This window comes from Shewanella sp. 4_MG-2023, from assembly GCF_030548015.1.
In the GTDB taxonomy this organism is placed as follows: Bacteria; Pseudomonadota; Gammaproteobacteria; order Enterobacterales; family Shewanellaceae; genus Shewanella.
Genome location: NZ_JAUORL010000014.1, coordinates 57,672 through 113,291 on the forward strand (window position 1 = coordinate 57,672; position 55,620 = coordinate 113,291).

The 55,620-nt window shown below is 40.8% G+C and carries 38 protein-coding genes, 2 tRNA genes and 2 pseudogenes (1 of these 42 cut by a window edge); 14 read left to right on the forward strand and 28 right to left on the reverse strand.

The annotated features are described in order from the left end of the window. Positions 1 to 467: the 3' end of a class Ia ribonucleoside-diphosphate reductase subunit beta gene (nrdB, locus tag Q4546_RS09805; RefSeq protein WP_102439814.1), read on the forward strand. The gene continues 664 nt to the left of window position 1, outside the view; only the last 467 of its 1,131 coding nucleotides appear in the window; its start codon lies off the left edge, out of view; the stop codon is at positions 465 to 467. Continuing rightward, positions 457 to 795, forward strand: a complete 339-nt coding sequence (gene yfaE / locus Q4546_RS09810) for a class I ribonucleotide reductase maintenance protein YfaE (protein WP_102476838.1) — start codon at positions 457 to 459, stop codon at positions 793 to 795. Before nrdB ends, yfaE begins: the two co-directional genes overlap by 11 nt. 70 nt (positions 796 to 865) lie before the next feature. Here the strand turns inward: yfaE and Q4546_RS09815 are convergent, their stop codons facing one another. Continuing rightward, positions 866 to 1,756: a LysR family transcriptional regulator gene (locus Q4546_RS09815; protein ID WP_102439812.1), complete on the reverse strand. Its 891-nt coding sequence runs from the start codon at positions 1,754 to 1,756 to the stop codon at positions 866 to 868. Between the two features lie 114 nt (positions 1,757 to 1,870). Here Q4546_RS09815 and Q4546_RS09820 point away from each other — a divergent pair, with 114 nt between their 5' ends. Then, on the forward strand, positions 1,871 to 3,277 hold the full coding sequence (locus tag Q4546_RS09820) for an MATE family efflux transporter (RefSeq protein ID WP_303446186.1): 1,407 nt from the start codon (positions 1,871 to 1,873) through the stop codon (positions 3,275 to 3,277). Between the two features lie 86 nt (positions 3,278 to 3,363). Here Q4546_RS09820 and Q4546_RS09825 read toward each other — a convergent pair whose 3' ends face one another. Then, entirely contained in the window at positions 3,364 to 4,917 is a 1,554-nt protein-coding gene (locus Q4546_RS09825) for an AbgT family transporter (protein ID WP_303446187.1), read from the reverse strand. 393 nt (positions 4,918 to 5,310) lie between these two features. Here Q4546_RS09825 and Q4546_RS09830 point away from each other — a divergent pair, with 393 nt between their 5' ends. Next, positions 5,311 to 6,906 (forward strand): BCCT family transporter, encoded by a 1,596-nt coding sequence (locus tag Q4546_RS09830; protein ID WP_102439809.1) that lies wholly within the window; start codon positions 5,311 to 5,313, stop codon positions 6,904 to 6,906. 112 nt (positions 6,907 to 7,018) lie between these two features. Here Q4546_RS09830 and Q4546_RS09835 read toward each other — a convergent pair whose 3' ends face one another. Together Q4546_RS09835 and Q4546_RS09840 are read right to left on the reverse strand one after the other, a co-directional pair. After that, positions 7,019 to 7,525, reverse strand: a complete 507-nt coding sequence (locus Q4546_RS09835) for a cupin domain-containing protein (RefSeq protein WP_102439808.1) — start codon at positions 7,523 to 7,525, stop codon at positions 7,019 to 7,021. Between the two features lie 210 nt (positions 7,526 to 7,735). Continuing rightward, positions 7,736 to 8,740 (reverse strand): kelch-like protein, encoded by a 1,005-nt coding sequence (locus Q4546_RS09840; RefSeq protein WP_303446188.1) that lies wholly within the window; start codon positions 8,738 to 8,740, stop codon positions 7,736 to 7,738. 251 nt (positions 8,741 to 8,991) lie between these two features. On the opposite strand from Q4546_RS09840, the gene Q4546_RS09845 reads away from it, so the two are divergent. Together Q4546_RS09845 and Q4546_RS09850 are read left to right on the forward strand one after the other, a co-directional pair. Next, positions 8,992 to 9,174, forward strand: a complete 183-nt coding sequence (locus Q4546_RS09845; RefSeq protein ID WP_102439805.1) for a hypothetical protein — start codon at positions 8,992 to 8,994, stop codon at positions 9,172 to 9,174. Positions 9,175 to 9,235: 61 nt separating this feature from the next. Then, entirely contained in the window at positions 9,236 to 11,095 is a 1,860-nt protein-coding gene (locus Q4546_RS09850; RefSeq protein ID WP_303446189.1) for an SLC13 family permease, read from the forward strand. A 117-nt stretch (positions 11,096 to 11,212) separates the two neighbouring features. Here the strand turns inward: Q4546_RS09850 and Q4546_RS09855 are convergent, their stop codons facing one another. Continuing rightward, complete coding sequence (locus Q4546_RS09855) at positions 11,213 to 11,878, reverse strand: SDR family oxidoreductase (protein WP_303446190.1); 666 nt, start codon at positions 11,876 to 11,878, stop codon at positions 11,213 to 11,215. Positions 11,879 to 12,026: 148 nt separating this feature from the next. After that, positions 12,027 to 14,042 carry an FAD-dependent oxidoreductase gene (locus Q4546_RS09860; RefSeq protein ID WP_102476844.1) on the reverse strand — a complete coding sequence of 672 codons (2,016 nt, stop codon included), beginning with the start codon at positions 14,040 to 14,042 and terminating at the stop codon, positions 12,027 to 12,029. 163 nt (positions 14,043 to 14,205) lie between these two features. On the opposite strand from Q4546_RS09860, the gene sppA reads away from it, so the two are divergent. Continuing rightward, positions 14,206 to 16,047 carry a signal peptide peptidase SppA gene (gene sppA / locus Q4546_RS09865; protein ID WP_303446191.1) on the forward strand — a complete coding sequence of 614 codons (1,842 nt, stop codon included), beginning with the start codon at positions 14,206 to 14,208 and terminating at the stop codon, positions 16,045 to 16,047. A gap of 162 nt (positions 16,048 to 16,209) precedes the next feature. Then, positions 16,210 to 17,220, forward strand: a complete 1,011-nt coding sequence (gene ansA / locus Q4546_RS09870) for an asparaginase (protein WP_303446192.1) — start codon at positions 16,210 to 16,212, stop codon at positions 17,218 to 17,220. A gap of 105 nt (positions 17,221 to 17,325) precedes the next feature. Here the strand turns inward: ansA and Q4546_RS09875 are convergent, their stop codons facing one another. The 7 genes and pseudogenes from Q4546_RS09875 to Q4546_RS09905 all read right to left on the reverse strand — a co-directional run bounded on the left by Q4546_RS09875 (position 17,326) and on the right by Q4546_RS09905 (position 22,397). Continuing rightward, entirely contained in the window at positions 17,326 to 17,607 is a 282-nt protein-coding gene (locus tag Q4546_RS09875) for a YeaC family protein (protein WP_102436222.1), read from the reverse strand. Continuing rightward, positions 17,604 to 17,921, reverse strand: coding sequence for a zinc ribbon domain-containing protein (locus Q4546_RS09880; RefSeq protein WP_076536453.1), 318 nt, complete (start codon positions 17,919 to 17,921; stop codon positions 17,604 to 17,606). The genes Q4546_RS09875 and Q4546_RS09880 overlap by 4 nt, the downstream gene beginning before the upstream one ends. Positions 17,922 to 17,929: 8 nt before the next feature. Beyond that, positions 17,930 to 19,060 carry a M14-type cytosolic carboxypeptidase gene (locus Q4546_RS09885; protein WP_102436220.1) on the reverse strand — a complete coding sequence of 377 codons (1,131 nt, stop codon included), beginning with the start codon at positions 19,058 to 19,060 and terminating at the stop codon, positions 17,930 to 17,932. A gap of 209 nt (positions 19,061 to 19,269) precedes the next feature. Next, complete coding sequence (locus Q4546_RS09890; RefSeq protein WP_303446193.1) at positions 19,270 to 20,034, reverse strand: response regulator transcription factor; 765 nt, start codon at positions 20,032 to 20,034, stop codon at positions 19,270 to 19,272. A 205-nt stretch (positions 20,035 to 20,239) separates the two neighbouring features. Continuing rightward, a pseudogene (locus Q4546_RS09895) lies at positions 20,240 to 20,569 on the reverse strand (DUF885 family protein); the annotation flags it as partial. A gap of 53 nt (positions 20,570 to 20,622) precedes the next feature. After that, positions 20,623 to 20,970 carry a hypothetical protein gene (locus Q4546_RS09900; protein ID WP_102436214.1) on the reverse strand — a complete coding sequence of 116 codons (348 nt, stop codon included), beginning with the start codon at positions 20,968 to 20,970 and terminating at the stop codon, positions 20,623 to 20,625. A gap of 428 nt (positions 20,971 to 21,398) precedes the next feature. Beyond that, a pseudogene (locus Q4546_RS09905) lies at positions 21,399 to 22,397 on the reverse strand (transposase). A gap of 267 nt (positions 22,398 to 22,664) precedes the next feature. On the opposite strand from Q4546_RS09905, the gene Q4546_RS09910 reads away from it, so the two are divergent. After that, positions 22,665 to 24,548, forward strand: coding sequence for a DUF294 nucleotidyltransferase-like domain-containing protein (locus Q4546_RS09910; RefSeq protein ID WP_102436212.1), 1,884 nt, complete (start codon positions 22,665 to 22,667; stop codon positions 24,546 to 24,548). Positions 24,549 to 24,551: 3 nt separating this feature from the next. Further along, positions 24,552 to 25,268 carry a 3'-5' exonuclease gene (locus tag Q4546_RS09915; RefSeq protein ID WP_102436210.1) on the forward strand — a complete coding sequence of 239 codons (717 nt, stop codon included), beginning with the start codon at positions 24,552 to 24,554 and terminating at the stop codon, positions 25,266 to 25,268. Between the two features lie 70 nt (positions 25,269 to 25,338). Here Q4546_RS09915 and Q4546_RS09920 read toward each other — a convergent pair whose 3' ends face one another. The 8 genes from Q4546_RS09920 to Q4546_RS09955 form a co-directional block, all read right to left on the reverse strand. Then, positions 25,339 to 26,925, reverse strand: coding sequence for a BCCT family transporter (locus Q4546_RS09920; RefSeq protein ID WP_102436208.1), 1,587 nt, complete (start codon positions 26,923 to 26,925; stop codon positions 25,339 to 25,341). A gap of 377 nt (positions 26,926 to 27,302) precedes the next feature. Beyond that, positions 27,303 to 28,154, reverse strand: coding sequence for a CPBP family intramembrane glutamic endopeptidase (locus Q4546_RS09925; protein WP_303446194.1), 852 nt, complete (start codon positions 28,152 to 28,154; stop codon positions 27,303 to 27,305). Positions 28,155 to 28,468: 314 nt separating this feature from the next. Continuing rightward, on the reverse strand, positions 28,469 to 28,861 hold the full coding sequence (locus Q4546_RS09930; protein ID WP_368506619.1) for a DUF3465 domain-containing protein: 393 nt from the start codon (positions 28,859 to 28,861) through the stop codon (positions 28,469 to 28,471). A gap of 44 nt (positions 28,862 to 28,905) precedes the next feature. Further along, complete coding sequence (locus Q4546_RS09935; RefSeq protein ID WP_303446195.1) at positions 28,906 to 29,079, reverse strand: hypothetical protein; 174 nt, start codon at positions 29,077 to 29,079, stop codon at positions 28,906 to 28,908. Positions 29,080 to 29,498: 419 nt separating this feature from the next. Beyond that, positions 29,499 to 29,586, reverse strand: a tRNA-Ser gene (locus Q4546_RS09940). Between the two features lie 236 nt (positions 29,587 to 29,822). After that, positions 29,823 to 30,455: a YchE family NAAT transporter gene (locus Q4546_RS09945; RefSeq protein ID WP_102438165.1), complete on the reverse strand. Its 633-nt coding sequence runs from the start codon at positions 30,453 to 30,455 to the stop codon at positions 29,823 to 29,825. Between the two features lie 612 nt (positions 30,456 to 31,067). Next, the gene (locus tag Q4546_RS09950; RefSeq protein ID WP_102438144.1) at positions 31,068 to 33,128 is read right to left on the reverse strand and encodes a S9 family peptidase; all 2,061 of its coding nucleotides are present in this window, start codon (positions 33,126 to 33,128) and stop codon (positions 31,068 to 31,070) included. Positions 33,129 to 33,413: 285 nt separating this feature from the next. Beyond that, positions 33,414 to 34,955, reverse strand: a complete 1,542-nt coding sequence (locus Q4546_RS09955) for a fumarate hydratase (protein WP_102476851.1) — start codon at positions 34,953 to 34,955, stop codon at positions 33,414 to 33,416. 157 nt (positions 34,956 to 35,112) lie between these two features. Here Q4546_RS09955 and pabB point away from each other — a divergent pair, with 157 nt between their 5' ends. After that, positions 35,113 to 36,528 (forward strand): aminodeoxychorismate synthase component I, encoded by a 1,416-nt coding sequence (pabB, locus tag Q4546_RS09960; RefSeq protein ID WP_303446196.1) that lies wholly within the window; start codon positions 35,113 to 35,115, stop codon positions 36,526 to 36,528. Between the two features lie 164 nt (positions 36,529 to 36,692). On the opposite strand, the gene Q4546_RS09965 is transcribed toward pabB, so the two are convergent. The 6 genes from Q4546_RS09965 to malQ form a co-directional block, all read right to left on the reverse strand. After that, on the reverse strand, positions 36,693 to 38,387 hold the full coding sequence (locus Q4546_RS09965) for a glycogen synthase (RefSeq protein WP_303446197.1): 1,695 nt from the start codon (positions 38,385 to 38,387) through the stop codon (positions 36,693 to 36,695). A gap of 162 nt (positions 38,388 to 38,549) precedes the next feature. Further along, positions 38,550 to 39,812 carry a glucose-1-phosphate adenylyltransferase gene (glgC, locus tag Q4546_RS09970; RefSeq protein WP_303446198.1) on the reverse strand — a complete coding sequence of 421 codons (1,263 nt, stop codon included), beginning with the start codon at positions 39,810 to 39,812 and terminating at the stop codon, positions 38,550 to 38,552. A gap of 55 nt (positions 39,813 to 39,867) precedes the next feature. Further along, entirely contained in the window at positions 39,868 to 42,381 is a 2,514-nt protein-coding gene (locus Q4546_RS09975; RefSeq protein ID WP_303446199.1) for a glycogen/starch/alpha-glucan phosphorylase, read from the reverse strand. Further along, complete coding sequence (gene glgX, locus Q4546_RS09980) at positions 42,368 to 44,497, reverse strand: glycogen debranching protein GlgX (RefSeq protein ID WP_102438153.1); 2,130 nt, start codon at positions 44,495 to 44,497, stop codon at positions 42,368 to 42,370. The genes Q4546_RS09975 and glgX overlap by 14 nt, the downstream gene beginning before the upstream one ends. 2 nt (positions 44,498 to 44,499) lie before the next feature. Beyond that, entirely contained in the window at positions 44,500 to 46,737 is a 2,238-nt protein-coding gene (gene glgB, locus Q4546_RS09985) for a 1,4-alpha-glucan branching protein GlgB (protein WP_303446200.1), read from the reverse strand. Between the two features lie 54 nt (positions 46,738 to 46,791). Further along, complete coding sequence (gene malQ / locus Q4546_RS09990; RefSeq protein ID WP_303446201.1) at positions 46,792 to 48,978, reverse strand: 4-alpha-glucanotransferase; 2,187 nt, start codon at positions 48,976 to 48,978, stop codon at positions 46,792 to 46,794. 403 nt (positions 48,979 to 49,381) lie between these two features. Here malQ and Q4546_RS09995 point away from each other — a divergent pair, with 403 nt between their 5' ends. Then, positions 49,382 to 49,975 carry a CoA pyrophosphatase gene (locus Q4546_RS09995; protein ID WP_303446202.1) on the forward strand — a complete coding sequence of 198 codons (594 nt, stop codon included), beginning with the start codon at positions 49,382 to 49,384 and terminating at the stop codon, positions 49,973 to 49,975. Between the two features lie 538 nt (positions 49,976 to 50,513). Then, a complete protein-coding gene (gene asnS / locus Q4546_RS10000) occupies positions 50,514 to 51,914 on the forward strand; it encodes an asparagine--tRNA ligase (RefSeq protein WP_102438161.1) in 1,401 nt (466 codons plus the stop codon). Between the two features lie 167 nt (positions 51,915 to 52,081). On the opposite strand, the gene uvrB is transcribed toward asnS, so the two are convergent. After that, positions 52,082 to 54,121: an excinuclease ABC subunit UvrB gene (gene uvrB, locus Q4546_RS10005; protein WP_102438163.1), complete on the reverse strand. Its 2,040-nt coding sequence runs from the start codon at positions 54,119 to 54,121 to the stop codon at positions 52,082 to 52,084. Positions 54,122 to 55,545: 1,424 nt separating this feature from the next. On the opposite strand from uvrB, the gene Q4546_RS10010 reads away from it, so the two are divergent. After that, positions 55,546 to 55,618: transfer RNA gene (locus tag Q4546_RS10010), tRNA-Asn, on the forward strand. Positions 55,619 to 55,620 lie beyond the last annotated feature (2 nt).

Here is a 55,620-nt window from a genome sequence, read left to right on the forward strand (position 1 = left end):
GTAACTTAATGGAAGGCAATGCAAAAATTATTCGTTTGATTGCCCGTGATGAAGCATTACACCTTAATAGTACTCAGCATATTTTAAATATTATGCAAGGTGGAAAAGACGATCCTGAAATGGGTGAAATTGCGGCTGAATGTGAGCAAGAAGCCTATGACATCTTTTATAAAGCTGCAGAACAAGAAAAGCAGTGGGCACAGTACTTATTTAAAGACGGTTCAATGATTGGCTTAAATGAACAGATTTTATGTCAGTACGTTGAATATATTACTAACCAGCGCATGAAAGCGGTTAATTTAAAACAGCCTTATGCTGAGCAAACTAATCCACTTCCTTGGATGAAAAACTGGCTTGAAAGTGATGCGGTACAAGTTGCCCCACAAGAAGTAGAAGTCTCTTCTTACTTAGTAGGACAAATTGATTCAGCTGTTGATAGTGATGAGTTTTTAGATTTTGACCTATAATAGACATTTAAAAAAAGCCCCCATTGTTAGCTTAAATGGGGAACCTGTGTTGCTGTTTAATCAACAGCAACACACGCTTTTAGAAGTATTAGAAATAAAAAAAGTCAACGTCTTCTCTGAATGTCGACGTGGTTTTTGTGGTGCCTGTAAAACCAAAATCATTAGTGGTAAGGTGAGCTATATCACTGAGCCACTTGTTGAGTTAGAAGCTGATGAATGCCTGCCATGTTGCTGCGTACCCGATAGCAATATTGATTTAGATCTCACCACAGATGAACCCAGTAATATTTACGTTCAACAACGCAGACATTTATTAGTGACTGAGTAATATCACTAATTAACGCTAAGTCATGACCTGACTTTTAGTAATAGCATCTTTGATAGACATAAAAATTGAATTATATTCTTTCTTTTTTAGCTGCGATGAACATTTTTTCCACCTCACCAAACATCCAGTTCATTATGTGTCCCGCACCTTTATCCCGTCGCTTCACTAATCCCATTTCAATGGTGAGTGAATCCGATATGTGATAACAGCTTAACTCAATTATCTCGCCTGTATACCAATCTGAATGGGCAATATGCTCCGGTACTAAGGCCCAACCTAAACCACGGGCAACGAGAGAAGTAATATAATAATAGCTGTCCACGTGCCAACAATTAGCTGAAATAGGTTTACCTGTGGTTTCTAAGTCACAAATAACAAATTGTTTATACATGTTTAATTGTGAAATATTTGGCACTGGTATTGACGCTAACGGATGTTTCGGTGCAACAATTAGAGATTGATGAAAACTATCAATGGTAAAGAACTCTAAACTGTCACTCAGTTGTTCACCCAAGAACAAAATACCTAAATCAGCCTTTCCTATTTCAACCCACTGTGCAATATCGTCTCGGGTTCCATTTAAGATAGTCAGTTTTAATAATGGAAATTGGTGAGCGGTTTTATCAAAGAAATCTTCGAAAATAGAGATAGGTACAGCTTCGTCAATAGCGATTGTTAGCGACAATTCATCATCAGTCATTACCGACATAGCTCTAGCATTTAAACGCTCACATTGTGCTATAACGGCATTGGCTTCAATATACATTTGTTCGCCCTGCTCTGTCAGCACAGGTAAACGCCCAGATCTATCAAATAATTTAAAACCTAAATCAATTTCCAAGTTAGCTATAGCACTGCTTATCCTTGACTGCGCTTTTCCTAAAGAACGGGCAGCAGCAGAAAATGAACCTAAATTCACGGCAGTAACAAATGCTTGTAATTGCTCTATAGACCAATTCATATTCATACTCTTAATTGAATCATTAACAATCTATCCGTTTAGCGGATAGTAACCAACTTTAGTCTATCTTATATGGTGCGATAATGATGCTTCATTCTCAACAAGCCTTAAAAAATGTCGTTAATCATATCTCAAAAAGTTAACCCTAATAATGTGAAGCAACATTATTGGAAATATGCCATTCCATCGATTAGCGCAATGCTAGTCAGTGGCTTATATCAAATCATCGACGGTATCTTCGTTGGCCATTACATTGGTTTCGAGGGGCTTGCTGGGATCAACCTCGCTTGGCCAATTATCAGCGGTATTATTGGTGTTGGCATGATGATAGGCATGGGTGCAGGCAGCTTATTATCGATCAGCCGTGGCGAGAATAACCCTATAAAATCAAAACGCATTTTAAATAATGCCATCGCCCTGCTCATTGGCTTTAGCATAATGGCTGCGCTGTTCATTCAATTTTTTGCTAAAGACTTATTGTTATTACAAAAAGCTGAAGGTGAGAACTTATCTATGGCAATAGCCTATATAGACGTTTTTGTTTATGGCGCATTTTTTACAACCGCGGCTACTGCAATACCACTGTTAATTCGTAATGATGAAAACCCGGCTATCGCGACACAACTTATGGTGCTAGGTGCCTGTGTAAATATCATATTGGATTACCTGCTGATTGTCCTTTACCCAATGGGTTTGCATGGTGCTGCGTTGGCTACCATGATTTCTCAAACCTTAGTCGTGATATTAGGCGGCTGTTATTTTATGTCGAGTAAATCGAATACTAAATTACAATTTTCTTTGAATGTCATTAACGTTAAGACTATGGGTTCTATAATGGCATTAGGCTTATCCAGTTTGTTTATGTTCATGTATTTTAGCTTTATTATTGCCTTACATAACTACTCATTCATGGTTTACGGCTCGGCTGTGCATGTCGCCGCCTTCGCGATTATCGGCTATATCGCCACAATGTTTTATCTCATAGCAGAAGGGATTGCTGGGGGTATGCAGCCACCGGTAAGTTATTATTACGGCAAAAAACAAATAGCCAACATCAAAACAACGGTGATTCTTGCGACAAAAGTCGTTTGTATTTTCGCACTGTTATTGGTTGTAGTATTAAACTTGTTTCCTAGCAATGTGCTGCAGCTGTTCAGTCATGGCGATGGCGCATTAATGGCTGAAGCTTTAATCGGAATTCGATTACATCTGTTTGCGTTAATCTTGGACGGTATTATCTTTGTGGCCACAGTGTATTTTATGGCCGTTAATCAAGGCCGTAAATCCTTAACCATTTCGATAAGTAATATGCTGATCCAACTTCCATTTTTGATGCTTTTGCCGTTGATGATTGGGGTCAATGGTATTTGGCTGGCTGTGCCACTTTCCAATATAAGCTTATGTCTTTTACTGATGCCGATGGTATTTAATGAACTAAAACGCATTAAAAAGATCGACGAACAACACCAGCCTGTAGCGGTAGTACAGCAAAGTCCCCAAACAACGAGTGTGCACGCGTAAGCGCTGTGCAAATATACAAAAGGACTGCAAATGCAGTCCTTTTTAGTTTATTCGATTGTAGACTGTAGGCCTAAATCATTAAGGGGTTAACCGTAGGTGTAACTTGCACCAAGGCCTAATGGGAAACCAATTGACCAATAGATCAATAACCAAGCGCTCCAAATAGACAACAATGCCAAGCTAAATGGCAGCATCATAGAAATTAACGTACCAATGCCTATGCCTTTCACATAACGTTGACAGTAAACTACCACCAACGGGAAGTATGGCATCAATGGGGTAATGATATTAGAGCTTGAATCGCCCACTCGGTAAGCGGCTTGGGATAAATCTGGGCTAATATTGAGCTGCATCAACATAGGAACCAGTACCGGCCCAATCAGTGCCCATTTAGCCGACGATGAACCAACAAATAGGTTAACGAAACCAACTAAAATTACCATGCCAATAACGGTAACTTCAGCAGGCAAGTTCATGGCTTTTAAGCCGCCTGCGCCTTCTACCGCAATTAACGCACCAAGGTTTGACGCTGAAAATGCAGCGACAAACTGGGCACAGAAAAACGCCATTACAATATAGTGCGCCATGCCACTCATTGATTTTGACATCGCCTGCACCACATCGGCTGAACTTTTAAAGGTGCCAGTCATAAAGCCATAAACCAAACCTGGCAATACAAAGAAGATAAAGATTAACGGCACAATTGATTGCATCAATGGCGCACTAAAACTGGTTAACGAACCACTAGCATCGCGTAAGGTTGATGTTTCAGGAATAGTTAATGAGAAAAAGCCAACTATCGCCGCCAACATCACCGCCGATGCCACTCTAAATGCATTTATTTCTTTAGAAGTAACCTCTTCCATTGCTGGTAAATCAACTTCTTCACGCTTTACTTTATGGCTACGATTAAGTCTTGGCTCAAGAATTTTATCGGTTAAATACCAAATTGTTAAGGTAATTGGGATACATGATGAAGCTGCAAAGAACCAATTATTGAGTGGGTTGACTTGAATATCAGGATCGACAATTTGCGCTGCCGACTGAGTAAAGCTTTGTAATAGTGGGTCAATTCCTGAGGGAATAAAGTTGGCGCAAAAACCGCCTGATACCCCTGCAAACGCCGCGGCAATACCAGCTAATGGATGGCGACCAACAGTAAAAAATATCACCCCAGCAAGTGGGATAACGACCACATAACCCGCATCAGTTGCGGTATGAGAAATAATCCCCACTAACACAACCGCTGGTGTTAAAAACTTTGCCGGGGTTATTTTTAGCATTTGCTTCAGCGCGGTATTGATAAAACCCGATTGCTCTGCAACGCCGACACCTAACATGGCAACAAGGACCACCCCTAATGGGGCAAACGCGGTAAAGGTAGACACCATAGAGGTTAAAAAGTGCGTTAATGCTTCAGCGCTAAGCAAATTATTAACCACGATTGGACTATCGGTTCTTGGATCAATTGCCTCAAAACTTACCCCAGACAATAAAGCTGAGATAGCCCATACGGCAAACATCAAAATTAAGAATAGCATTGCAGGATCTGGTAATTTATTACCCACTCGCTCAATACCATCTAATGCTCTTCCTAAAAAGCCGGGTGCTTTTTCTGAAGACTCACTTGTAGTTGTCATTTTAGCCCTACCTTCATTGATACCTTAATCCATTAGCAAAGCATAAATGCCATCAACATTTATCGCTAGTGGATAGAGGTTATATCTATTTTTGAATTTTTGTATTTTTCAGTTTATTAAACCAACCTTTAAGCAAACTTAAAAAAAGAGCCACAATGCTTATAAAAAAAGCATCAAACACAATATTCAGAACTTTATTCCGCAGTTTAGATATATTGACAATTACAGCACTACTAAAAAAAAACAGACAAACCCAAGGTGGCAACATAACAAACAACCAATTAACATCAGTAACTTGCGGTATTTTTTATTATAAAAACACTCATCACTCAGGGTCTAAATCTGTTAACCTTTAATAAAAATAGTTACTATAAAATGAGTTATTGAGGGCACATGAGTCAATCAAAAGACAAATACAGTATTAATAATACTGACTACGAAGTGGGACAAGATAATATCCAGAAATGGGGTTTTGATATCCACAATCCTGTTTTTGGTATCAGTGCAGGCTTAATCGCTGTTTTTCTAATTGCATTACTTTCAGTCGATGCAAGCACTGCAAAAGCAGCACTCGATGGCGTTAAATGGAAAATAATCAATAATTTTGATGTGCTTTTCATGTGGTCTGCAAACTTTTTCTTACTATTTTGTATCGCCTTAATTATTTCTCCCTTTAGAAAAATCCGCCTTGGTGGCAATGACGCAGTACCCGAATATTCTATATTTTCATGGATGGCGATGCTATTTGCAGCAGGAATGGGCATTGGGCTGATGTTTTGGGGCTTAGCAGAACCTGCAGCTCATTATACTGGTTGGTTTGAAACGCCCGGTGGTGTCGAGCCATTTACTGATGAAGCCATTAAAGCTTCTCTAGGTGCTACCATGTTCCATTGGGGTCTACACCCATGGGCAATATATGCGGTAGTAGCATTATCAATGGCCTTCTTCACATTCAATAAAGGCTTACCCCTGTCTATGCGCTCTGCGTTCTACCCTATTTTAGGTGATAGAACTTGGGGTTGGTTTGGTCATATCATTGATATATTGGCAGTGCTTGCCACTCTGTTTGGTTTAGCAACATCACTAGGCTTGGGCGCTCAACAAGCTGCCAGTGGTATAAGTCATGTATTTGGGATCAGTAATGGCATTTCAACTCAACTTATTATTGTTGCATTTGTTACTTCATTAGCCATATTTTCAGTGATTCGCGGTATGCACGGCGGCGTTAAAGTTCTCAGCAATATTAATTTACTGGCAGCTTTTGCTTTATTGTTATTTATCATAATAATGACTTTTTCCGTCACTCTGACCTATTTACCGATTACTATCATGGGCTATATTGAAAATATTATTCCATTAAGCAATCCACATGGTCGAGAAGACGAAGCTTGGATGCATGGCTGGACAGTATTTTACTGGGCGTGGTGGATATCTTGGTCACCATGTGTGGGGATGTTTATTGCACGTATTTCTCGCGGTAGAACAGTAAAAGAATTCCTACTTGGCGTACTATTGATACCAACAGCGATTACTATTTTTTGGATGGCAACATTTGGCGGCAATGCTATTGATCAAATCATCAATCAAGTCGGTGAATTAGGTGCCAATGGGTTAACAGATATCACGCTAGCGTTATTTCAGGCTTTTGACGTAATGCCAATGACTTCGATAATTTCGATTCTTTCAATCATATTGATCATGGTGTTCTTTATTACTTCATCTGACTCGGCTTCACTGGTCATAGACAGTATTACATCCGGTGGTAAGATTGATGCACCAGTGCCACAACGTATCTTTTGGGCAACCACAGAAGGCGCTATTGCAGCGGTATTATTGTATGTTGGTGGTACAGAAGCGATACAAGCCCTTCAAGCGGGCGCTATATCCACAGGACTCCCTTTCACCATTATCTTACTGACAATGTGTGTAAGCTTAACAATGGGTTTGAAATCGGAAATGGATATTAACCAGAAAAACTACGCTAAGTAATAATTGTAGTTCTAATTAAAATTCCATTAAGTAGAATATAAAACCAGCAAAATACTATTAAAAATAGATTTGCTGGTTTTTTTTGCATTAAAGCTGACTATTATTTCACCGGTTAAGGTTTTTCGACATTAACGCCTTTACTACTTGCTCGAGTAATAAAAAACTTCATTGATACATCGCCAGTATTAAATATGCCGTGTAAGTCCCAGGGGGAAACATACAATACATCGCCAGTTTTTGCAGGTGTTTCTACGCCGTTTAACGTCCAAATACCCGAGCCTTCTACAATGTATAAATACTCCTCTTCAGCATGTTGGTGAGGCGGATGAATTTCGTTGTTAGGTTCTATAATTGCCAAACCCACAATTGTATCCTTGGTGCCTATTGTTTCGCCGTAAAAATAGGTGTAGAAATCACTACCATCGTAAGCTGTCTTATGGGTGTTTTCAAAGTTAACAATACTAGATTGAATATGACTATTTGATTCATTATTTATAGCGTTAGTTTCATTCGAATCTGTATTTTTTACAAAGGCACACGACGTCAGAAAAGTTATAGATATCGAAATAATTAAGTAAAATCCCGATACTTTTGCCATTTTTGACAGATTATTTTTCATAGCTTGTTCCTTATCGTAAATAAATTGCCAACTTTAACTTAAGCACTTTCATAAAAAAGTACTCAGCCGGCTACCTATTTATCTGATCCAATAGCCCCTTCACCAACTTGTTAAATTTTCAGGTATTAATATAACCAGAGACACATATATTCTTATCTGTGATTCAGATTAACTTATCAATTTTAGGTATATTGCATTGTCATTATTAAGCTATTTATCATTATTAAAAATAGCATCGAGCTTAATACGTTCAACTGAATTTAATTCGGGTGATCCACCCTGCATACCAGAACCTGAGGCAATCCATAGGTAGCCATTTGCTTCGATAACACCACTCCCGTGTCTTCCTTGAATTAAAGAAGGCTTTTTAAGCCATTGTTTTGATTGGCTATCAAATAAGTGAACTTCTTCATGAGCTTTATTGGGATCGGCACTTTCTCCCCCGACTACTATCAATTTATTTTGATGAGCGAATATTGCAATGCCAGCTCGTGGGATTGGTAATTCGTTTCGCACTACTTGCCATTGATTAGTCTCGATATTAAATACATCAAGTTTGCCTTCAACTAACTCAAAGACTTGATTGTGCTTGCCTAGAGTTCTTCGTCCCCCTGCAACATAAATATGATTATTTATTAGCGCAGCTTGAGCATGGTCTCGCGCGTGTGGGGCATCATTTAGAATAGTCCAGGTATTGGTCATAAAGTCATAGCGATCAACCCAGTTAACATTGCCATCTAGGTGACCGTTAGTAATACCGCCAATAAGGTAAAGGGAATCGTTTTTAACAACAGCAACGGCACTACCTCTTAACCTTGCTGGTGGAATAGCAGGACCTTTTTCCCATTTGTTTTCATTGGGGTAAAAATAATAAATATTTTCAACTGGCGTCTCAGCGGGATAAGCTCCAGTTAACGCCCCTGCAATAACAATTTTGTTTTTCCATACACTTGGTTGAAAGTGATGTAGCTCTATGGGGGATTCTTGTAAAGGGCGCCACATTAACAAATTAGGGTCAAACTCATCAACGGCTTTTATTCCTCTGCCACCAATTAAATAACCCTTATCTTCAAATTTGATAAAGCCCGCTTCGTGGCGTGCAGAGAAAGAGTTCGACGTTGCTATTTGCTGCCAAGTGGTTGTGGCTGTTGCGTTAAGTACAACAAATAGTGAAACAAATAGTGAAACAAACAAGGCCACCAAAGATTTAACCATTGAAAAATCTACTCTTTATTGCCTTAAACTAATGTATTTAGACTGGAGTGTTATGCTTAATGCGGTCACCTAATTAGATGTGAATTTTCAAAGCTCTAGTGGTCAAAAAATATTGGCAAACCTCAGCAAGATTAGCAATCTATACATTGGTACCCCTCCTTTAAACATTAAATAATTAGCGACTTACTTAGCAGAACTACAATGTGTCACCTATGCTTTAGATAATCTGAATATAAATCTGTAGGTTGTACATGACTGTGAGAAAAAGCATCCCCAAGGTTGCCGATACTGTTTTAGTTGATGGTCATTACATAGTTGAGCAACGATCTTATGTTGAGCGCCGCAAAAACAAATCGGCTATCGTTCGTTATGACCGCAGAAAACAGCGAGACCCACGTTTACCGCAATTTAAATCTATTGACGAGGTGGTGTGACTTCAATAGCCGATAGGTCTAAATAATCATTTCAACAACCATCCTCTAAAGACCAAATACCATGTCACCAAATCAAATTATCATTGTCATAATCTTATTCGTTACTATGGCGCTTTTTTTATGGGGGCGCTGGCGTCATGACTTAGTCGCTATGTCTGCCTTGCTTGTTTGTGTATTCACAGGTCTAGTCCCAAGCAGTGAAGCTTTTACAAGTTTCAGTCACCCAGCAGTCATCACTGTGGCCGGTGTGCTGGTATTAGGCTATGGCCTGCAACGCTCCGGTGCTGTCGATATATTGGCAAAGTACTTATTACCAGCTCAAGCGGGACCAACCTTGAGTATACTGGCGCTGATCAGTTTGGCGGCCTTGCTATCAGGGTTTATGAATAATGTAGGCGCCCTTGCATTACTAATGCCTATTGCGATTCAAATGGCTGCTAAATATGACTTACCTGCAGGGAAAGTATTAATGCCACTGGCATTTGGTTCAATTTTAGGCGGGATGACAACTTTAATTGGTACGCCAACAAATATCGTCGTTTCTGGATTTCGTGAATCCAGCGGATTAGGTAGTTTTACCATGTTTGACTTTTCGCCAGTAGGTGTTTGTATTGCTCTGGCTGGAATCGTGTTTGTCGGTTTATTTGGCTGGCATATCGTACCCAGTCGCAAACAATCTTCATCTGGCAGTTTTGATACCGGTAATTACTTCTGTGAAGTTAATATTGTGGCTGGCAGTATTGCTGAAAAAATGAATCTGCGAGAAGTAGATAAATTGCTTGATGAGGCCGATGCTCAAATTATCAGCATGATCCGTCGCGAGGTACACCTCACGGCCCCAAATCCAAATAGAGTGCTACAAACTGGTGATATCCTGATCATAGAAGTCGAACCGGAATCTATCCCTAAAGCACTTTCTAGCCTAGGGCTAGAACTTGAACCAGAAAGCGCTATTACAGAAGAAGCGCAAACTGTAGCAGTGGTTGAAACTAAACTGCAAAAAAAAGGCGACGAATCAACACCAGAATCTGCTAAAGATGATGATAATGACACAAGTAAGCCTGCAGAAATTATCATGCAGGAGCTAGTCGTAATGCCAGGCACCACAATAGTTAATCGCTCGGTATCCGATATTGAATTACGTAACCGCTATGGTATCAATTTACTCGCCATTTCTCGCCAAGGCCACCGCTCAGTAAAACGTTTACGATCTACCCCGATAAAAGCCGGTGACGTATTATTACTTCAAGGTGATCCTGAATCTGTATCAGGTTTTGCATCTCAGTACGGCTGTTTACCTTTAGCTGCACGCGATATCCGAGTACCTAAAAAAGGACAGGCACTGACGGCTTCAATCATCATGGTGTTGACGCTTGTCGCCGTCGCTTTTGGGCTATTACCCGCTGCTGTTGCATTCGTGGCTGGTGCTCTGGCTTTTACGCTGTTTGGTATTGTACCCGTTCGCGCTATTTATACGTCAATCGACTGGCCCGTGATAGTGCTACTCGCAGCCTTATTACCTGTGGCGAATGCCATGTATACCACAGGTACCGCCGATTTAATCGCCCAGTTTTTACTTGATAATATTGCCCAGAGCCATGCAATAGGCGCATTAGTTTTGGTCTTAGTGGTGACCATGTTTTTATCTGATTTAATGAATAATGTGGCAACTGCAGCAGTCATGTGCCCGATCGGGATCAGTACTGCAGCCCAACTTGGGGTTAACCCTGATACATTCTTAATGGCCATAGCGATTGGGGCATCATGCGCGTTTTTAACGCCAATAGGTCATCAAAACAATACCCTGATCCTCGGTCCTGGTGGGTTTCGCTTTGGGGATTATTGGCGACTGGGTTTATTACTTGAACTTATTGTGGTGTCAGTGAGCATACCTATGCTGCTATGGGTGTGGCCATTTTAATCAACATTGCTGAATTTCTAATAGCTTCCACATAATGCATTCACAAGCTATATTTTATATCGCTTGTGATCAGCAATGGGCTTTTTAATAATCAGTTTTGACGTTTTGCCTTTAATCTTACCAAGGCAACACTTGACCGTTTGAATGTTTAAATACGCCAGTTTGACTCATATCAAGTTGCGTTATTAAACCTACAATACGCGCAGCTGATTCAGTTGCTGATATATCACCGCCATGATTTACCATATCTGTTTGTACATAACCTGGGTGATATATACCGACCGCAACCTCTTTTGATGCTAAGTCATGACTTAACGACATTGATGCAGCATTTAAAGCAGCCTTTGACATACGGTAACCATAACGACCACCTGAGGTATTATCTTCGATAGAGCCCATTCTTGAGGTTATCATCGCAACTTTACCACCAACATTTAGTTGTGATTGTAGCGCAGCAACAATACGCAACGGAGCCAGTGCGTTTACTTCAAACTGCTGGCGAATCGTATCTATGTTCAGATGAGCTAACTGCTCATCACGTAAAATACCCGCATTGCACACCAGTACGTCAATTAACACACCAGCAAGTGAGGTTTTCATATTATGAATCCCCTCATCGGTAGCCACATCAATTTGAGTAATTACATTAATGCCCAATTCGTCGAGCTCATCAGAAGTATGACGGCATAATCCAAACACTTTATAACCTTGCTGCTTGAATAGTTTTGCTAGTGCTAAACCAATACCGCGGTTTGCACCCGTAATAACAACGTTTTTTGACATAGGATAATCCTTAAACACTGAGCTCTGCATTGAAACAAACCTCAATAAGTAAACTTAGCAATTATATTTAATACAAATAGTGAATATTATCAGTAAACAAAAAAACCTAGCAAATTGCTAGGTTTTTTAATTAATACTCACCTTAAGCTTAAATCGCCATGGCCAGCTCAGCGCCTTGTCTAATAGCGCGTTTAGCATCTAATTCAGCGGCAACATCAACACCACCAATAAGGTGAACTGGTAACCCTGACGCTTTCATCTCATCGACTAATGTGCGGTTAGACTCTTGCCCTGCACATAAGACTACATTATCAACCGCAAGAATTTCTGACTGCTCACCGACTTTAATATGTAACCCTTGTTGGTCAAACTTTTCATAGCTAACACCGGTTTTCATATTCACTTGATGCTGCTTTAAAACACTACGATGGATCCAGCCGGTTGTTTTACCTAAACCTTTACCCATTTTAGTGGTTTTACGTTGCAGTAAATACACATCGCGACTTGGGTTATGCTCTGATTCGTCAGTTAAACCGCCAGCATGTTGATAGCTTTTATCAATACCCCATTGCTTTAACCACTTTTCAGGCTGTAATGTTGATGATTCCTTCTCGCACAGGAAATGCGCCATATCAAAACCAATACCGCCAGCACCGATTAACGCAACTTTATCACCAATCTCTACTTCACCTTTTAGCACTTGCTGATAATCAACCACTTTAGGATCATCAAATCCCGGTAAGGATAACGCCCGTGGGACAACCCCAGAGGCAATAATCACTTCATCAAACTTTTCAGTGGCTAATACTGCTGCATCTAAACGGGTGTTTAATCGTAATTCGACATTATGCAGCTTCATTTGATTTTTGAAATAACGAATGGTTTCGTGAAACTCTTCTTTACCTGGAATTTTACGCGCTAAGTTAAATTGGCCGCCCACTTCGTCTTTAGCTTCAAACAATACTACTTCATGGCCACGTGAAGCGGCATATACAGAAAACGCCATTCCAGCAGGGCCTGCGCCCATAACCGCAAGACGTTTTTTACCTGTGGTTGGGGTAAAATTAATCTCAGTTTCATAACATGCACGTGGATTAACTAAACAGGTAGCACGTTTCATTGAGAAGGTATGATCTAAACACGCTTGGTTACAACCAATACAGGTATTGATTAATTCACTTTGATCAGCTGCCGCTTTATTAACAAATTCAGCATCGGCTAAGAAAGGCCGCGCCATTGATACCATGTCAGCCTGACCCGATGCGATAATTGATTCACCAATTTCAGGGGTATTAATACGGTTAGTCGCAATTAATGGCACATTAACTTCTGATTTGAGTTTTTCAGTCACCCATGCAAAAGCGCCGCGCGGCACACTGGTGGCAATGGTAGGTACACGTGCTTCATGCCAACCGATGCCGGTATTGATGATGCTCACACCAGCACTTTCTAGCCATTTAGCCAGTTGCACTACTTCATCCCAGCTTGAGCCATTGTCGACTAAATCAAGCATAGAAAGCCTGAATATTATGATAAAATCGCTACCGACTTTGGCACGAATAGCATTAACAATTTCAACGGGGAATTTAGCACGCTGAGTAAAGTCACCGCCCCACTCGTCGGTACGTTTATTGGTACGCGAACTGATAAACTGATTAATTAAATAGCCTTCTGAGCCCATTACTTCAACACCGTCATAGCCCGCTTTTTTTGCAAGCGCAGCGCTAGAGGCATAATCTTTAATGGTATTACGCACTTGTCTTGATGACATTGCTGACGGCGTAAAAGGGGTAATAGGTGATTTTATTTTGCTTGGCGCTAATGAAAATGGATGGTAGCTATAACGGCCTGCATGTAGAATTTGCATACAGATTTTGCCATCCGCTTCATGGACTGCATCGGTAACAATTTTATGTTTGCTTACTTGCCAAGGAAAACTTAATTGACATGCATGAGGCGCTAACCGACCTCTGAAATTTGGCGCTATGCCACCGGTGACAATTAAGCCACAGCCACCTGCTGCACGTTCTTTATAAAATGCAGCTAGTTTCTCAAATCCGCCCTTTTCTTCTTCTAGACCCGTATGCATTGAACCCATCAATACACGGTTTTTTAACTTGGTGAAGCCTAGATCTAAGGGTTCTAATAAATGTGGAAACGACATTCAAACATCCTTTTTAAACAAGTGATTTAAACTAGCATACAACGACATAATCATAAGCTCAATCATTTAGCGTAGCTATTGTTAAAAACCGTTACAATTCAATTTCCCAAAATCACTCAAGATCAGTTAGCATTACACTATTAGAATGTTACAGGAGTGGCTAATGTCCGCTAAACCCTCATTAATTAAGAGATTCTTTGGATTTATTTGGAAAACCATCAACGGTATTCGTAAATTAATCCTCAATATCATTTTCTTCGGCATCATTGCCATGATCATTATGGCTATGACATCTGAAGAAGAAATCACCATTGAAGATCAATCTGCCTTAGTCTTAAACCTATCTGGCAGCATTGTGGATCAAAAACGTCATGTTGACCCGATTGAAGCGATATTTAAACAAAGTAACACTGATGATCCGGAAGCAGAAATACTTTTAGCCGACATTCTTTACGTCATTGAAAATGCCACTCATGACAAACGTATTAATAGCATCGTATTGAAAATGGGCAATTTACGTAGTGGTGGGATCAGTAAAATGACCGCCATTGGTGATGCCTTAAACAAGTTTAAAGAAGCGGGTAAAACCGTGGTTGCTGTTGGCAATTCATACGAGCAAAATCAATACTTCCTGGCAAGTTATGCGAATACCATTTATCTCAACCATAAAGGTGGCGTGTCACTTGAAGGCCTTAGCAGCTACCGTATGTTCTTTAAAACCGCACTTGAGAAAATGAACATCAGCACCCATGTATTTAGAGTCGGCACTTTCAAATCAGCGGTCGAACCCTTTATCCGTGATGATATGTCAGCGCCGGCAAAAGAAGCCAGCAACGCCCTGCTTACTGACTTATGGCAAAACTTTGAAACAACCATTGCCACTAACCGTCAAATTGCGACCGAGAATATCGTATTAAACCCACAAACCTACCTAGCGGAACTTGATAGTGTTAACGGTGACTCAGCTCAATTAGCGATAAAAATGAATTGGGTTGATGAATTAGTCTCAGATGAGTCATTTAGACTCGCCATGCTTAAAACCGTAGGTCAAGAAGCCAATGGCGACTCATACAAGCAAATCTCTTTTTCTAAATATTTTAATTTAGTACAGCCAATTCCTTCACTGATAGAACAAGAATCTGTCGGCATTGTGGTCGCCAAAGGTAATATCCTCAATGGCAAACAACAAGCGGGACAAATTGGTGGCGAGAGCACTTCAGCACTATTAAAGAAAGCCCGCTTTGATAACAAAGTTAAATCAGTCGTGCTACGTGTCGACACCCCAGGTGGGAGTGCATTTGCTTCTGAAAAAATTAGACAAGAAGTCATTGCCCTTAAACAGGCTGGTAAACCCGTAGTGGTCAGTATGGGTAGCCTAGCGGCATCTGGCGGTTATTGGATTTCAGCAAGTGCTGATTACATTTATGCCACTCCAACTACCCTCACTGGTTCTATCGGGATCTTTGGCATGTTTGCCACCTTTGAAAAAGTCTTGTCCAATTGGGGCATTAACTCAGATGGTGTGTCGACCTCGCAATGGGCTGGTATTTCGGCGACCCGTGAGTTAGACCCAAATATTTCTGCTGTCATACAACGCCATATTGAACACGGCTATCATGAATTTATCTCGTTAGTTGCCACTGAACGAAACATGTCGTTAGAACAAGTAGACCGCATTGCCCAAGGCCGTGTTTGGTCTGGCACCCGCGCCGTTGAACTGGGGTTGGTTGACGAACTTGGCGATATGGATAGCGCCATTGCTAAAGCGGCTGAAATGGCTGAAATGGTAAAGTTTGATACTAAAGTCATCGAGCAAGAGCTCACAACCGAGCAAATCTTCATGCAAAAAATGCTCGCATCTGCTGCAACATATTTACCTGTAGCAACCACACAGTCACCTATGGTTGAACAATTTATGGGTCAATGGCGCACTGTTGTTGAACAAATGACTCAGTTTGATGATCCCAATGGCCTATACATGTATTGCGAACTCTGCGATTACTAAGCTATTGTGATTGTTTAATCTTGTTAGGCATGAAGTCAGAATAAGATCAAATTGAATTATCTTCAAAAAAGCCCGTTATTCGGGCTTTTTTATTGGGTTTTATTCAGCTCAAGCCGTATAATTTGCAGATTATATAATTTAAGTGATTGAGAATTCATTACAATGACAAAACGCTCCATATACGTTGCCTATACTGGCGGTACGATTGGTATGCGCAAAACCGATGATGGCTTTGCACCTGTGGCAGGATTTTTAACTGATTGTGTAAAGTCCATGCCAGAGTTTTACCATGAAGAAATGCCAACCTTTGTCATTAATGAATATTCACCATTGATTGATTCTTCAAACATGGCACCACCTGATTGGCAGCGCATCGCCAATGACATCAAAGTCAATTACCATAACTACGACGGCTTTGTGATCTTGCATGGCACTGACACCATGGCATACACGGCTTCTGCCTTGTCATTCATGTTACAAGGGCTATCCAAGCCTGTTATCGTAACCGGTTCGCAAATCCCATTAGCTCAGCTGCGCTCAGATGGGCAAACTAACCTGCTTAATTCACTGTATATTGCGGCGAATTATCCCGTCGCTGAAGTGTGTTTATTCTTTAATAATAAGTTGTTTAGGGGCAACCGCTCAACCAAAGCCCATGCTGATGGTTTTGATGCTTTCGCGTCACCTAACTTTCCTATATTGTTAGAAGCTGGGATCAAAATTAATTTACGTGCAGGTAAGATCACCGAGCCCACCACTAAGCCCTTAGAGGTGATTAACATCAGCCCGCAACCTGTAGGCGTGATCACCTTATACCCAGGTATTTCAACTGAGATTTTTAACAACATCTTAATGCAGCCAGTAAAAGCACTTATCTTACTGACCTTTGGTGTTGGGAATGCGCCTCAAGATAAAGCCTTATTAGATACCCTTAAACAAGCTGATGAACGTGGCATTGTAATTGTTAATCTAACCCAGTGTTTTCAAGGAAAGGTGAACATGGGGGGTTATGCGACGGGTAATGCATTAGCCAAAGCTGGAGTGATTAGCGGCTCAGATATGACCATTGAAGCAGCATTGGCTAAATTACATTATTTACTATCAAAAAATTTAACTTCAAATGAAGTAAAAATCGCAATGCAGCAAAACTTACTGGGTGAGCTAACTGAATAAATTTCTGAAAATAAATATGTAATGTACTTTAGACAATAAAAAGCCGCATCTTTGATGCGGCTTTTTTTGCTGAAATAAATTCACTAGAGATAACTAAAAATCAGTTTATAGTTCTGGCTCTTTAAATTCTGCGATAGCTTCACCGCGAAATTGTTTTTTTAACTGTGATTTAGACAGCTCGTTTATCTCACCACCAGCAGCAATTGTAAAATGATCAGTTTGAGTTAACTTACGCGCTTGATACAACATCACTACCTGTAACGTTGACTCTTTTTGCTCGCTAGATAGCACTGTGCCATCTTCCCATTTACCCGTTTCTGCCGCTGCGCGTAAACGTTGATAAACCTCATCAGGCATTTCATCTATGACTTTATTAATATCATTCATACACTTTTCCGCTTATGGATTAGACTTCTGACTCGAGTAATAATGTAGCCAACAAAGCCAAAAGCAAAACAACTACCTGCAATATATGCATCCGTTCCAGTGGCAACTTCGCCGCCCCAAAAACCATATACTGCACCTGCAATAAATAGCGTTAGAAACAACATCATTTGATTCATTAATTTATTAGACTTCTGAATGTGTGAAATTGTTCTTTTTGAATCACTATCGCCATCAGCAGAAGCCTTACAGTATTGGCACTGTTTTGCTTTGCTCGAAATTCGCTTTTGACACACAGGACATTCGATTAACGCCATAAAACTGCCTATTCTGTTAAATTATCAACCACAGCCAACATCGCAACTAGTGATGCTTCACCTAAATATTCACAGCGCGCCGGTGACCAACCAACCACAGGATCGGCTAAGTTGTCATTGTCTTTAAATGGCATTTCTAAGGTATTCGCTAGACATTTGAATGTGTTGCCGACCCAGTTAGAACCAACGGTTAAGTTCGCTTTTCCTGGCTCATCTTTGTCATAACCATATTTAGTTTGGAAATCAGCACTTGCCATACTTAACGCTGCAAGGAACTGTTCTTGTAACTTGGCCATATGTGGAGTGTAATTTGGTGCGCCTTCACAACCAGCAACAAACACGTAAGGTAAGCCTTCATCACCATGAACATCATAGAATAAATCTACACCAGTCTCTTTCATCTTATTGGTAACATAATAAACCTCAGGGCTTCGCTCTAAACTAGGCGACTCCCACTCACGATTTAAGTTAGTTCCAACAGCATTCGTACGTAAATGGCCTCTGACGCTTCCGTCAGGATTCATGTTTGGCACGATATAGAAATTAGCTTTATCCAATAGCAGTTTCGAGGTTGGACAATCACTGTCTAATAATTGGTTTAGCAGGCCTTCAATTAACCATTCAGCCATGGTTTCACCAGGGTGCTGCCTTGCGGTAATCCAAATATTTTTCTTTGAAGGATCGTTATCACCAATAGTTAGCAGGCTCATATCACGACCATCAAGGGTTAAACCTAAATTTTCTAGTTTAACTGATGGGTGAAGTTGTACTGAGCTAATCAGATCTAAGTGACGTTCGTAACTGTAAGGCGCAAAGTAAGCAATTTGAATGGCATCGCAATCTAAATCAACTTGGATTGATAATTTACCATCTTGATATGTTGTCGGTAAGCGGAACCAATGCTGGCGATCGTAACTAGCAACGGCTTGATAATTTTCCCAACCTTTCGGGTAAGAGGCACTGCCTGCGTTAACGATATTCAATGTGTAAGTTTGACCAATTTGACCTTCCATACGGAAGTTAAACCATTGGTAAAACTCTCCACCTTCATCAGGTCTAATGGCGAGTTGAATGTCATCGTGCTTGTCTAAACTAATGGTCTCAATGTTGCCGCCATCAAAATTCGCGCTAATACGCATAGGACTTCCTTTATGTAAGGTTATAATCGACGTTATCCCTGCATCTTATCAAAAGCCGTTACGCAATAAAATCAAATCCACAGCATCTGCTCTACATCTATTCAATATGGTGACTTAATTTTCTGCTGATGAGGGTTATTAATACCAATACAATAAAAAGCCCCTGTAAGATCACATTAGCTAGGTGTTAACGGATACGTTAAATGAGATTAGCTAAATAATGGACTAAAGCAATAGCCCTTACCTCTAACCGTATTGATGAGTTCTCTTGGTAGACTTTCTTTGGCCATTTTTCTACGGGTATTACTGATGTGCATATCAAGGTTACGGTCAAACTCGCCTAACTCTTTATGCAACACGCGCATTTGCAATTCTGATTTAGTGACGATTTCTCCTTTACGCTGAAACAAATATTTGAACAAACGATACTCTGTTTGAGTAAGATTTAATTGCTGACCATTAAATGTTACCGCGTTATTATCATCATCAAACTCCACATTGGCGCTTTGTTCAATATGTTGTTTTTCGGTAGTTTGCTCTATTTGTCCACTGGTTAACTGTGATTCGATAACAGCAAAATCAATATTGGCAATATGAGTCATTGAATCGTGAGTTTGCTTTGTTGTGCGTCGATTAAGCACATTCACACGCAGTAAAAGTTCTTTCACATTAATAGGCTCAGGTAAATAATCATCAGCGCCCAGTTCAAATGCAGCAATACGTTCATCGACACTGGCATTGTTGGTAATAACAATCACGGGTGTTTGACAATGCTTACCCATGAGTAACCAAAAAGCATCCATTTGTGTTACTGAAGAGTCCAGTAAAATCACTTCAAACTGATTACTTTCCATTGCAACTAAGGCATTAAAGCCGTTATCAACAATGGTAATAACATAGCCTAAAAGTTGTAATTGCTGACATAAGGGCAAGCTTTTTTTTAGCTGCTGGTCAATGAGGAGGATCTTTTTCATGACGACTTAATCTAAATGGTAACCATTACCATTTAGATTAGCACTGTCATGATCAAAATACTATATGTGGAGTGTAAAGCTTCTGCACGGTTGTTGAACCTAGCTCACAAAAATGAAAAAGACCTGATTATTCAGGCCTTTTTTAGGTATTACTAATGCAGATTTGCTTAATGAAGCAACTTACATTGATGGCTTATTGCCATAATTAGTTAACCATTAATTGCTTAATATATTTTACTGGTGCACTGCCATAACTTAAAAATTGTTCATGGAAGCTCTTTAAATCGAAGTCTTCACCCTGTGTTTGTTTTAGTTCTTCACGTAAATCATAAATTTCACGATAGCCAGAGTAGTAACTGGTTAGTTGCACTTGGCTTAATGTTGCCCTGCGCCACTTTCCTTCTGCTTCAGCTTGCTGCTGGAACGCCTCGTTAGTCATTAACTCAATGGCTTGTTCTTCTGTCATGCCGTTAACGCTGCGTTAAGGGGTGAGTGCCGCCTAAACCAACTTTCCGCAGACCAATTTCACCACAAAAATCACCGCATACCAAAAATGCCACGCGGCAAGAATCCCTCTTAAACGCTTTGCTATGCGCATCTTCCACGATTGATTTCCGCTATCGCAGAGCGCAGATTATTTACTTTGAACTCTGTAAGTAACACGGTGATGAAAGAGAACATTGCTATTGAAATAAGTGCAGCGTTTGTAAATTTTAAATCATTGTCCGCTAAAACACCGAATAGGCCAAAAAATAGTAAAATAAAAGCCATTATCGCTTGAATCGAGTCATTCGTTTTCACCTTGTATTCATCGGCGGCAATATCTTTCACTATTGAAACTGGATTGGACAGCCCGTCAAGTGTAACCAAAACTTTTCCTTTTCTGACTTTGGCTTTAAAACCGATATCTTGTAATGAGTTTACTAAATCATCCATAATAATTACCTATCATTTCTACAAACGCATAACGCCCTGCTAATAAGTGGACCATATGCTGGCGGGCTATTTGCTCAGCAATGGCGTGACAACCTTGGTGAACCTGGATTTAGCAGCTTGTTAGTAGCTGACAGAATAACTTTATGCGCCAGCCATCTTTACTAAAAAAAAATAAAACGAAACAAACTAGACAGCCATTATCAATCAATAACATAACGACCTTTTCAACTATGTACAAGTGAACATGCTTGATTAAGTAGCCCGCGGCGTTTGGTTGTGGGCTTTGAAGGTTGATAATGATGATATTTGAGTGTTTTCGGCTTAATTTACCGTTTTTAAGCCGTCACTTTGCAACCATGCAAGGATGATGGTTTTGAGTGTTTAACTTTGGTGATATTAGTTATATTGAACCTATTTAACGTGCCTGCTTACTGAAAATGCTGGCAGCTTGTAGCAAAGTGCCGTCGCCGTTTTTGTAAATGCTCACAGTATTGTGTTAGCTCTTGCAGTGAGCCCACTGGGCCATGAAATAGCTGACCAAATTCGGTGGTGATTTTAAGCCAGTTTTGTTGTGGAATATTAAGCCTGGTGAGTAACTTCGCACTGCTTTGACTGATTGCGCCGCGTTTATCATCACGAATAATGCGCCCTGTATCATCCACTAGTTCAAGGTAATCCTTTAATGAAAATGCAATGCCTTTGGGTTGGTTAGCACGTTCATTACCAATAAATGGCAACAAGGTTTTAGGCTGCTCACCTTTTATTGCCGCTTTTACTCGTTGTTGGATACTGGTGTAGTCTGATTGCTCTGGTGTGGCGGCCATATTGGCGCGTATAGGGTTTAAGTCCACATAGGCCATACTGGCTAAAACTGCCGCTTCATCTAAAAGCGCTTGAGATTTAAACCTGCCCTCCCAAAATCGACCCGAGCAGTTATCCTCTTGATTGGCTTGTCTGGCTATCGGTTCATTCAAGCAGCGCATAAACCAAGAGATGTCACATAAGCGGCTACGGTAAATAGCGATGCTGTGCTTTTACCTTACTACCTCGTGAGGTTCAATGAGCTGACCTTTAGCAAATTTTTGGGTTAACCCATCGCCTTTAAACAACTTATGCCATTACATCACCACATCGCGGTCACTCCAGTTATTTACTGTCTCAATATCAATGTGTAACACCACATGCAGATGATTAGACATCACCGCATAAGCCGCCACATCAATGGCAAACACATCTGTCAGTTAAAGAATGAGTGATTCAACCCAGCCACGTCTGTGGTCATAGTTGTTACCTGTGTATTTATCATCACCACATACTCTTTACTCTAAAAGAATGCACGGCCAACCACACGGCTGCAACAATGGCAATAAGGGTTATCTCGTTGGTAATAGTTCTAGGCTAATTTGGCTTCTACGAGGGCGCGGCATCTATTTTACCCACCATTAAAAAGACCTAGAGGTGGTTTTTAGCCGCTAATGAGCAAAGACATAAAATCGACTGTATGACCATGACTAAGCTTTTACAACAGACTTGATTGAATGGTTAAAGATTAACGATATTTCGCTGCTATTATTTTAAAACGATGAAAATATTTAGATATTAATACCAGTCTGCGACCCACCAAGCTGCAGATCACCTATATATGCCATATACTAGTTAACATCTATTCAAATCCCCCTAATATCGAGCGAATAATGGAAGTCGAGCTACTTGAAATTCGTAACTTCATCCGCCAGTACCCACCTTTTGATCAATTGCCAGAAGAGGCATTAATCGAAGTATCACAAAGTGTCGAGATATCCTATAGTCGTGCTAACAGTATGATCATTGATTTTAATGATAAAATACACGAACTTTATATGATCCGCAGTGGTGTCGTGGAGGTTTACCGACGTTCAGGGGAACTGTATAACCGCCTTGATCAAGGAGGCTTATTCGGCCAAATGGGGCTACTGACCAATAATAAAGTACGCTTACCTGCAAAATCCCTCAAAGACTCCCTACTCTACTGTATTCCTGAAAGTATTTTTGAAGACTTTTGCGAGCGCTATGACGCCTTTGCTGACTTTGTTGAGGTCGAAGGTAGCATTCGTTTACAGCAAGCGGTTGAGGACAATAGCGACGATGCTAACTCACTCACTACTTCGAAGGTTAAAACGCTACTGAGTCGCGAACCTGTGATGCTACCCATTACTACCACCATTCAAAACGTGGCTAAAACCATGTCTGAAGAGCATGTATCAGCGGCCATTATTAACGACCCCAATCTTGCCGATGAAGGTGGTAATAGCTTTGTGGGAATCATCACTGAGCGAGATCTATGTGCAAAGGTGCTCGCCCAAGGGTTAGATGTAGAAACCCAAGTTGCAGAGGTCATGTCCACCGAGCTTATCTCTTTAGATCATAACGCCTATATTTTTGAAGCCATGCTGCTGATGCTCAGGTATAACGTTCATCACTTACCGATATTAAAAAACAAACAACCTATTGGTTTAATTGAAGTCAGTGACATTATTCGCTATGAATCCCAAAACAGCTTATTGATTGTTAGCAGTATTTTTCAGCAAAACAGTATTGATGACTTAATTATCTTGTCACATCAGCTTAAAGATTGTTTTGTGCGTATGGTCAACGAAGATGCAAACTCACACATGGTGGGTCGCGCCATGTCTGAAATTGGTAGAAGTTTTAAGCAGCGTTTACTGGAGTTGGCTGAAGAAAGATTAGGACCGCCACCCGTGCCCTATTGTTTTTTAGCATTAGGCTCTATGGCTCGTGATGAGCAACTTATTGTAACGGATCAAGATAATGCGATTATTTTAGATAATCAATATCAAGAATCACTTCATGGTGAATACTTTAAGCAATTAGCCACCTATGTATGTGATGGTTTAGCTGCCTGTGGCTACACTTATTGCACCGGTGACATAATGGCAACAAATCCAGAGTATCGAAAAACCCAATCCCAATGGGAAGAGTGTTTTGCCGACTGGATTGATAATCCAAAGCCTCAAGCACTATTAAACTGCTCAATCTTTTTTGATCTTTATGGGGTATACGGTAGACCCAAATGGGCTGAACAGCTCAACGCCTTTATACTCAGAAAAGCAAAAAAGAATAATCGCTTTTTAGCCTGCCTTGCAAGAAACGCCATTAATCGCACCCCACCACTGGGCTTTTTTAAAGACTTTGTCATGGAAAAAGACGGTCGCCATAACAACTCAATTAATTTAAAGCGCCGTGGCACCGCGCCATTAGCTGATCTTATCCGTGTCCACGCCCTCGCCATTGGCTCACAATCGCAAAATTCATTTGATCGCTTAGAAGACATTATCGAAGCCGGAATTTTACCGCCGTCAAAAGGTAAAGATTTACAGCATGCAATGGAGTTTATCTCTTTAGTTCGCATTCGCCATCAAGCATTAGATATTCAATCGGATCAAGAAGCCGATAATAATATTGAACCTGAAAACATGTCTGATTTTGAAAGACGTAATTTAAAAGATGCTTTTTTGGTACTAAGCAGTGCGCAAAACTTTTTAAAGTTCCGTTACAGTGCTAGCAGCATGCAAGGATAATTAATGCGACTTTTTACAAACCAAGAAATTTTAAACTGGAAAGCTTTTTTGCAAATCAAAGCCAAAGAAAGTAAAGATAGCAGATTAAAAAAATTCTATAATGCCAGCACTTACCACGAAGAAATCAAACTGAAAGATATTGAATTTGTCGCTGTAGATTTCGAAACAACTGGCTTAGATGCCAACCAAAACAGCATTATTAGTATAGGTTTGGTGCCGTTTACCTTAGATCGCATCGCCTGTCGAAAGGCGAAACATTGGTTTATCTCACCAGAAGATAAACTCAAAGAAGACTCCATCATCATCCATGGTATTACCCATTCAGACTTAAAAGGCGCACCTGATTTACTCCGAATTTTAGAACAACTATTAGATGAGTTGGCAGGCAAAATTGTGGTAGTGCATTATCGCAGAATAGAACGAGATTTTTTTGACGCCGCACTTCGCAGTTTAATAAACGAAGGGATTGTATTCCCTGTAGTTGATACCATGCAGCTCGAAGCTAATATTCAACAGGCAAAACCCCGAAGCTTTTTAGATTGGCTGAGAAACACTCGCCCAGCATCAATTCGACTTGCTAATAGTCGTAGCCGATACAATCTACCCACCTATCCACCACACGATGCATTAACCGATGCCATCGCAACCGCTGAATTACTGCAAGCTCAAATTCAGTACCACTTTAGCCCAGACACACCGATAAAAAAGCTATGGGTATAGATCGAATAAGCCCAGTTTCACTTGAATAATGACAAGTGAAACTGGGCTTTGGTTTTGATTTAGGTTTAGGTTAGCTCCTTAACCCAGGCCTTTTTTCAGTTCGCAGACCCATAATCAAACTGACACACATCACCAATAAAATAATGGTAAATGGTAAAGCCGTTGAAATCGCACCAGCCTGCAATGCTTCAATGGCTTGGGTGCCACCAACCCAAAGTAGACCCGCAGCAATCGCACCTTCAATAAAGGCCCAGAATACACGCTGAGGAACGGGTGCATCGACTTTACCGCCTGATGTGATGCTATCAATCACCAGTGAACCAGAATCTGATGAGGTTACAAAGAATACGAGTACCAATACAACGGCCAATAACGATAATATATTGCCCATTGGCAATGCATCAAACATCTCAAACATCGCTAAAGGCACTTCTGTTAAGCCTTTCTCACCTAAGGTACCAATCTTGTTGACCACTTGATCAATCGCAACGCCACCGAATACTGACATCCACAAGGTTGTCACCACTGTAGGTACAATCAATACAGCCATCATAAATTCACGGATGGTACGGCCACGGGAAATACGCGCTATAAACATACCTACAAAAGGAGACCATGATATCCACCAAGACCAATAAAACACGGTCCAACCATGCATCCAAGCTTCGTCATCACGACCCATTGGGTTACTTAAAGGAATGATATTTTCAATGTAGCCCATTACGGTCATGGGAATGGTACCCATAGAAACCGCAAAACTCACTAATATAACAAATAACATTAATGCCAGCGCCAACAACATATTGACATTACTGATAACTTTTACACCACCGTCAATACCGCGAACCACAGAAACCACAGCAATTAACGTCACTATCACGATAATGCCGACTTGCAGCATTAAGCCATTATCCATACCAAATACATGGTGAAAACCACTGGCAGCCTGTTGAGCCCCAAGGCCGAGGGATGTCGCCAGACCAAATAAAGTGGCAAGTACCGCTAAAATGTCAACAACGTGGCCTGGCCAACCCCAAGTTCTATCGCCCAATATTGGGTAAAAAACTGAACGCATTGAAAGTGGTAAGCCTTTATTATAAGCGAAAAAAGCAAGTGATAGTGATACTACACCGTAAATGGCCCATGGATGTAAGCCCCAATGGAACATGGTGGCACCCAGTGCTAACTTCGCAGCTTCAGGTGTGTTTGGCTCGACATTAAGTGGTGTTTCATACCAGCCAGTGAAATAAGCTACAGGCTCTGCTACCCCCCAAAACATTAAACCAATGCCCATTCCCGCGGCAAATAGCATGGCTATCCATGACAACATTGAGTAATCGGCCTTGGCTTCATCACCACCTAAGCGAATTTTACCAAATGGCGAAATGATCATTGCCAAACAAAACAACACAAACAGATTGGCAGACCACATAAATAGGCCATCAAAAGTACCAATAATTTTCCATTTTATGCCATCTAATACAGATTTTGATGTTTCTGGTTCAACCAAGAGAATGGCGATTAAGAAGAGTCCAATTAAGGAGGCGCTGATCCCAAAAACAGGGTTGTGGACGTCAAAGCCCCACTTTTGAATGTTATCTTGTCCGACTGTGTAATCGGTATTGTCTATACTATATTTATCGTTATTGCTATTCATTAATCCTCATTTAGAACAAACTTCATTAGTACATTAAAGGTTATTTTACCCTATTGAACGGCAACTTGCTGACTAAAGTGCCAGAAATTATCTTAGATGTGACCTAACACACTATGAGTTAAACGTTCGTACAGAACTGTCGAGTAAGGCTTTTAGTCGGATGAGCAACTAAGTTTAAAGTCTAGTTAACTTTAGCGCATAAATGGCCAAGCATTTGAAATTCTGCTTTTTTGAAGTGATTGGGCTGTTTTATCAACCAGTGATATGGCTTATTGTTAAGCCATATCAGCGATTCAAAAATTGACTATGAGTAAGCGCTTAAATATCGACTAGAGATAAATGTTTAAAATGCGAAGATAGCATTAGTCATTTTTAATTTAAAGCGTTTTCAAATCATTGAATTCAACCCTGCCTTTGCGCCAAAAATAAAACGCAGCACAAGCTGCTACCAGCGCAGTAATGACACCAAATTCATCCATATACCAACTCGAATCGGCTTTTTGCAGCGTAATCGGTGTAAATACTTTTTGAATAAAAATATTTGAACTCATGTGGTATATCACCCCAGTCCACAAACTACCTGTTTTCAACCGCAGATAAGTCATTATCATCCCAGTTGAAATGATAAAAACACTGAAAATGATGAGCTGATAATATAAAGGAGTGACATCATTTCCATATAAGCCTTTGATGATCAGTGGCCAATGCCATACGGACCAAACCAATCCACTCACGAGGGCAACACCAGTGAAAGACATAAACTTAGACAGCTCAGGCACAAGTAGACCACGCCAGCCAATCTCCTCGCCTAATATCGAAGGTAAAGACACAAAAAAACTGATTGTCGCAACTAATATAAAATGAAATAAAAATATACTGGCGTCGTTCCAATGAACTAAATTGTACTTTTGTTTTTGTGTAAACAAGAAATCAGCATCATAAAAGTCTGCGACACCTAATAACCAAACCAACAGGTATGCCATTAACGCGATGGCAAAAGGAACAAGATAACTTAGCCATTGGTATTTCCACTGCCCCCAGTGCCAACCAAGACCTGAAAGGCTCCGCTTACGAATAATACACGTTAAGATAGTGGCAGCGCCAACAGAGAGCATTAGCGGTGTTGCTTGACCCATCCTAAAAATTAACCAGTAGCCTACAACATAAAATACGATAACCAGTGAGAAAAATGTCGCCAGCGTTAGTACGCTATCTCTAGTAATGTTCAAGCTTTACTCCACTAAATGAACGACCTATATGGCCGTTATAATATATAAAGCTATTTTTTTGATTTATGCTGCAATCGCCAAGTTAAATAACCATAAAAAATACCACCAATAGGAAAAGTAATTAAAGATAGCACTATGCCATCAAAAAAGTGTTCTTCTCCTGTTAAGTGCATAATCAACTGGAATAAAACGCAGTTGAGATCCCCCAAAGTAAAACACCTTTGATTAAGATGCGCAGTAGTAGATTTCTGTTGGTGATACTAATATTCATTTAAAACTTCCTTGTTGATCTAATAAAACTAAAAAAACATTAATTATTTATAGGTAGTACCATCATGCTTTAACCAGCCTTCGGCGTGTCGCCCTGCAGGATCTGCATGGGTCCAATGGATCACCCCGCCTTTTTTGCTCCATTCATATTCACCATAAAACTCAACAAGGTCACCAACACGCAAATTTGAAACTCTCGGGGCTAAATCAATATTGTGGGCTACCAGCAAGGTTAAGCCACTATTGAGTTTTAGAATGAATTTTTGATGCCTTGAGCCTTGATTATCATCAGCGAGAATATGAACCACTCGACCACTGTAGTTAACTTGAACATCGCCGCTTTTAGACTCATAAGCGCGATGAATGACAGTGTAATTTGCCCAGACGGGTAACACACTTGTCAGCGCCAATAGGCAAGTAAATAGCCATTTCATCATTATTATCTATAAAAGTATTTGCTTTAAACGTTCAAGTGAATCATTTATTGGGTGTTTTTATCGTCGCCAAATACCTTACCCGTTTTAAGGCAATAGAGTGTTACAGCCGAAGTTGTAAACATAATCAGCCCACAAAAAGCCCATAAGTAATCACCACCTTGTATTCCTCCAACCAAACTGGCTAAGCCTACAATAACGATAAAAAATTGTGCGAACATATATTATCCCTTTAATAAAATGGCTAAATCCATTAAGCGCTGTTAAATCTCGTATGAAGCGCTAAATTATTTTAACTAAACCATTGAACTAATACAATAAATAAGTAGCAGATTTGAAAGGCATAATACTCGAATAAGCCACGCTGTGACTTATCAAATTCATATCGACGACACTAAATGTAGATGATAAAACAGTGTTAAGACTGACAAAGTCATGATGAGGAATAATTTTAAAGTGACGATTAATTGCTGATGTCAGTATAAAAATACTAAGCATTAATAAAAATCCTAGGTTTTGATACTGAGTTTGCTAAAACAAATCAATTTTTGAAATTAAAGAATTACTTGAGGGTTTAATAAATAACTTAGAAGTTTAAATAATAACTTGGGGATTTAAATAAAAATAGCTTGGAGGAATTTGGCGGTGACGGAGAGATTCGAACTCTCGAAAGGTTGCCCTTTACACACTTTCCAGGCGTGCTCCTTCAGCCACTCGGACACGTCACCTAATTTGTTGCAATCATTTTAACGTGTGAGTGGCACGGTTCTATTTATCTATACTGCTATAAGCTAACACTATTGAATATAAGGTAATTATGAAAAACCTTATGTTGTAGAACGAGCGGTACTTTACGCAAATGCGTATTTGAGGTCAAGCAGAAATCGATGTTTTACAAACTCTTGGACGTTTGCTGTTCAAATCGAGCAATTCCGTTGCTCGATTGATTAAATAAAGCACGTTATTAACTCATTAGCGTTGGGAATAAACCTTTAATACCGGCAGCTATCACTTCAATACCAATTGAAAGCATTAGCAGCCCCATTAAACGCGTGATGACGTTAATGCCTGTTGTACCCAGCAACTTAAAAATAATCGGTGCCATTCTGAACAAACCAAAACTCATTAAACCAAAAATAATCACCGTAATGGACATACCTATCATGTCCACCAATGAGTTATTAGTAGAAGAAAATACAATAACTGAACTAATGGCGCCAGGACCAGCCATTAATGGCAATGCCAGTGGTACCACAGCAACCGACTCCATGCCTGATGCTTCACGGTCTTCTTCTTGGTTACGTTTCACTTGGCTCAATTTACCCTGCAGCATAGACATCGCGATGATCGCAATCAAACTGCCACCGGCAATTCTAAAGGCTGATAAAGAGATACTGAACATATTTAAAATATGCTCTCCAATAAAAATCGTGGTTAACAAAATAATCACCACGGCAAAGTTTGCCACTTTACCTGTATGGTTACGTTCTACCTCAGTTTGGTGACTGGTTAAGGTCACAAACACAGGCAATAAGCCCACAGGGTTGATAATTGCTATCAATCCTAAGAAAAACTTAACGTAAAGCATTAAATCCACGAGCTTACCCTCTATATCAATGGTTTTGTGGTCAAAAAAATAATCGCGCAACTCTACTGCTTTTTATGCATTTTACAAATGTATTTTCTTACAAATATGAGCTAGTTAATAATAAACCTAATCTGACCTTAATTTACTTTTACGACAATAGCTTTTCGGAGCCAATTAACAAAATTCAATGTCTACAAACACCACTTACGACATAAATGAAATTTAATGACATAATCGAGTAAAAAAGCGCTATAAAAATTCATCATCAAGCTTTGTACTGTTACAATAAACCTCATTATTGAATGTTAGTTACTTAATCGGCGTTATTAACGACAGTAAGTAGATTGAAATCACTATGGGTAAACACTATGAGTAAACGTACTAGGATCTGTCATAAAAATGGTCATCGAAAAATGACGGGTTCACGCAGAAGATTAACTTACCTTGTATGTATTACTAAAACGGCTCAAAAGTGCCCATCTACAGAACTCAATATAGTCGATAAAACAAGCCTCGAAACTATCTAGCTGAAAAATTACCCATTTCAGAGTAATTAATTTTTCAGCCCATAAAAAAAGAGATGCTAAATAGCATCTCTTTTTTGTTCGCCTAACCGTAAAACTATTTGTTTTCAGTCCAGCGATCCATCCAACCTAGTACGTTTTTGTACCACTGCTGTAGGTTATCTTGATTTAAGATCCAATGGTTCTCATCAGGGAACATTAATAGCTCTGATGGGATGTTATTGCGCTGCATGTATGTAAATGCCGCTAGTCCTTGCCCATAAGGCACGCGGTAGTCTTTCTCACCGTGGATCACTAACATTGGTGTGTTCCAGTTTTCAACATAGTTTACTGGATTGAACTTCTCATATAGTTCTTTATTTTCAGTGTATGTACCACCAAATTCATACTCAGGAAACCAAAGCTCTTCTGTTACGTGGTACATGCTACGCATATCAAATAAACCAGCGTGGTTTACAAGACACTTAAAGCCATCGCTCCAGTTACCTTGGATCCAGTTCATCATGTAGCCGCCATATGAGCCACCTAATGCACAGGCATTATCGGTATCTAGCCATTTTTGTTGCTGACCAACCGCTGCTAGGCCTTTTTGCAAGTCTTCAAGCGGTTTACCACCCCAATCTTGGGTGATTGAATCAGTAAAGGCTTGTCCATAACCGGTTGAGCCATGGAAGTCGACCATAACCACACCATAACCTGCGCCAGCCCAAAGTTGTGCATTCCAGCGACCACTGAATGAGTTACCAAATGAACCTTGCGGGCCACCGTGAACTAAGTATGCGATTGGGTATTTCTTACCGGCTTCATAATTAGCAGGTTTAATCCAGTAACCGTGTACTGTCTCGTTATTCCAACCTTTGAAGTTAAATTGCTGGAACTCACCAAATTGAATTTCAGCTAATTTGTCTTCATTAACATTGGTTAAACGGGTGAGGTTTTCACCTTCAAGGCTAATTTTATATAAGTCGCCGGGCTCAACTAATGATTTGTTGCTGAAAATAAGCCCTGACTCTGTCACTGCGACAAGGTTGTTACTGCCATCATTGTATATCGGACGGACATCACCAAACTGAGTGTTAACTTCAAAGATGGTCACTTGACCTACATCTTGCGCCGTGACATAAAGCGTGCGGCCATCATCACTGAAGGTCAGTGAGCTTGGGCTGCGATCCCATAACGGTGCCACTTCTTTTTCTGCGCCAGTAACTGTGTCACGCAACATAATGCGGTAACGGTCAGCTTCAAATCCAGGCTTACTCATCGCAAGATAAGCCAGTTGACGACCATCTTTAGAATAAGTCGGTTGTGCATCCCATGCTTTATTATCTGGCGTTAGGTTTTCAGCCGTGCCACCAGCAACAGACACTTTCCATAGATCATAGTTGGTCGTCCATGCTTGATCTTTGCTTGGGGCTTTGGCGCTATAAACAATGTGTTTACCATCTGCGGTAAAGGTCACCTCTTCCATGCCTGAAAAAGGCTTTGGCGGGGTTTCAGTATCTAAACCTTGGGTAACATCAACAACATCTGTTACTGGCTTGCCATTTAGCTGACCGACAAACAAATGGTTACGGGCGTGATCTTCCCATGTATCCCAATGGCGAACCATGAGTTGTTTGTATTCACGACCCGTGGTCTTTTTGTTTTCTTCAGCCTCAATACGATCAACCGTACAAGCTAAGTCTTTACAGTCAGGAAATACGCGCATGTTCATGACAACTTGTTTGCCGTCATTTGATAACTTATAGCCATTGATATCCAATGGTAAGTCAGTCACTTGCATCGCTTCGCCACCTGTTAAGGCTAAGTTAAATAACTGACTAGAACCGTTACGCGCTGCTAAGAAATAAATTGATTTACCATCAACACTAAAAGTTACGTCATGTTCAGTGCCTTTATGTGAGGTAATTTGAACTGGCTTAGCATTTTTATCACTCAGATCCAGTAAGTATAAATCAGAGCTGCTGTCGCCCTGCTCGTCAATTAACTTAACGGCATACACTAACTTGCTGCCATCATTTGATACAGCGGCAGAATGAAGCTTATTCAACTTTACAAGTTGTTGAACATTAAAGGGGGTTTTAGCAGGCTCTGCTGCTTGTACTGACAAGGCAAAGCCTGCAGTTGCAATAGCGAGTAAAATTGACGATTTTTTCATTTGATGAAGTTCTCTTTTTAATTTTTGTTGTGTTACCAATGTCTGTGTTATTTTTTAGTGCTACATCACAGCAAAATGATTAATCGATGAAATGCTGTTATCAAACAGTTTACAGACTGAAAGTACACTGTTTCAAAAATACCAATAATAAGTACTGATAGCACACTACCCAAACAAAAACGCTCAGGCAATAGGATTTTGACACAATCCAAACCTGAGCGAGATTATTTGCGCTATTTGACGAAATTAACCACAAAAACCATAACGTGAAATTAAAATTAACGCTTATTTGTTTTTGGCATTAGCAATATTAACTTTCCAAATTGCCGGACCTGTTTCATGGGCATTAACGCCTTGAGTATCCACAGCCACGGTAACCGGCATATCTTGAACATCAAATTCATAGATAGCTTCCATACCTAAGTCTTCAAAAGCCACCACACGAGATTTCTTAATCGCTTTAGATACTAAGTAAGCAGCGCCGCCGACAGCCATTAAATAAACGGCTTTGTGTTTTTTGATTGATTCAACGGTTTGTGGCCCACGTTCAGACTTACCAATCATGCCCATTAAGCCCGTTTTATCTAACATAAGATCAGTGAACTTATCCATACGGGTTGCGGTTGTTGGGCCTGCAGGGCCCACAACTTCATCGCCTACTGGATCTACAGGCCCTACGTAGTAAATAAATTTACCAGTAAAGTCGACGCCATCAGGTAAACCTTCACCTGATTCAATCAAGGTTTGAATGCGCTTATGAGCCGCATCACGACCTGTTAGCATTTTACCGTTAAGTAATAAGGTATCGCCGCTTTTCCAGGTTTCGATTTCAGCTTGAGTAACTGTGTCTAAATTAACACGATGAGTATTCTCACCTGCTTCACGGGTAATTTCAGGCCAATCAGCTAATGATGGCGGCACTAAATCAGCAGGGCCAGTGCCATCTAAATGGAAATGCACGTGACGTGTTGCTGCGCAGTTAGGGATCATTACCACAGGTTTTGACGCTGCGTGAGTCGGCACTGATTTAATTTTAATATCAAGTACCGTGGTCAAGCCGCCTAAGCCTTGCGCGCCAATACCCGTATTGTTGGCACGTTCAAAGATATCTAAACGAAGCTTCTCTTCAGTGGTTTCAGCGCCGCGCTCCATTAGCTCATGGATATCAACCGGGTCCATTAACGACTCTTTTGCAAGTACCGCGGCTTTTTCAGCTGTGCCACCAATACCTATGCCTAACATACCTGGCGGACACCAACCTGCGCCCATAGTCGGTAAGGTTTTTTCAACCCACGCAGCAATATCATCTGACGGGTTTAACATCACCATTTTTGATTTGTTTTCTGATCCGCCGCCTTTTGCTGCGATCATGACTTCAATATGATTACCTGGCACCATATCAATATGAACTACAGATGGCGTGTTATCGCGAGTGTTTTTGCGGGAACCTGCAGGATCGGCAACGATTGATGCACGTAAAGGGTTATCGGGATTCAGGTAAGCTTGGCGTACACCTTCATCTACCATTTCCTGAACCGTCATATCGGTTTTGTCCCACTGCACTGCCATACCAATTTTGACAAAACTGGTCACAATACCTGTGTCTTGGCATAAAGGACGTTTACCTTCTGCTGACATACGTGAGTTAATCAAAATCTGTGCGATGGCATCTTTTGCAGCCTCGCTTTCTTCACGATCGTAGGCCTTAGCCATTGCATCAACGAAATCTTTAGGATGGTAATACGAAATATACTGCAGAGAATCAGCAATGCTTTCAATAAAGTCAGCTTGCTTGATCACGACATTAGCAGATGAGTTTGTAGACATATAGGGGCGCTCCAGCAGCCATTGCGGCATAACTTGTTTTATTTTTATATGAATGCAATTTTAAAATTGCCTTCAATTAGCTATTAATCCTTTCAGGGACAATATGATACTCTTTCCAACGTTTTTGGGCTACATCACATTTTAAATAGGTTACAACATGCATTCTCGGGGCAAGCAATCGCTGGCAATTCAGCAACTGGATTGGAATATTAGTACGCACACCTTGTTTGAACATTTCTGCCACAAGCCTTGGGCTATGCTGTTAGATTCGGCCAACGCAGCCCATACTGATGCTAAATATGACATTATTGCTATTAGTCCAATTGCTTGTTTAACATATCAAAATAACCTCAGTAAACTCACTATTGTCGATGAAGCGTTAAGCCCGTTACTAGCGAGCTTTGATAGTCAGCAAGCTGTTTTTGATAATCTAGCTCAGCTGCAGCAAACACTTTACCCGACAAAACAGCCATGCAAGTTCCCTTTTAGCGGCGGCGCATTAGGTAGCTTTAGTTATGACTTGGGTAGAGTGATAGAAAAACTGCCAGACAGCGCTATGCAAGATATTCACTTGCCTGAAATGAGCGTGGGTTTTTATGACTTTTGCTTAATCTATTGCTATCAACAGCAATGCTGGTTTGGTTTACATTATCAAGGCCAAATTGCCCTTGATACTGCATTGAATAAAATTGAGGTCGCAACTAAAAAAATAACCAAAAACAAATCCACGCAGCCAAAATTCAAACTAACCTCCCCTTGGGAGGATCAAACTACAAGCCAGCAATACCAAGAAAAATTTAATAGGGTGCAACAATATTTGCATTCTGGCGATTGCTATCAAATAAATTTAACTCAGCGGTTTTCAGCTAACTATCATGGCAATGAGTGGCAAGCTTATTGCGCGTTATCTGCAGCCAATAAAGCCCCTTTTTCAGCCTTCTTGAGATTGGAAAATCACTGCATAATGTCAATTTCGCCAGAGCGATTTATTCAACTTTCTGGTGATAAGATTTCTACTAAGCCTATTAAGGGCACCTTGCCTCGCTCAGCAGATGCAGAAATTGATAAACAAAAAGCCCAGCAGTTACAGCACTCAGTAAAAGATCGCGCTGAAAACGTGATGATTGTGGATTTGCTGCGTAATGACATCAGTAAAGTCGCCACTGCGGGCACAGTTAATGTGCCCAAGTTATTTGATATTGAGAGCTTCCCTGCGGTGCATCATTTAGTCAGCACCATTGAAGCTACCCTCGCGGCTAATTTGTCTGCCATCGATATTATCAAGGCAGCCTTTCCGGGTGGTTCTATCACTGGCGCGCCCAAAATTAGAGCCATGCAAATTATCGAAGAATTAGAGCCATCAAGACGCAGTATTTATTGCGGCAGTATTGGTTATATCAGTCAAGATGGCACTATGGATACCAGCATTACCATTAGAACCTTGCTGACTGAAGAAGATAAGATTTATTGCTGGGCCGGTGGCGGTGTAGTGGCAGATTCTAATGCCGATGCTGAGTATCAAGAATGCTTTGATAAGGTCAGTAAGATTCTGCCTATATTAGAAAAGCTCTAAAACAAGCATATTAATTCAACCATAGTAATAGCTCTGTTAAGGGTTAAGCTGAAGCTTACGAAAGTTAACTCAGCTAAAACTTAACTAAGCTAAGGGTTGAGTTAAATCTCACAATCATCACACTGCCGCTTTACTTAACCTTTAACTTAGTAGTAAAAAGGTATTCAACTGTATAACTGCTGGCGATATTGCTTAGCCACCTGTTGCCAGCTAAAGCGTTCTTGACTGGCAGCAATCTCCATTTGACGATATTGCTCAGGTTGCTCATTACTCAAGCTTAAGGCGTTAATTAACACCTGAATAAATTGTTCCGCTTGATGAGCTAAATTATGACCTTCAAATAACCAACCGGTTTGCTGATCTTTAATGGTATCGCGTAAACCACCTACCCCATGGGCAATACACACCTGACCTTGCTTCATGGCTAATAATTGGCTGATACCACAAGGCTCAAAGCTACTTGGCATGACAAACAAATCACCTAACTGATAAAGTTCATCGGATAATTGCTGATCATAGCCATTAATAAACACAAAGTTACTGTGCCTTGATGCGACCTGTTGAAACTCTTTGGCTATGACATGATCGCCACTCCCCAGTAGCATAAACACCCCTTGGGGTTTTAATCGTTTTAACTCAATCAGCATAGCGTCTAATAGGCTTTGGCCAGTACTGTTTGCCTCAACGGGATAGGGTTGACGTAACAGCAACACCTTTTGATCTGTTAACCGCCCTACTGATGTCATTAAGAAATCAATCGAGCTCGCTTGGTTGATTTGTTGCATTTGCCATTGTTGTAAACGCGCTAAAGTTATTTGATCGACACTGCGAGCAGAGTCTGTTTTACCTAACCATTTAATGACTGCATCTTGTGATTTCACTAATAGCTGATTAATCGATTTGTTAGCGGTTTTCTTATCAGGTTTTGCAGTGGTCAATTCACTTTCAGCACTATTAACACCACTATCATTAACACCACTGTCATCATTCTCATAAACGCAGCCATTGAGTATTCCTACAATGTCACCACGATTATGTTTATCTAACATGGACGCTTCTAAGCCTTCACCACCAAAAAAACCATTTTGATGATCGGATGCCATTAACACCTCATGAGCATAGGTCGGCGATACTAAATGCACCTTGTCACTGAGCTCAATACCCATTTTCATTGGGTTTACACAGTTAGGATATCGTGGATCGCTTAAATGAGCTTTTTGCTCATCTGTTAAAAGGTGCGTTAGCTCAGGAAACCATGCAGCAAATGATGAGACATCATCACGTATTGGTCTTATGCCCTGCAGGGCTAAATTATGAATTGAGAATACACATTGGCATTGCTTTAACATGGCATATTGTGGGTCAAATGCCCGTAACATCACCAGCATTCCGGCGTGCCAGTCATGCATATGCATCACATCAACTTCGGGGATTAAACCATCAATATAAGCTTGGGCTACCGCTAAATTAAATAAGGCAAACTTAGTGGCGTCATCAGCAAAGGGCCTATCATTACTGCCTGCACAATAAACTTGATTACCCTCGCTATTAAATAAATGATGCTCAAATAAGTATACTTGGCTGTTAAGGTTTGTATTGCCGTCAACACTGGTTCTGGGTCTTGGCATCAGCGCCACGCTGACGATTTCAATATTAGCACCAAATTTTACCGCTACAGTGCCGATGTTATTAGCATTATAAGTTTGTGCAATATAGCCATAATTAGGCATAGCCACATCCACAATAATATCTTCGCTTGCTAATGCTGGAGGCAAGTCGCGAATAACATCAGCCATACCACCGACTTTCGCGCCAGATATCGCGTCGTTCTCAGCTGCGATCATTAATACTTTTTTCACTAGTGAATACCTTTTAAATGCTATTAGGTTTTTTATTCGGTGTTACATGATGTAAAATGCTGAGCCGCCAAGTTTAACCAAAGGGTAAACCTGCAGCTCAACTAAATTGAAAAGCCGACTAAATTGAAAAGCCGACTAAATTGAATAAGTCGACTAAATCAATTACTCGTATCCCACTGCTAAACCGAGCATTTTTCTTGTCACCAAGGTCACACCCTTTTCTGAGACTCTAAAGCCACGGGCGATATCTTGAGCGCGATTAAAGCCAATTTCCATACCTTCAGGAATGATACAACCGCGATCAATAATGGCATTTTGAATGCGGCAATTTTTAAGTACTACCACATCAGGTAACAACACCGAGTCTTTGACAAAGGAGTATGAACACACCCGCACTTCATCAAACAGCACACTACGCTTGACCTTAGCACCTGAAATAATACAACCACCAGAAACGATTGAATCTACCGCCATACCACGGCGATCATCATCATCGAAAACAAATTTAGCGGGTGGAAGTTGCTCCTGATAAGTCCAAATTGGCCACTTAGCATCATATAAATTCAGTGCTGGTGTGGGTGACAGTAACTCCATATTGGCTTGAAAAAATGAATCCAAGGTGCCCACATCACGCCAGTATGCTGGCTCATCAGGTACAGCACTGGTGAACGGAAAAGCAAATATATTGGCGTGCTCGATAATAGACGGAATAATATCTTTACCAAAATCTCGGTCTGAGTTTTCGTTATTGGCATCTTTCTTTAACTGATCGAATAAAAACTTAGTGTTAAACACATAGTTGCCCATCGATGCTAAACAAAACTCTTCATTACCTGGGATAGATTTAGGCACGGCAGGTTTTTCTTCAAAGCCGACCACTCGCATATCTTCATCCACTTCCATTACCCCAAACGCATTAGCCGCTTCAGGAATGGGCGTTTCTAAACAGCACACTGTCATATCCGCGCCAGATTCCGCATGAGCGGCCAGTAAACCGGCATAATCCATGCGATAAACGTGGTCCCCAGATAACACCATCACGTATTTAGGTAACTCATGACGAATAATATCGATATTTTGAAATACCGCATCAGCAGTGCCTTCATACCAGTTGCCTGAGGTTTGCTGTGATGCTGGCAAGATTTCCACTGACTCGCCCAGCTCTTTCTTAAAGTGGCCCCAACCACGGCTAACATGGCGAATTAACGAGTGAGATTTGTATTGGGTGACTACCCCAACACGGCGGATCCCTGAGTTAATGCAGTTTGATAATGGAAAATCGATAATGCGGAACTTACCTCCGAAATATAACGCCGGTTTAGCACGCCAATCGGTTAACTCATGTAAGCGAGAGCCTCGACCACCAGCTAGAATTAATGCATAGGTATCACGGGTAAGATTACTAATATAACGAGCATTTGACATATATTAAGACTCCTAACTTTAAACTCAGCAACTTGCTGAAAATATAATGGCGTGATTATTTGGCAAACCAAATGTCGTCACGATACGCACTAATAGTGTTGTCACTAGAAAAACGTCCGCTGGATGCAGTATTTCTAATACTCATTTGAGTCCAGTGTTCTTGATTGGCATAGGCAGCAGCGACGTTTTCTTGTGCTACGCGATATGCATCAAAATCGGCGGCGATCATCCATTGATCATATGGGTCTTCAATGGCAGCAATAATGCTGTCAAAAATACCCGGTTCCACTAAATTGAAATGGCCACTTTTAAGCATCTCTAACACATGTTTGAGTGCGGGTGACTGTTGAATATATTGATGGGGGTTGTAGTGAGATTTAAGCTGACTAACCTCGTCAGCATTAAGACCAAATAAGAAGAAGTTGTCATCACCCACTTCTTCAAGCATTTCAACGTTTGCACCATCGAGGGTGCCTATGGTGAGAGCGCCATTCATCATAAATTTCATATTGCCGGTGCCCGATGCTTCTTTACCAGCAGTGGAGATTTGCTCAGATAAATCTGTGGCCGGGCAAATTTTTTCCATGGCGCTGACGTTATAGTTTGGCAAAAAAGCAAAACGTAAATATGGCGTTACCACAGGATCTGAGTTCACCATATGGGCCACATTATTGGCGAGTTTGATGATTTGCTTGGCCATGGCATAACCAGGCGCCGCTTTGCCGCCAATCAGCACACAACGGGGCTGCATCCCTTGGGTATCACCCGCCACAATGCGTTGATATAAATGAATAACATGCAATATATTCAGTAACTGGCGTTTGTATTCATGAATGCGCTTAACCTGTACGTCAAACATCATCTTAGGGTCAAACTCAACCTCACACTCAGCTGCCACTAATTTGGCTAAATCTACCTTGTTATCAAATTTGACGGTCTGCCACTGCTTCAAAAAGGCTTGGTCATCGGTAAAGGCATTAAGGGCTGTTAGCTGGGTTAAATCGGTCACCCAACTATCACCTAAACGGCGAGTAATTAGCTGTGCCAAGCGCGGATTACAATGGGCCAGCCAGCGCCTTGGCGTCACACCGTTGGTTTTATTATTGAATTTGTGTGGCCATAGCTGATAAAAATCATTAAACAAACCAGACTTTAATAATTGGGTATGCAGACCTGCGACGCCATTAACCGAAAAGCTAGCCACAATTGCAAGGTATGCCATTCTCACATGGGGTTCGTGGCCTTCTTCGATAATCGACATCGCCGCTAATTTGTCATTATCACCTGGCCAATGGTGAGCAACGGCTTCGAGGTAACGGGCATTAATTTCATAAATAATGTCCAAAATGCGTGGCAACATGTGCTTTAGCATGCGCACAGGCCAGCGCTCTAGCGCTTCTGGTAGCAAGGTGTGATTAGTGTATGCCACGCTGCTTGAGGTAATATCCCATGCTTGATCCCAATCCAAGCCATAGGTATCCATGAGCAAACGCATTAATTCAGGTACTGAAATACTGGGGTGAGTATCATTAAGTTGCATGGCATTAAGCTCACTAAAGCGACTAAAATCGCTGCCATGAACCGCCACATAGCGCAGTAAAATGTCCTGTAAACTGGCCGAAGATAAAAAATACTGCTGCCTTAAACGCAGCTCTTTACCATTTTCACTGGCGTCATTGGGGTACAGCACCATGGTAATTTGCTCGGCCATATTTTTACGGGCCACGGCCTCGGTATAATCACCATCATTAAATTCTGCTAAATCAAAATCATCAGTGGCTTCAGCTTTCCACAGCCTTAACGTATTAATCCGACCGTTTTTATAGCCGGGTACTGGCATATCGTGTGGCACTGCGTTGACATCTTGAGTATCAATCCACACATAATGACGATGACCTTGTAGATCGACATAGGATTCAGTATGGCCAAAAAATGGCACACTAATGGTGTGATTGGCTAATCTCACTTCCCATGGATTGCCTTCTCTTAACCAGCGATCCGGTTGCTCTATTTGATATCCATCAACCACTTTTTGCTTAAACATGCCGTATTCATAGCGAATACCATAACCAACAACCGCAAGGTCTAAACTGGCGCAACTATCTAAAAAGCACGCGGCTAAGCGGCCTAAACCGCCGTTGCCTAACCCAGCATCAAGCTCGGCTTCTTGTAAGGTTTCTAAATCTACTGCGTAGCTATTTAGCGCCTCACGAGTCTCTGTTGTTAAATCTAAACTGAGTAAAGCATTACCCAAGGTACGGCCCATCAAAAACTCCAGCGATAAATAAGCCACTTGTTTTTGCTGATATTGGTTGTCTTTTAAGCGTGTTTCTCGCCATTGTTGCAGTAAATTTGCTTTAACCGCTGACGCTAACGCGCCATACATATCATTGGTGGCATTTTCATCACGGCTTAACACCCCTTGAAGTTGTCGCTTAAAGGTGGCATCTAAACTGTCACAAGGATCGCAATCTAGATGGTCATTACTTATTGGCTCATTTTTGAGTGTCGATTTAGCCGCTTTTGTGGCCGTTTTTTTCTCGCGGGTTTTCCTTTTAGTGACTGTCATCGATTAATTCCTTATCTTGAACTAGTTGAAAATTGGCATGAAATAACATCAGGCTTCGACTTTGAAGTACTGCCTTACTTTCTTTAATCAATTCACTTTGCGCTAAATTGTCGTTATTAAGGTTTTGGGTTGACAGCAAGCATTGCCAAGGGCCGTAACAATTTAAACTCGGTAAGGTAAATGATTGATTTTCAACATCAGCATTGAGTACCAGTAATAGTGCGTGGGGTTGTTGCGCCAATTCACCGGAAGTTATCACCACCGCCAAACTGCGACAGCTTTGTTCACTCCATTGGCGTTTGGACATAGGTTCGCCATCACGCCCATACCAAACAAAGCCACTATCACGTTTATTATCAGGTACATGAATAAAGTCTTTATGACATAAAATCGGGAAGCGCTGACGTAAGTTAATTAATTGCGAGGTAAATTCAACTAATGACCAATCAATAGTTTGCCAGTCTATCCAGCTAATCTTATTGTCTTGACAATAAGCATTGTTATTGCCTTGCTGACTGTGACCCATCTCGTCACCACACAAGATCATGGGTACCCCTTGAGACAGCAATAGCGTGGCAAGAAAGTTTCGTTGCTGACGTTGACGAGTTTGGTTAATCACAACTTTGCTGGTTTCGCCTTCTTCGCCGTAATTGGCACTAAGGTTTTCATGATGGCCGTCACGGTTTCCTTCACCATTGGCCAAGTTATGCCGTTGGTTAAAACTGACTAAGTCTTTTAAGGTGTAACCATCATGACTGGTAATGAAATTGATACTCGCCGACGGACTGCGACCATGGTGTTCAAAAAAATCATCTGAACCATGAAAGCGTCTGGCAAATTCAGGGAGCATGCCATGATCGCCGCGCCAAAAACGGCGCATAGTATCTCGGTAGCGATCGTTCCATTCACTAAAGGCAATAGGATAATTACCCAGCTGATAACCCCCAGGGCCAATATCCCAAGGCTCTGCAATCAGTTTCACCTGACACAGCACGGGATCTTGCGCTAAGGCATCAAAAAAACCGCATCCTGGATCAAAACCATAGGTTTCACGGCCTAAGCAACTGGCTAAATCAAATCTAAAACCATCGACTCCCATGACTTCAACCCAATATCGCAATGAGTCCATAATCAATTGCAACACTTGCGGATGGTTGGAATTAAAGGTGTTACCACAACCGGTATCATTGATATACAAACGCTGTTCGTTAGACACCAATCGATAATAGTTGGCGTTGTCGATGCCGCGAAAGCTTAAGGTGGGCCCCAAACGACTGCCTTCTGCGGTATGGTTATAAACCACATCTAAGATCACTTCGATACCCGCATCGTGCAGGCTATCAACCATGTCACGAAACTCAGTAATACTCTCGCCACTCATATAAGCTGCGTTGGGTGCAAAAAATCCAATGCTGTTGTAGCCCCAGTAATTACTGAGGTTCTTTTCGATTAAAAATGGCTCATTGAAAAAGCTTTGCACTGGCAGTAGTTCAACACAGTTAACCCCTAACTGGGTTAAATATTGGATACTGCTGGGGGCTGCAAGGCCAGCATAAGTGCCTTTAATATCATCATTTACTTCAGGATTTAACACACTAAAACCTTTCACATGGGTTTCATAAATGATGGTTTGCTCTAAAGGAATATTAAGCCTTTTAACCGGTCTGTTTCTTAGTGCTCTGTCATCTACTACACAGCATTTGGGCATGTATTTGGCGTTATCTTTGCTGCAAAAAGATAAATCAGAATCAGGGCTATCAATTTGATAGCCATAAGTTGCATCGTTAGCTTCAAGTTCACCAAACAGCTGCTTGGCGTAAGGGTCTAGCAATAGTTTATGATGATTAAAGCGGTGCCCAAGTAAGGGTTGATAGGGTCCATAAACCCGATAACCATATAAGGTACCCGCTTTCGCTTGTGGCAAGTAACCATGCCAAATTTGTCTGGTTTTTTGGGTTAACGGAAATTGTTGTTCGTTAAGCCCAAACTCGTCAAAAAGACATAGCACCACTTGGGTGGCGTTAGCTGAAAATAGCGCAAAGTTCACGCCATTATCATCAACGCTGGCGCCCAAGGGGTAAGGCTTTCCTGTAAGCAAAGGGTTAACCGATTCCATAGTTAATCCTCTTCAGATTCTAAACTGGTGTGGGCGGCCTTAACACTGAGCACAATCGTCGCCAATGGCGGTACAGTCACCAGACCACTACGTGCCATCCCTTGCCAGTCAACATCGGTATTAATAATGGTGTCTTTGCTTACCGCGCTACCGCCATAACACGGGCTATCACTGTTAAGCACTTCGATATAATCATTTTCAGAAGGTAAACCGACTCTAAAGTCGTAATGCACTTGCGGGGTCATATTGACCACAAATATTAAATGCTGCCCACTGTCTTTGGCATAGCGAATAAAACTAAAGATACTGGCATCACCATTATCACAATCCAGCCATTGAAAACCTGATGGCTGATGGTCCAGTTCATATAAGGCTGGGCTTTCACTGTATAAGCTATTGAGATCTCTAACCCAATCTTGCATGCCTTGGTGCGGCGCGTATTGCAGTAAATGCCAATCTAGGCTTTGGTTATGATTCCACTCATCACGTTGGGCAAACTCTGTGCCCATAAACAGCAGTTTTTTACCTGGATGGCCCCACATAAAGCCTAAAAAGCTTCTTAAGGTGGCAAACTTTTGCCAATCATCACCGGGAATTTTATGCAGTAAGGAGCCTTTACCGTGCACCACTTCATCGTGACTTAAGGACAAAATAAATTGCTCGGTATAGGCATACACTAAGCTAAAGGTCATTTCATGGTGGTGATGTTTACGGTAAATGGGATCGCGACTAAGGTAACTCAAGCAGTCATTCATCCAGCCCATATTCCACTTAAAGCCAAAGCCTAAGCCACCATTTTCAGTGGTGTCTGTCACTCCGCCCCAAGCGGTTGATTCTTCTGCCACCATAGTGACACCTGGGTAGGCGGCATAGATGCGCTCATTGAGTAGTTTCAAAAACTCAATGGCTTGAATGTTTTCGCGTCCGCCATACTCATTAGGCAGCCATTGACCAGATTCTCGGCTGTAATCGAGATATAGCATGGAAGACACGGCATCTAGCCTTAGCCCATCGAAGTGAAACTCTTCAAGCCAATAACAGGCATTACTGAGTAAAAAGCTTTGTACTTCGCCGCGGCCGTAATTAAATATTAAAGTGTCCCAGTCAGGATGCTCCCCTTGACGTGGATCTTGATGTTCATACAAACAACTGCCGTCAAACTTAGCCAGTCCATGAGGGTCTTTAGGGAAATGAGCCGGCACCCAATCTAATAAAACTCCAATATCATGTTGATGACATTCATCTATAAAGGCTTTTAAGCCAACGGGATCACCAAAGCGGTAAGTTGCTGCATATAAACCAACAGGTTGATAACCCCAAGAGCCATCAAATGGGTATTCACTGATTGGCATCAGTTGCAGGTGGGTAAAGCCCATTTCTTTAAGATATGGAATCAATTCATCAGCTAAGTCTTGATAACTGAGGTAACTATCGCCCCACTCACCTTTACGCTTCCATGAAGCGAGATGAACTTCATAAACAGACATAGGCAATTGATGTAGTTGCTGTTTTGCGCGCTGCTTAAGCCATTTTTTGTCTTGCCATTTATAATCAGTTTTGTGTGGAACAACCGATGAATTACCCGGCGCTGCTTGCATTTGAATCGCATAAGGGTCGGCTTTTTCAGTTAAAGCGCCATCTTGTGTAGTGACACTAAATTTATAAAATTGGCCTGCATCAGCATTGGGAATAAATATTTCCCAAATGCCATTACTAGGATGAAAGCGCATGATATGGGCTCTGCCATCCCAATGATTAAAATCACCTACTACGGCAACTTTTTGAGCATTCGGCGCCCAGACACAAAAATGAACACCTTCTACACCTGCGATAGTCTTCCAGTTCGCACCTAGAAATTGGTAGCTTTTTTGCTGCTTTCCTTCAGCAAATAAGTAGATGTCATCATCATCCAGCAAGCTGCCAAACTGGTAGGGATCGATTATGGTTTCAATACTCATTGGATAAGTCACTTTTAAGCTATATAAAAATGGCTTAACCCGTCGTCCCATAGTGCCAGCAAATAAACCCTGCTCATCAACTTGGGTTAATGAAGCGACTTTTTTACCATCTTTTAGACTGATCACTTCAACTTCTATTGCACCTTTGACGAAGCATCTAACGATCAAAGATTTGCCATTGTCGGCTTTATGCATACCCAGTAATGAAAATACATCAGTAAAATTACCACTCAGTAATGCGGTATCGGTTCCATGATTAAAATAAGGGGCATTATTAGTCATTTTGCATTGCTCCATAAATGTTTGAATTAATGATTACGCTGTTCGTTATTCGCATTAGCCGTAAACAGCCCATTCAGGCTTGCCGCTGTCATCTATATATTTGCTACGTCTGGTTTTATTGATGGCATCGAGCCTGTTATTGACTGTTGAATCTGCTGAAATTTGTTCTAAAGTGCGACTTAAGCGTCGACACCAATTGGGGTATTGTTTCCAAGTACCGGGAATGTTTATCGGTTTGACTTCATCGATCAGATCGTCAATTTGAATGCTATATAGGGCTGAATTACCCGATGCCGATAACTGGAGCCAAGCAAGCATTAATTGCTCAAAATCAACTTCACCCATCACAATATTGGCTTTGATAAGATGATGCTGACTAAGTAAATCCAGTAGTTGTTGTTTCTCTATCAGCCTTAGCGATTTCGCCTCATCAAGTTGTTGCTCGTTGTCATACAGATTTAACTGATGCCGTAATTCAATATCTGCCGCAGTCCACCACGCCGTTAATGTCGGCACATCATGGTTTGCTAGCATCATCAAACTGTGAGACTTATAAAAGGCGGGGTTCATAAAGCCGTCATGATGTTTAGCAAAGTAAAATAGTTCGTTTGAAAATATTTTTGCTTTAGCTAGGTTGGCGACAATTTCTGGCGGCACTATGCCAAGGTCTTCGCCAATTAACACACATTGGGCTCGCTGACTTTCTAGGCACAAAATGGCTAATAAAGTATCCAATGGGTAATACACATATGCCCCATTGCCTAAACCTTCCTGCTTAGGCCACCACCATAAGCGTAATAAGCCCATGACATGATCGATTCGTAAACCGCCACAAGACACCATATTCGAGCGGATCAAATCAATGAAATGCTCAAATTTATGCTGGGCTAATTTGATAGGGTCAAATGGCGTTAAACCCCAGTTTTGCCCTTGAGGGGCAAAAGGATCTGGCGGTGCACCAATATTGGCATTGATACAAAAATTATCGATATTTGCACAGACTTCAGCCCCCGTAGGCGAGGCACCGACTGCCATATCACGAATTAGCCCTAAGGACATGCCTGCAGTTTTGGCTTTTGCCTGACACTGAAGTAATTGCTCATAAGCGATAAATTGTAAATAACACAGAAATTCTGCATCTGTAAAACACGAATTTCGCTGTTGCTGGTGGGTGACATATTGGCTTAAACCTTCACCCTGCTGTTGCTTAAAACAGGCAAAGTCTAGATAGCGTTTACTGTGGTTGTTTTTATGCTCTTTAATAAACGCGTTAAACAGCATTTGATAAATAGAAAATTTAGTTTCATGTATCTCGCAGTAATCAAGCAATCTAGACTGAGCTAATTGATATTGTTTATTTCGCCAAAGCTTAGAAGTTATAACCCCTTCAATGGCAGCGTATTCAGCCACTGACTCGATGTGAATGTATAACGGATTAAGTCGACGTCTATCTGATGGGCTATAAGGGCTGGCACTTTCTGGTAAATCCAGAGCGTGTAATGGGTTTAGTAAAATAAAATCTGCGCCTTTGGCAGCAGCTAACTCGATGAGCTTTTGTAAATCATTAAAGTCACCAATCCCCCACTGGCTTTGGCTAGTAAGGCTATAAAGTTGGGTGCTAAGCCCCCATTTGGCTGTTTTACTGTCAGCATGAACATAGGCGCTGCGCGGCGCAATCATTAATTGACCGGTATATGTTTCACTGGAGCTTGCAGATTCAACAGTGGCACTGATACCGTGGTAACCAAGGCCTAGCGGGGCATTAATGTCATCATTTAATTGATACTGATATTTAAGATAACTGATACCATCAATGCCATAATCACCCACAACCCGCATTTGGCCGAGGCTGATTGGAAAATGAAATTTATCACCATGTTCAATTTCAATCTCAACTTTTATGCTGCCAGTAAAATGCTCAGGTAAATGAAACTCAACAATAGGGTCATCCACATAGCTCCATTGAAACCCATGCAGAGGCTGTAACCATGGCGCGGCATCTAATTCAAAAATCCGTTGCTGAATAAATTCATCGCTTAAAGTCGAGCTAACAAAAGAACGATTAGCAGCAATATTATTTAGCGTGTCACTCGTTGATGCACCTTTAGTTGATGCATCATTAACACACATGGATTGTAAAATTCCATTTCTATCTAGAGGCTGGATCTGTACATTGTTGCCAAAGCAATCTATAAACTCAGCGCCTACGCCTTGCAAATACAGTAACTTCCCTAGTCCCATATTTGTCGCCCTCGCGAATGTCTTAACTGATTAATAACCCAGCAGTTACCATGCCAGCACAACATCACAGTTTAACGACAGTTTAATTTCAATCAGGTTACAGAATAAAAAGATTAAATTTCAAGATCTTAAAACCAACTGATTGTAAATTAAATTTACAAACTTGTTTAAAACGAAATTAAAAGCGTAATTAAAAACAATCACTTTGGTGCATTAACGCACAGCAAACGTGCAAAAAAACCAAACCCAATTTTACTGCAGGGCCTAAAAAGTAAATAACAGCCATAAAACTTTCCTTATAAACAGCTTAAAACCGTCAAACTTACGGTTATTGTGCTAATTTAAAGGGAAGACTTGCGCCATTTTATTTTTATAAAACCAATATGATTATCTGGGACGTTTGATGAATACTACGCAGTTCAATATTCACTTTTCATTGCAAACATTAACAAACCATATTGTTTCCCCACCAAAAGAGCTTCGCTCTAGAAAAGCCGCGGTATTAGTGCCCTTACTCGAAGTAGATGGCGAGCTTCAACTGTTGCTAACCAAAAGAGCATTACATTTACGCGCCCACCCAGGTCAATTTAGTTTCCCTGGCGGTAAAGTAGATAAACAAGATAGCAGTATGATTTTTACTGCCCTTAGAGAGGCTGAAGAAGAGATTACCTTATTACCTGAAAATGTTGATGTGATCGGTACATTTCCGCCCCATACAACCTTTACCGGATTTGAAATAACCCCAGTTATCGGCATTGTTAAACAACCTTTTGAGATAGCGCTAGATCCAGGAGAAGTCGCCGAGGCTTTTTGGGTGCCACTTAAACACTTTTTAAACCCTAAAAATCGACACAGTATTCAGTATCAACGTCATGGCAGCTTTTATGATGTCCATTATATGCCCTATCAAGGTAAATTCATTTGGGGAGTAACAGCGGCAATCATTAATTTACTCTGTTGTCATTTAAACAATTCAGCTAACGTTTTTAATGGTTAATAAAAGATACTTAAGTTTAGTTTCACTACAAACGAGATGATACCAACCATTCAAATAAGCTAGCGAATTACAAACCCGCTACCTGTGACATATTCAAGTGTTACAGTTAAAGCAGGCTCTCAGAATAATCGGTTCTCAATCCTTTTGAGCTCGCTATATTGGAACTAGCTATAATTTAAATCGCTATAACAGCGGCTTCTATTAGCATAAGTCTCACTAAAATCCCCAAACTGGAAAACGGCTAAGCGCCAGCCACTGATAGCAGCCTAAGTAAGACTTGTATTAGCCTTGGTCATCTACATATCACCGCTAGTTAAGTTTGGCAGGTTTTAAATACATCACTTTGTCATACGCTTATAACTGAATTTTCAGATAAAAAAGTAATATTGCCGCAATATTTTTAAGCAGATTCTGCTGGGTTTGTTAAAACTTGTGAAAATATCTGCCTGCAAGCGGCTTTTACCCTTGTGAAAAGCCCATTTCAAGGTAATATAAAGCCCCTATTTATATCATTGATTCATTGGAGAACTAAGCAACAATGAGCATTACATCTGTCGCTTCTGTATTTAAAGGTGACTTTGCGATCGGTTCGCAAGTTACGGTACGTGGTTGGGTTCGCTCACGCCGCGATTCTAAAGCTGGTATTTCATTTCTAGCCGTTTATGACGGTTCATGTTTTGATCCTATTCAAGGTGTTGTACCGAATAATTTAGAAAATTATACCAATGAAGTGCTAAAGCTTACTGCTGGTTGCTCTGTGATCATGACTGGTGAAGTTGTTGAATCTCCGGGTAAAGGCCAAGCATTTGAAATGCAAGTAACCAAGGTTGAAGTTGCAGGTTTAGTTGAAGACCCTGATACTTACCCTATGGCTGCTAAGCGTCACTCAATTGAGCATTTACGCGAATTAGCTCATCTTCGCCCACGCACTAACATTATTGGCGCAGTGGCCCGTGTTCGTAACTGTTTATCTCAAGCTATCCATCGCTTTTACAATGAACAAGGTTATATCTGGGTTTCTACACCACTTATCACTGCTTCTGATACTGAAGGCGCGGGTGAAATGTTCCGCGTTTCGACGTTAGATTTAGAAAATCTACCCCGTAACGATCAAGGCACGGTTGATTACAGCGAAGACTTTTTCGGTAAAGAATCATTCTTAACCGTATCAGGTCAGTTAAATGCTGAAACTTACGCTTGTGCATTATCAAAAGTGTATACCTTTGGCCCGACTTTCCGCGCTGAAAACTCAAATACTAGCCGTCATTTAGCTGAATTTTGGATGGTTGAACCTGAAGTGGCTTTTGCTGATTTAGATGATGCGGCCAAACTTGCTGAAGACATGCTGAAATTCTGTTTCAGAGCCGTTCTTGAAGAACGTCGTGATGATTTAGAATTCTTTGCTCAACGAGTAGAGAAAACTGCCATTGAGCGTTTAGAAGCATTCGTGACCAGTGACTTCGCCCAAATCGATTACACTGATGCCATTGAGATTCTTAAAGCTTGTGATAAGAAGTTTGAGTTTGATGTTGAATGGGGTATCGACTTACATTCAGAGCATGAACGCTACCTTGCTGAAGAGCATTTTAAAGCGCCTGTTGTTGTTAAAAACTACCCTAAAGACATCAAAGCATTCTACATGCGTCTTAATGATGACGGTAAAACTGTAGCAGCAATGGACGTATTAGCACCAGGTATTGGTGAAATTATTGGCGGCGCACAACGTGAAGAACGTTTAGACGTTCTTGATGCTCGTCTTGCTGAGATGAACTTAGACCAAGAAGATTACTGGTGGTACCGTGATCTACGTCGTTATGGCACTGTGCCACACGCAGGTTTTGGTTTAGGCTTTGAGCGTCTAGTATCTTATGTTACTGGCGTAAGCAATATCCGAGACGTGATCCCATTCCCACGTTCACCTAAGTCAGCCAACTTCTAAATCTAACTGGCTCACTCAATAAAAACGCGCTTAATTAGCGCGTTTTTTTATGGCTTAAATATGGCAAAATACCTTTGAATTTCATTCAATAAAAAAGGCTCTCAGCAAAGTAATTATCACTTTAAGCCATTACTTAATAGGTTTTTTAAGAACTGATATTTTAATCGTTAACTGTTAATAATGATTTTATCTCGCAATTGTTTTACTTCATCTCTTAAGGCTGCAGCTTGTTCAAATTCAAGGTCTCGCGCATGTTGATGCATCTGCTTTTCAAGTACATCAATCTGCTTGGCTAACTCTGCAACACTTAGCACCTTAGTGTTTTTATCGCCATATTCAGGCGATTTCTCTGCAACTTTACCGAAGGCGGTATATTGATGTTTACTGTTACCACGGTGAGGATCGCCTAAGTCCATCACATCGGTGATTTTCTTAACTACCCCTTTAGGTACTTGGCCTAATTTCAGGTTATGCTCATGTTGTTTGGTGCGGCGACGTTCGGTTTCTTCCATGGCTTTTGCCATAGAGTTGGTAATTTTGTCAGCATATAAGATCACTTTACCGTTAACATTACGTGCAGCGCGGCCAATGGTTTGGATTAAAGAGCGCTCAGAGCGCAAAAAGCCTTCTTTGTCAGCATCAAGAATACACACTAAAGACACCTCAGGCATATCGAGTCCTTCACGAAGTAAGTTAATCCCCACCAATACATCGAAAACGCCAAGCCTTAAGTCACGAATAACTTCGACTCGCTCAACGGTATCGATGTCTGAATGTAAATAGCGTACTTTCACCCCATGTTCATCGAGGTATTCTGTAAGATCTTCTGACATCCGTTTGGTTAAGGTTGTGACTAAAACCCTTTCATTGGCCGCGACACGCTTTGGAATTTCAGATAACAAATCATCTACTTGTATCGCCACAGGGCGCACTTCTAATTCAGGGTCTAATAAACCTGTCGGCCTAACCACCTGCTCTGCAATTTCGCCATCACTTTGTTCAAACTCATAATCACTGGGCGTGGCAGAGACAAAAATGGTTTGAGGCATTAATTGCTCAAACTCTTCAAACTTAAGCGGCCGGTTATCTAACGCTGACGGTAGTCTAAAGCCATATTCAACTAGGGTTGTTTTACGACTTCTATCACCTTTATACATAGCGCCAATTTGTGGCACAGTAACGTGTGATTCATCGATAATCAGCAGGCCATTTGCTGGTAGATAATCTAATAAGGTAGGCGGCCCATCGCCTTCTGTACGACCTGATAGATAGCGTGAATAGTTTTCAATACCAGAGCAATAACCCAGTTCGACCATCATTTCAATATCGTATTGCACCCGTTCGGAGATCCGCTGCGCTTCTATTAGCTTATTGTTATCCAAAAGCTCCTGACGGCGTTCTCTTAACTCTTCCTTAATATGTTCCGTTGCTTCGATAATCGTTTCACGAGGAGTGACATAGTGACTTTTAGGATAGACTGTGGTTCTTGCTAAGCGCTTAGTAACCTGCCCTGTTAATGGATCAAATTCACTGAGCTGCTCAATTTCATCATCAAATAATTCAATTCGTATTGCATCACGCTCTGATTCAGCAGGAAAGACATCAATCACTTCACCGCGAACCCTGAAAGTACCACGCTGTAAATCAATATCATTGCGAGTGTATTGCAATTCACCTAAGCGGGTAATGATGTCTCTTTGTCCCATCAGATCACCCTGACGAAGATGCAATAGCATTTTCATATAAAGTTCGGGGTCACCTAAACCATAAATTGCCGACACTGAGGCTATCAGCACCACGTCTTTGCGTTCTAATAAGGCTTTGGTTGCAGATAGCCGCATTTGTTCAATATGCGCATTGACCGAGGCATCTTTTTCAATAAAGGTATTTGACGCCGGAACATAGGCTTCTGGCTGATAATAATCATAATAAGAAACAAAATACTCTACGGCATTATTAGGAAAAAACTCTTTCATTTCGCCGTATAACTGCGCTGCAAGGGTTTTGTTTGGCGCCATGATAATCGTTGGGCGTCCTAAGGTTTGAATAATATTGGCTACCGTAAAGGTTTTACCAGAGCCCGTAACCCCTAATAAGGTCTGCTTAGCCACGCCTGCATCTAAGCCATCAACTAATTGCTTGATTGCCGTGGGCTGATCACCAGCAGGTGTATAGTCTGATACAAGATTAAAAACCGATTCTGACACTAGGATATATCCTTCTTTGTTGAAGGTGCATTTTATACTGAAGCCATCCATCTTTGCGAATGAGATTTATAGAAAACAACACTTAGCAGTAATTTATTACATTTCAAGCTTAGAAATATGAAATATTGCTACAAACGGAGTTTTAGGCTGCATTAGGTGAACAAAGTGCCTAAATCCCTTCATGAATGCACCATTTAATACACAACATTAACTTAAGCTTGTTTACATTAAGGCTCGCTAAACAACATTCATCAGAATAAAAGCATTGCATTTCTTATCACTCTGAAATTAAACAGAATTTTATTCATGCTGAATATTGGTAGATTTTAAGTCACTACCAATGTTTATAAGGGCTTGAGGGCATATTTCAAGAGTAACACACAGGCTTATCCACAGATTTAGTGGATAAGTCACTCTAACCCAATACTGATGGGCTATTGCAATAGGTGCGGTTTAATAAAATCGTAAAAAAACTATCATGAAATAAAATTACATTTGAAAGTTAGACTTACGAACTAGAAAAAATTTACATAACAATTGCACTGTTTCGATTATTAGGTTTTAGCAAATTAAATAGCATGTGATTAACATCAAGCATTTAGCTTAAAATACCTGCTTGAGTCTATATCCTGACTTACTTTAATTAAGACGTTAGCTCAGTACACTCAAGCTGCATATCACCCATTACTACTAGTATACTTACTCCATTTTTAACTATTCTGCCAAGAGTGAAACAAACTGCTGCGCAACCTTTATTGGTATTCCCTATTCGGTGTTGTTAAGAATGGTGAATAAGCGCTGATACCTGCGTTGTGACATAAGCAAAGCTTCAATCAATTTTAAATCCAATTAATAGCGTTACGAATAGCGCTAGCTGATGGATCAATTTGATGGCAGTTATGACTAGAGATATCAAGCCAGCAAACGCTATAACTCAAGTCGCCCTATAAATGTACAGCGAGCATCTTATATTAGCCGCTTGACCAAGCAGTGGGATACGTCTTTATTTTACTCAGCTTGCTTGAACTTAGCTAATATAGAAGCGTTTAACTGTCCTTTAGTTGCGACAAGTGGTAATGAACATAAAGCTTAAATTGACCAGGCAGGCTTATTTGCAGATTCACTTGAGCACTAAAAAGTAATCTAAAAGTGACATTAAGCGTATTGAACATTTAAATCAGCTTGTTTTAGCGCCGATATGAAAATATAAGCTTTAGAAATACCAAGCATTTATTTCTAAAAGCTGTTTTAATCAAAAAATAAGTTAACTAAAAAACACCCATAACGGCCATTTATAAGCCTCAATGTGTATTAGGTGAGCAGTTAACATCAATTTTTCACTTTTTTTTATATCTCGAGTTGACGGATTGATCAGGGCGTTTTACTATGCGCTCCGTTCTCAGCAATACATTGCTAAAGACGATTCCCCTGTAGTTCAGTTGGTAGAACGGCGGACTGTTAATCCGTATGTCACTGGTTCGAGTCCAGTCCGGGGAGCC

Bases quoted from the DNA above. Each gene is read 5' to 3' on its own strand.
- Q4546_RS09815 (WP_102439812.1), bottom strand. From the start codon at position 1,756: ATGAATTGGTCTATAGAGCAATTACAAGCATTTGTTACTGCCGTGAAT.
- Q4546_RS09820 (WP_303446186.1), top strand. From the start codon at position 1,871: ATGTCGTTAATCATATCTCAAAAAGTTAACCCTAATAATGTGAAGCAA.
- Q4546_RS09825 (WP_303446187.1), bottom strand. From the start codon at position 4,917: ATGACAACTACAAGTGAGTCTTCAGAAAAAGCACCCGGCTTTTTAGGA.
- Q4546_RS09830 (WP_102439809.1), top strand. From the start codon at position 5,311: ATGAGTCAATCAAAAGACAAATACAGTATTAATAATACTGACTACGAA.
- Q4546_RS09835 (WP_102439808.1), bottom strand. From the start codon at position 7,525: ATGAAAAATAATCTGTCAAAAATGGCAAAAGTATCGGGATTTTACTTA.
- Q4546_RS09840 (WP_303446188.1), bottom strand. From the start codon at position 8,740: ATGGTTAAATCTTTGGTGGCCTTGTTTGTTTCACTATTTGTTTCACTA.
- Q4546_RS09845 (WP_102439805.1), top strand. From the start codon at position 8,992: ATGACTGTGAGAAAAAGCATCCCCAAGGTTGCCGATACTGTTTTAGTT.
- Q4546_RS09850 (WP_303446189.1), top strand. From the start codon at position 9,236: ATGTCACCAAATCAAATTATCATTGTCATAATCTTATTCGTTACTATG.
- Q4546_RS09855 (WP_303446190.1), bottom strand. From the start codon at position 11,878: ATGTCAAAAAACGTTGTTATTACGGGTGCAAACCGCGGTATTGGTTTA.
- Q4546_RS09860 (WP_102476844.1), bottom strand. From the start codon at position 14,042: ATGTCGTTTCCACATTTATTAGAACCCTTAGATCTAGGCTTCACCAAG.
- sppA (WP_303446191.1), top strand. From the start codon at position 14,206: ATGTCCGCTAAACCCTCATTAATTAAGAGATTCTTTGGATTTATTTGG.
- ansA (WP_303446192.1), top strand. From the start codon at position 16,210: ATGACAAAACGCTCCATATACGTTGCCTATACTGGCGGTACGATTGGT.
- Q4546_RS09875 (WP_102436222.1), bottom strand. From the start codon at position 17,607: ATGAATGATATTAATAAAGTCATAGATGAAATGCCTGATGAGGTTTAT.
- Q4546_RS09880 (WP_076536453.1), bottom strand. From the start codon at position 17,921: ATGGCGTTAATCGAATGTCCTGTGTGTCAAAAGCGAATTTCGAGCAAA.
- Q4546_RS09885 (WP_102436220.1), bottom strand. From the start codon at position 19,060: ATGCGTATTAGCGCGAATTTTGATGGCGGCAACATTGAGACCATTAGT.
- Q4546_RS09890 (WP_303446193.1), bottom strand. From the start codon at position 20,034: ATGAAAAAGATCCTCCTCATTGACCAGCAGCTAAAAAAAAGCTTGCCC.
- Q4546_RS09900 (WP_102436214.1), bottom strand. From the start codon at position 20,970: ATGGATGATTTAGTAAACTCATTACAAGATATCGGTTTTAAAGCCAAA.
- Q4546_RS09910 (WP_102436212.1), top strand. From the start codon at position 22,665: ATGGAAGTCGAGCTACTTGAAATTCGTAACTTCATCCGCCAGTACCCA.
- Q4546_RS09915 (WP_102436210.1), top strand. From the start codon at position 24,552: ATGCGACTTTTTACAAACCAAGAAATTTTAAACTGGAAAGCTTTTTTG.
- Q4546_RS09920 (WP_102436208.1), bottom strand. From the start codon at position 26,925: ATGAATAGCAATAACGATAAATATAGTATAGACAATACCGATTACACA.
- Q4546_RS09930 (WP_368506619.1), bottom strand. From the start codon at position 28,861: ATGATGAAATGGCTATTTACTTGCCTATTGGCGCTGACAAGTGTGTTA.
- Q4546_RS09935 (WP_303446195.1), bottom strand. From the start codon at position 29,079: ATGTTCGCACAATTTTTTATCGTTATTGTAGGCTTAGCCAGTTTGGTT.
- Q4546_RS09950 (WP_102438144.1), bottom strand. From the start codon at position 33,128: ATGAAAAAATCGTCAATTTTACTCGCTATTGCAACTGCAGGCTTTGCC.
- Q4546_RS09955 (WP_102476851.1), bottom strand. From the start codon at position 34,955: ATGTCTACAAACTCATCTGCTAATGTCGTGATCAAGCAAGCTGACTTT.
- pabB (WP_303446196.1), top strand. From the start codon at position 35,113: ATGCATTCTCGGGGCAAGCAATCGCTGGCAATTCAGCAACTGGATTGG.
- glgC (WP_303446198.1), bottom strand. From the start codon at position 39,812: ATGTCAAATGCTCGTTATATTAGTAATCTTACCCGTGATACCTATGCA.
- Q4546_RS09975 (WP_303446199.1), bottom strand. From the start codon at position 42,381: ATGACAGTCACTAAAAGGAAAACCCGCGAGAAAAAAACGGCCACAAAA.
- glgX (WP_102438153.1), bottom strand. From the start codon at position 44,497: ATGGAATCGGTTAACCCTTTGCTTACAGGAAAGCCTTACCCCTTGGGC.
- glgB (WP_303446200.1), bottom strand. From the start codon at position 46,737: ATGACTAATAATGCCCCTTATTTTAATCATGGAACCGATACCGCATTA.
- malQ (WP_303446201.1), bottom strand. From the start codon at position 48,978: ATGGGACTAGGGAAGTTACTGTATTTGCAAGGCGTAGGCGCTGAGTTT.
- Q4546_RS09995 (WP_303446202.1), top strand. From the start codon at position 49,382: ATGAATACTACGCAGTTCAATATTCACTTTTCATTGCAAACATTAACA.
- asnS (WP_102438161.1), top strand. From the start codon at position 50,514: ATGAGCATTACATCTGTCGCTTCTGTATTTAAAGGTGACTTTGCGATC.